Genomic DNA, 56,933 nt, shown 5'->3' on the forward strand with positions numbered 1-56,933 from the left:
GTAGGATGATTTCGGCGCCGGATCGCGGCTGAAGCCGCTCCTACGGGCACCTTGTAGGAGCGGCTTCAGCCGCGATCGCGCCACGCCAAGGAGAAACGAAATGATCGAATGGGACCTGCCGGACGTCCACGAACTGGAAGTGGTGGTGGCGCCGGAATCCATCGACGTGCTGGGCCACGTCAACAACACCGAGTACCTGCGCTACATGGAAAGGATCGCCTGGCAGCACACCCAGGTGCTGGGGCTGGGCTGGGACGAATACCAGCGCCTCAACCGCTGCATGGTGGCCCGCCACACGGAGGTGGATTACCTGGCCCCGGCCTACGAGGGCGAGACCCTGCGGGTGGGCACCTGGATCGTGGAGAATGACCAGCGCATCACCATCACCCGCCGCTACCAGATCGTGCGCGAACGCGACGGCCTGACCCTGCTGCGCGGGCGCACCAAGTGGGTGTGCGTGGCCCTGGATTCCGGCAAGCCGCGCCGCATGCCGCCGGAATTCCTCAGCGGCTATCAGGTCACCGCCCACGAATAAGGACTTCATGGAATGGACAATATTCAGGCGCTGATCCTGGCGCTGATTCAGGGACTGACGGAATTCCTGCCGATCTCCAGCTCCGCCCATCTGATTCTGCCGTCCCAGGTGCTGGGCTGGCCGGACCAGGGCCTGGCGTTCGACGTGGCGGTGCATCTGGGCACCCTGCTGGCGGTGGTGGTCTACTACCGCCGGGATCTGTGGGGCATGACCCGGGGCGCCGGCCAGGGCCTGGTGGAACGGCGCATGAACCCGGACCTGCGCCTGGGCCTGCTGGTGGTGCTGGCCACCATTCCGGCGGTGGCGGCGGGCTTCCTGCTCAAGGATCTGATCGAGAACGAGCTGCGCTCGGCGGCGGTGATCGCCACCACCACGGTGGTGTTCGGCGTCGCCCTGTGGCTGGCGGACGTGCTCGGCGCCCGCCGCCGGGGCGTGGACCAGGTGGGCGTGGGCAGCGCCCTGCTGATCGGCCTGGCCCAGGCGGTGGCGCTGATTCCCGGCACCTCGCGCAGCGGCATCACCATCACCGCGGCCCTGGCGCTGGGCTTCCGCCGCGAGGACGCGGCGCGCTTTTCGTTCCTGATGTCGGTGCCGGTGATCCTGGGCGCCGGCCTGCTCAAGACCAAGGACCTGATCGACAGCCAGCAGGCGGTGGATTGGGCCCACATGGCCCTGGGCGTGGCGGCGAGCGCGATCACCGCCTACCTGACCATCGTGTTCTTCCTGCGCCTGCTGGACCGGCTCGGCATGCTGCCGTTCATGGTCTACCGCCTGCTGCTGGGCGCCATTCTGTTTATCTGGTTCGTATGAGCGTGGCGGTGGGTTGCCTGCCCGGCGCCCCGGCGGTGGCCGGCGGCGAACCGGTGGCCACGGCGGACGAGGCCCGGGAGCGGGGCTTCGCCCTGGTGCTGGGCCCCGCCGGCGAGGACGGCGCCTTGTCCCTGTGGGACCCGGCGGCCCGGGCCACGCCCCTGAAAGTGGATTTTCTCGGCGGCCGCCAGGGCTACCGGCTGGCCGCCGAGCGCGCCCGCCACGAGCGCCTGATCAAGGCCCTGGGCAAGCCCCGGGACGGTATTGACCGGGTGCTGGATCTGACCGCCGGCCTGGGCCGCGACGCCGCCCTGATGGCCGCCGCCGGCTTTGCGGTGACCCTGATGGAGCGCCAGCCGGTGCTGCACGCGCTGCTGGCGGACGGCCTGGCCCGGGCCGCCGGCACCGACCTGGCGGCGCGCCTGACCCTGCTGCCCGCCGGCGAGGCCAGCCAGGCGGCCTTACCCGCCGGGCCCTGGCACGCGGTGTATCTGGATCCCATGTTCCCGACGCGGGCCAAGAGCGCCGCCGTGAAGCAGGACCTGCAGTGGCTGCAGACGCTGTGCGCTTATCCGGACGCGGAGGAAGAGGCGGCGCTGCTGGCCCTGGCTCGGGCCCAGGACGCCCGCCGGGTGGTGGTGAAGCGCCCCCGCAAGGCACCGCCCCTGGCCGGCGTGGCGCCGCACCACGGCCACGAGGGCAAGACCGTACGCTTCGATGTTTATATGCCGTTGTCGCCGTAGAGGCCGATCGCGACTGAAGTCGCTCCTACCGCCTCCATCCAACCCCGGCGCTGCTCATTTGCGGTAGGAGCGACTGGGCGGCATTCCGCTTCAGTCGCGATCCGCCCGGCGGCACTGACCGCGGACCGGCAGGCCTTGCGAACCCGCAGCGCCCGCCCTGCGTTTCTGCAACGGTGTTTTGAAGTTAGCTATTAACTATTCACTGTTAACTGTTCACTAAGGCGCGGCGGCCTATTTGCCCGCCTCAGTGCCTTTCGCCGGGTTGGCGTCCGCGGATTGTTCCTCTTCGGCGGTGCGGGCCAGGGCTTCCTCCAGCTGTGGCACCCGGGTGACGCGCTGGATCGCCTGGCTGATGTCCGGGCTGAGAATGCGCCGCGCCTCGTCGTCCAGGGCGCGCAGGTTGTCGCCGAAGTGCAGCTGGTCGTCGTCGTCCAGCCACACCAGCTCGGTGTCCAGCAGCTGGCGAATGAAGTTGCGCAGCACCACCTTGTCGAAGAACTCCGGTGAATTGAACTCGTAGAGCAGCGACAGCCGCTGGGCGGTGTGGTGGGCCAGGTCGCCGAGCTGGTCGGCGGTGAGCCGGCCGTCGCCGTACTGCACCAGCAGGCGGATGGTCAGGTAGTAGCGCTCCAGGGAGGGCATTACCGTCTGCCCCAGATGGGCGAGCATGTCCGAGGCGTGGGTGTGGATGGCGGCGCCGTGCAGGCAGTCGCCTTCCCGGTTCACCAGGCCGTGTTCCTCCAGCACCGTGGCGATGCGCTCCACCGCCGCGGTCAGGTCCTGGTCCTCGCGCCAGTGCAGGAAGTACTCGTTGCGGAAGAACGGGTAGAGCAGGGCGATCATGCTCTGCAGCACGTCCAGGCTGATGCTGCGGGCGTTGAGGAACAGCGAGCAGATCAGCCCGGGCAGGATGAACAGGTGCAGGCTGTTGTTGCGCACATAGGCCATCTGCAGGGCGGTCTTGGGGTCGGTGGTGACCACGTCGCCCAGCGGGTGGGCCACGCGGATCAGGAACTCGTGCTCCAGCCCGTATTCAATGATGGTCTCGGCGTCGGTCTCCGCCAGCCGGGCGGTGTCGCTGTAGGGCGCCTCGCCGAGCAGGGTGATGTAGAGCTGCAGCTGCTGGCGCAGCTGCTGCAGGTCCATGGTGTGCTTGGGCGTGGCCAGCAACGCCAGGCTGATCAGGTTCACCGGGTTGGCCACGGCGGCGGCGTTGATGCCGGTGACCACGTCGCGGCCCAGGTCGTTCACGGTGTGCTTGAACCAGTCCGGCGTGTCGTTGATGGCCAGCTCCTCGTTGCGCCAGCCCTCCCGGTGATCGTCCAGGTAGTCCACCAGCTTGATCGGTTCGCCGAAGTTCACGTGCACCTGGCCGAAGTGGCTGCGCAGCACCTTCAGGGATTTGACCAGACGGAAGATCGATTCCTTCTTCTTCTTGCCGCCGCCCAGCTCGCCCATGTAGGTGCCCGCCTCGATCACCTTCTCGTAGCCGATGTACACCGGCACGAAGGCGATCGGCTTGCGCGCGTCGCGCAGGAAACTGCGCACGGTCATCGCCAGCATGCCGGTGCGCGGCTGCAACATGCGCCCGGAGCGGCTGCGGCCCCCTTCCACGAAGTACTCGATGGAGAAGCCCCGGGTGGTGATGCTGTGCAGGTATTCGTAGAACACCGCCGCGTAGAGCGGGTTGTCGCGGAAGCTGCGGCGCATGAAGAAGGCGCCGCCCCGGCGCAGGATGGTGCCCACCACCGGCAGGTTCAGGTTGATGCCGGCGGCGATGTGCGGCGGCACCAGGCCGTTGCGGTAGACCACGAAACTGAGCAGCAGATAATCGATGTGGCTGCGGTGGCAGGGCACGTAGATCACTTCGTGGTCCCGGGCCACCTGGGTCAGGTGATCCAGGTTGTACAGGCGGATGCCGTCGTAAAGCCGGTTCCACAGCCAGTTCAGGAACAGCTCCAGGGAACGGATCACGGTGTGCGAATAGTCCGCGGCGATCTCCAGGGCATAGCCCCGGGCGCGGGCCATCACCTTGTCCTCGCTCTCGTTGTTCTCGGCGGCGGCCTCGGCGATCGCCTCGCGCACCGACGGTGCCTCCATGATGGCGTAGCTCAGGGTGCGGCGGTGGGACAGGTCCGGGCCGATGGCCGCTTCCTGCTGGCGGCGGAAATGCACGCGCAGAATGCGCGAGGTCTTGCGCACCACCTGGTCGTCGGAGCGGCACTGCTCCATCACCTGGCGCAGGGACACCGGCGAACTGAACTGCACGTACAGGTCGCGGCCCTGGGTCAGGATGATCAGGAATTTCTTGATCAGGCCCGGCGGCGACCAGTTGTTGGAGAAGATGATCCGCCACAGGGAGCTTTCCTTCTCCGGCTGGCGGCCCCAGAACACCGACACCGGCACCAGCTGCACGTCCAGATCCGGATTCTGCTTGAGCCCGGCCACCAGCCGCTGAAGCCGCGCCGGGGTGATCGCCCGGCGCTGTCGCGCCACCGACATCTCGCGCTTGTAAACGTGGAAATAGCTGCGCGACAGATGCTGCTTGCCCAGCGTCAGCGACGCCTTGGGCGCGCTCAGGCCCAGCCGCCGGGCCGCCTGGTCCGCCACCGCGGCGTCCGCCACGGAACGGTCGCGCAGCACGTACACCACGGGTTTGTTGGGATCCAGCTGCAGTTCCTCCGGGTCGCCGGGCAGTGCCCGGATCCGGGTGCACAGGCGCATGAACGCGCGGATCAGCAGGAAGAAGAGTCGGTCCAGTCCTAACCAGGGCGTCATAGGGGCCAAAATCGTGGCGAATGGACCGCCGATTCTACCTAAGGAGGGCGGTCTCGCGCACCACCGTATGTCGTACTGGCGCGCGGCTGGCACGGCGCCGGAGCCCGGTCTAGAATTCCGGCCTCAACGATTCAATACAGAACAAGGGGGAAGCCAGGTGTCAGAGCATCAGGCGGGGATTTTCGACCGCAGCTACACCCAGCATTTGTTTCTCGAGTACGCCCTCGGCGGCGGCCACGACAAGAATCGCATCCGCCGGGCCCTGCGCCAGGCCCTGGCCCTGGCCGGCGAGCGCACGCCGGTGCTGGTGGCCTTCGGCCCCGGGCTCTGGTCGCGCCTGTCCTCGGACTTTGATTTCCCCGCCTTCTACCTGGAGGGCCAGGTGCCCGCCACCCAGGGCGACCTGTTCGTCTGGGTGCAGGCGGACAACCGCAGCGACCTGTTCGACACCGGCCTGGCGGTGCACCGCCAACTGCGCGATGAACTGGCCCTGCAACTGGAGGTGGAAGCCTTCGTCTACCACGACCTGCGCGACCTGAGCGGCTTCGTCGATGGCATCGGCAACCCGGAAGGGGAGGCCGCCCGCCAGGCCGCCATCATCCCCGACCCCCATCCCGCCGCCGGCGGCAGCTGGGTGCTCAGCCAGAAATGGGTGCACGCCGGCCTGGAGGCTTTCCACGAAATGCCGGTGGCCGACCAGGAAAACGTGTTCGGCCGCACCAAGGCCGACGCCGTGGAATTCGACGACGAACGCATGCCGGACAACGCCCACGTGGGCCGCACCGACGTGGACCGCGACGGCGTGCCGCAGAAAATCTGGCGCCGCTCCGTGCCCTACGGCTCCACCACCGAGCACGGCCTGTATTTCCTCGCCTTCAGCTGCGAACTGGACCGCTTCGATTACCTGCTGCGGCGCATGTACGGCCTCACCGAGGACGGCGTCCGCGACCGCATGCTGGACTTCACCCACCCGGTGACCAGCTCCTGGTGGTACGCCCCCACCCGGGAGTGGCTGGCGGCGCTTTGAATTATCGGACGCGGCCGCCGACCTCCCCGCCACCGGCGTCGACCACTGCGCCTTCGGCGCCGCCGGGTCTGCCCGCCACGGCGCTCGCCCGCCGCCCGCCCAGGCCCTGGCTGGGCATCGCCCTGATGGCCGCTGGCGTCATGACCCTGCCGCTCATGGATGGCCTGGCCAAGTCCCTCAGCGAGCAGTACCACGTGGTCCAGGTCACCTGGGCCCGCTACCTGTTCCACTTCCTGCTGCTCGGCGCGCTGCTGCTCTGGCGCCTGCGCCCCCGGGACCTGATCCCCCGCCACCTGGGCATGCAAACCCTGCGCAGCGCCTGCCTGCTGCTCACCACCCTGGGCTACTTTGGCGCCCTGGCGTACCTGCCCATGGCCAACGCCCTGGCCCTGGTCTTCATCGGCCCCCTCGCCAGCACCGCCCTGGCGCCGCTGATCCTCGGCGAAAGCGCCGGCCCGCGCCGCTGGGTCGCCGTGGCGATCGGCTTCGCCGGCACCCTGGTGGTGATCCGCCCCGGCGTCGGCGCCTTCCACTGGGCCAGCCTGCTGGCCCTCGGCGCCGGCCTCAGCTACGCCTTCTACCAACTCACCACCCGCCGCCTCGCCGGCAGCGGCCGCCCCTCGGTAACCCTGTTCTACACCGCCGTGTTCGGCCTCGCCGTGCTCAGCCTGATCGTCCCCGCCACCTGGCGCGCCCCGGACCCCGCCGGCTGGGCCCTGATGCTGCTCATGGGCGCCATTGGCGCCTGCGCCCACTTCCTCATCATCCGTGCCTTCGAATACGCCGCCGCCCCCATTCTCGCCCCGGTGAGCTACATGGAAATGGTCTCCGCGGTCCTCATCGGCTGGCTCATCTTCGGCGACTTCCCCGACCCCTGGACCTGGCTCGGCATCGGCCTGATCACCGGCAGCGGCCTGCTGATTCTGGTTTGGGATCGGTAGGGGCGGGCTCGTTCAGGCTGGCGGGACCCTAATCCACCTTCCATTTGCTGAACATCTTGCGGAGCAGGAAGGGCGTCAGCTTGAGGCTGGCGCCGAGCCATTTCAGGGGGCCGCGGGGGAAGGCGAAGTGCAGGGCGTTGAGCAGGCCCCGGTAGGTGGCCTGGTCGAAGGGGTACCACCAGAGGTTGCGTTTGGCGGGGAGCCGGTCCCAGTTGATGACCTTGGCGTTGGTCATTTCCAGCAGGCCTTCCGGGCCGTGGGTGCGGCCGATGCCGGATTCCTTCCAGCCGCCCCAGGGGGCTTCGGAGAGGCCGTGGGTGTAGAGGTGGTCGTTGAGGGTGGTGACGCCGGTTTCCAGGCGGGCGGCGAGGGCGCGGCCTTTGCGGGTGTCGCGGGTCCAGATCGAGGAGGTGAGCGCCAGGTTGGAGGCGTTGGCGCGGGCGATGGCCTGTTCCGCGTCGGTGACCCTTTCCACGGCGACGATGGGGCCGAAGGTTTCCTCGCACACGGTGAGCATGGTGTCGTTGACGCCGGTGAGCAGGGTGGCGGGGAAGAAGTAGCCGTGTTCCACGTCGCCCACCGGTTGCGATTGGGCTTCGATGCGCGCGCCCTTGGCGAGGGCGTCTTCCAGGTGTTGTTGCACGGTGCGCAGCTGGCCTTCGGTGGTGAGGCTGCCGATGTCCACGGTGACGCCGTCGCGCTGGCCGGGGCCGTGGCGCAGGGCGCGGGTTTTCTTGGCGAGCAGGGCGACGAAGTCGTCGTAGGCGCTGTCTTCCACGTAGATGCGTTCCACGCCGCCGCAGCTTTGCCCGGCGTTCTGGTAGCCGGCCCAGGCGGCGCCGTTGGTGGCGCGCTCCAGGTCGGCGTCGGCGAGCACGATCATGGGATCGTTGCCGCCCAGTTCCAGGGACACCGGGGTGAGGGTTTGCGCGGCCTGGGCCATGAGGGTTTTGCCGGCGGGCACGCTGCCGGTGAAGAACAGCTTGTCGATGCCGTTCTCGAAGAAGGCGGTGGCCACTTGCGAGCCGGAGCCGACGATGTGCTGGAACAGGCCCTCGGGCAGCTCGCCGGCGTCGACGATGCGTTCGATGGCGCGGCCCACGGCGGGGGTGGCGGCGGCCACCTTGAGCAGCACGGCGTTGCCGGCCATCAGGCCCATGACGATTTCGCCGAAGGGGATGGAGAGCGGGTAGTTCCAGGGGCTGATGATGCCCACCACGCCCAGGGGCAGGTGTTCCACCGTGGTGCTTTTGTTGGCGAACAGCAGGTGGCCGCCGGGGCGCCGTTGGCGGGCCAGCACCTTGCCGGCGTGTTTGCCGTACCAGTTGCAGGCGAGGGCGCAGGGCAGTACTTCCGTGGCCAGGGCGTCGACCCGGGTTTTGCCGTTGCTGTCGCTGACGATGGTGGCCAGGTCGTCGGCGCGGTCGACGATGTAGTCGCGCATCAGGCGCAGGTGGCGGGCCCGTTCCTTGAAGCTCTTGGCGGCCCAGCGGCGTTGGGCGGCGCGGGCCTTGGCGAGGCGGGCGGGCAGAGTGGCCAGGTCGGTGTGGTTGAGTTCGGCCACGGCGGCACCGGTGGCCGGGTTGTAGTCGGTGAGGGTCTGTTCGGCGGTCATGGAACACTCCCGTTGGCGGAGGGCGGCAAAGGCGCCAGCAGAGCATAACGCCGGGCGCTCTGGAATGGCGAGCCGGCGGCGGGCGGCGGCGCCGGCGTCAAAGGCGCCGGGGGCGGCTGGCGCGGGGTGCGCGGGCTTGCGATACTCGCGGCATCGAAGGAAGAGGACGACGAAGCCGATGGTTGAAGAGTACAACTACGTTCAGTGGGCGCCGCTGGCCGGGACCTGGATTCTGGTGTGCACCCTGTTGAGTTTTTTGATCGCACGGCACAAGGGGATGAAGCCTTTGGTGCCCACCGTGGCCGGGTTCGTGGCGGCGTTTATTCCGATCGTGGGGCTGATTTATCTGTTTGTGCTGGGGATGCGGGAGACGCCGGGGCGCGGTAAAGGATGAGGTGCCGGTAGAGGGTATCGCGACTGGGCGGCACTGCGCTTCAGCCGCGATCGTCGTCAGGTGAGCAGGTTCTCGAGGACGCGCCGGTAGACGTTGGTGAGAGCGTCCAGTTCGGCGATGTCGGTGTGCTCGTCCACTTTGTGGATGGTGGCGTTGACCGGCCCCAGCTCCACCACCTGGGCGCCGGTGGGGGCGATGAAGCGGCCGTCGCTGGTGCCGCCGGCGGTGGACAGTTCGGTGTCCCGGCCCAGGCCGTCGCGGATCGCCGCCACGGTGGCGTCCACCAGGGCGCCCCGGTCGGTGAGGAAGGGCTGGCCGGAGAGCTTCCACTGGATTTCGTAATCCAGGCCGTGCTTGTCCAGGATCGCCTCGGTGCGCCGGCGCAGTTCGTCCTCGGTGAGCTCCGTGGAGAAGCGGAAGTTGAACACCACTTCGCAGGTGCCGGGGATCACGTTGGTGGCGCCGGTGCCGGCGTTGAGGTTGGAGATCTGGAAACTGGTGGCCGGGAAGAAGTCGTTGCCCTGGTCCCACTCGGTGGCGGCCAGCTCCGCCAGGGCGGGGGCGGCGTCGTGCACCGGGTTGCGGGCCAGGTGCGGGTAGGCTACGTGGCCCTGCACGCCTTTCACGGTGAGCACGGCGCCCAGGGAGCCGCGCCGGCCGTTCTTGATCACGTCGCCCACGGTGTCGGTGGAGGAGGGCTCGCCCACCAGGCAGTAGTCGATGGCTTCGTCCCGCGCCTGCAGGGTTTCCACCACCTTGACGGTGCCGTTCACCGAGGGGCCTTCCTCGTCGGCGGTGATCAGGAAGCCGATGCTGCCGGCGTGGTCCGGATGGGCCGCCACGAACTCCTCCACCGCCACCAGCATGGCGGCGATGGAGCCTTTCATGTCGGCGGCGCCGCGGCCGTAGAGCAGGCCGTCGTGCTCGGTGGGCTGGAAGGGGGCGAAGCGCCAGGCGCTGGTGTCACCGGTGGGCACCACGTCGGTGTGGCCGGCGAACACGAACAGCGGGCCGGCGTCGCCGCGCCGGGCCCAGAGATTACGCACTTCCTCGAACCACAGCGTCTCGCACCGGAAACCCAGGGCTTCCAGTTTTTCCATCATCCAGTCCTGACAGCCTTCGTCCTCGGGGGTGACCGAGGGGCGGCGGATCAGTTCCTTGGCGTAATCCAGCGTTTTGCTCATCAGTTGTGCTTGTGCAGCTCTTCGTTGAGGGCGATGGCGCTCTTGTTGGTCTGGCACTGCACGGCGCCGTTCACCGAGTTGCGGCGGAACAGCAGGTCGGACTGGCCGGCCAGGTCGCGGGCCTTGACGGTGTCGGCCACCTTGCCGTCCTCGTCGAGCACTTCCACCTTGGTGCCGGCGGTGATGTAGAGGCCGGCTTCGATGGTGCAGCGGTCGCCGAGCGGAATGCCGGTGCCGGCGTTGGCGCCGAGCAGGCAGTTCTCGCCCAGGGAGATGATGATGTTGCCGCCGCCGGACAGGGTGCCCATGGTGGAGGAGCTGCCGCCCAGGTCGGAGCCCTTGCCCACGAACACGCCGGCGGAGATGCGGCCCTCGATCATGCCCGGGCCTTCGGTGCCGGCATTGAAGTTGATGAAGCCTTCGTGCATGACGGTGGTGCCTTCACCCACGTAGGCGCCCAGGCGGATGCGCGCGGTGTCGGCGATGCGCACGCCGGCGGGCACCACGTAGTCGGTCATCTTGGGGAACTTGTCGACGCTGTTCACTTCCAGCAGGCCGCCGTTGAGGCGCGCCAGCAGCTGCCGCTCGGGCAGTTCGTTCAGGTCGATGGCGCCTTCGTTGGTCCAGGCCACGTTGGGCAGCAGCGGGAAGATGCCGCTGAGCACCACGCCGTGGGGTTTGACCAGACGGTGGGAGAGCAGGTGCAGCTTGAGGTAGGCCTCCGGGGTGGAGGCGGGCTCGGCGTCGGTTTCCAGGATGGTGAGCACCACCGGGCGGTCGCTTTCCTGGAACGCCACGGCGTAGCTGGCTTCGTGCTCGAAGCCGGCCTCGCGCCATTCCCGGGCGAGGTGCTGGATCTGCCGGTGGGTGAGCTCCAGGGCCGCGTTGCCGCCTTCGTAGCCCACTTCCTCGCGGACCACCTCCACCAGTTTCGGGTCCGGTTTGAGGTAGGGGTCCGGGTAAAACACTTCCAGCCAGTTCTCGTCGCGGTTTTTGCTGCCGCAACCCAGGGCCATCGCGAAAATCGTGCTCATGTCATTCTCCCTGAATCAGTGCCTTCCACTCGTCGGCGTTGAAGCCGGCGCGCAGATGTTTTTCGGTTTGCAGGATCGGTCGCTTGATCAGCGACGGGTTGGCCAGGGCCTGTTCGGCGGCGCTGTCGGTGTCCATGTTCTCGCGCACCTCGGGGTCGAGCTTGCGCCAGGTGGTGCCGCGCCGGTTGATCACCGTGTCCCAGCCCAGTTCCGCCATCCATTGACGCAGATGGTCCTCGGGCACGCCGTCCTTGCGATAGTCGTGGAAATGATAATCCACGCCCTGTTCGTCCAGCCACTTCATGGCCTTCTTCATGGTATCGCAGTTCTTGATGCCGTAGATGGTGGTCGCCATGGTTACAACCTTTCAATCAGGGCGCGGATGCGGCGCGCGCCCTCGATGCATTGGTCCAGTTCCGCCACCAGGGCCAGGCGCACCCGGTTCTTGCCCGGGTTGCGACCGTCCACGGCGCGCGACAGATAGCGGCCGGGCAGCACGGTGACGTTTTCCTCGGCCTTGAGCCGGCGGGCGAAGGTTTCGTCGTCCACCGGCGTCTTGGGCCACAGATAGAAGCCCGCGTCCGGGGCGGATACCTTAAGTGGCTCGCCGAGAATGTCCAGCACCGCGTCGAACTTGGCGTTGTAGAAATCGCGGTTGTCCTGAACGTGGGCTTCGTCGTTCCAGGCGGCGACGCTGGCCAGCTGGTGGTGCACGGGCATGGCGCAGCCGTGGTAGGTGCGGTAGCGCAGGAAGCGCGCCAGGATGTCGGCGTCGCCGGCGACGAAGCCGGAGCGCAGCCCGGGCAGGTTGGAGCGCTTGGACAGCGAGTGGAACACCACGCAGCGGCGGTAGTCGTGGCGGCCCAGTTCGGCGCAGGCCTGCAGCAGCCCCGGTGGCGCCTGGTCCCGGTAGATTTCGGAGTAGCACTCGTCGGAGGCGATCACGAAGTCGTATTTGTCGGCGAGCTGGATCAGCGCCTTGAGCTGCGCCTTGGTGAGCACGGCGCCGGTGGGGTTGCCCGGCGTGCAGATGAACAGCAGTTGGGTGCGCCGCCAGACGTCCTCGTCCACGGCGTCGAAGTCCGGCTGCAGGCCGCTGGCCTGGGTGCAGGGCAGATAGACCGGCTCGCCGCCACCGAGCAGAGCGGCCCCTTCGTAGATCTGGTAGAAGGGGTTGGGCATCAGCACCAGCGGGTCGCGGCTGCGGTCGAGCAGGGCCTGGGCGAAGGCGAACAGGGCCTCCCGGGTGCCGTTCACCGGCAGTACCTGGTGGTCGGCGTCCACGCTCTCCAGCTTGAAGCGCCGGGTCAGCCAGCCGGCGATGGCCTGGCGCAGCTCCGGCAGGCCGGCGGTGGCCGGGTATTTGGCGAGCAGGGCGGTATTGTCGCGCAGGGCCTGCTGCACGAACGCCGGCGAGGGGTGCTGCGGCTCGCCGATGGACAGGGCGATGGGCGGTTTGTCCGCCGGCGTGACGCCGGCGAACAGGGCGCCGAGTTTTTCAAACGGATACGGGTGCAGCCGTTCCAGATCGGGGTTCATGGTGTTCCTTGTCAGGGCCTAAATGGTGACGGACAGGGTGTCGTTCTTGCTGCGGTCGTCCAGCTCGCGGACCAGGGTGTCGCGCAGGCGCTCGCACAGTTCCGGGTCGGACACCGGCTGGCCGTCCAGGTCGGTGATGAAGAACACGTCCTCGGCTTTCTCGCCCAGGGTGGCGATGCGGGCGTTCTGCACCAGCAGCTCGAATTGCACGAAGATGCGGCCGATGTGCGCCAGCAGGCCGGGGCGGTCCAGGGTCTGCACGTCCACCACGGTGCGGTCGTTGACGATGTCGTTGCTGATGGTGACCTGGGTGGGCACGTCGAAGTGCTTGTTGCGCCGGGGCATGCGCCGGCTCACCGTGTTGCCGAAGTGCTCCGGCTCCTTGAGGGTCTCGGTGAGGGTCTTGCGGATGTGTTCGATGCGCGGCCAGTCGTCGCCGATCGGCGTGCCGTTCTCGTCGAGCACGATGTAGGTGTCCAGGCTGAAGCCGTCGGCGCTGGTGATAATGCGCGCGTCCATGATGGTCAGGCCGAGGCTGTCGATGGCGTTCACGGTGGCGGCGAACAGATTGCGGGTGTCCGGCGTGTAAATGAAGATCTGCGAGCCGCCTTCCAGGTTGCCCGGGCTGGTTTCCGATTCGCGGATCAGCACCAGCGGGTCCTGGTCGTTGGTGCGCTCCAGCAGCGCCTCGGTGTGCCAGGCGATGTCCCAGGGGGTTTCGCGCAGGAAGTACTCGTCGCCGATGTTGGCCCACAGGGCTTCGATGGCTTTCACGTCGTGGTCGCGCTCGGCGAGCAGCTTGAGGGCCTCGTCCCGGGTCTCGTCGATCCAGTCCTGCTTGTCCTGGGGGTTGTTGAGCCCGCGGCGCAGGGCGCGCTTGGTTTCCATGTACAGCTGGCGCAGCAGGGAGGCGCGCCAGGAGTTCCACAGCGCCGGGTTGGTGGCGTTGATGTCCGCCACAGTGAGCACGTAGAGGTAGTCCAGGTGCACCAGGTCGCCCACGGTGCGGGCGAATTCATGCACCACGTCCGGGTCGGAGATGTCCTTGCGCTGGGCGGTGACGCTCATGGTCAGGTGGTTGCGCACCAGCCAGGCGCACAGCTTGGCGTCCCAGTTGGTCAGGCCGTGGCGCTGGCAGAAGGCGATGGCGTCGTCGGCGCCCAGCTCGGAGTGGTCGCCGCCGCGGCCCTTGGCGATGTCGTGGTAGAGGCCGGCCACGTACAGCAGCTCCGGCTTGGGCAGGCGGTAGTACACCTCGCAGGCCACCGGAAACTCATCGCGCATGTTTTCGTAGCGCAGCCGGCGCATGTTCTTGAGCACCAGCAGGGTGTGCGCGTCCACGGTGTAAATATGGAACAGGTCGTACTGCATCATGCCGATGATGCGGCCGAACTCGGGCAGGTACTTGCCGAGGATGCCGTAGCGCTTCATGCGGCGCAGCTGGGTGAACAGCGCGTGCGGGCTGCGCAGCAGCTGCATGAACAGGCCGGTGTTGGCCGGGTCGTTGCGGAAGTCGTCGTCGATCAGCCGCCGGCAGTGGATCAGCTCGCGCACGGTGGCGGCGCGGATGCCCTTCAGATCCGGGTTCTGGGCCATCAGCACGAAGGCTTCCAGCAGCGCCGAGGGGTGCTCGCGGAAGGTGTCCGGGGCGCCCATTTCCAGGTAGTTATTGCGCACCTGGAAGCGGCGGTTGAGCGGACGCACCTGTTCCGGCTCGCCGGCGCGCAGGATCGCCTCGTCGAACAGCTGCAGCAGCATGTCGTTGAGTACCGACAGGGCCAGCGCCGCCCGGTAGAACTCCTTCATGAACAGTTCCACCGCCAGGTTGGCGTTGGAATCCCGGTGGCCGAGGCGCTCCGCCAGTTGCCGCTGATGATCGAACAGCAGCCGGTTCTCGTTGCGGCCGGTGAGCGAATGGAGCTGCCAGCGTACCCGCCACAGATAGTCCAGGCAGCGGGTCACGGCGTCGAACTCGACGCGGGTGATGAAGCCGGCTTCCACCAGCGCCTCCAGGCTGTCGCCGCCGAAGTGGCGCTTGGCCACCCAGGCGATCATCTGCACGTCGCGCAGGCCGCCGGGGGCGTTCTTGATGTCCGGTTCGAGATTGTATTCGGTGTCGTTGAACTTGCGGTGGCGGGCGGTCTGTTCTTCCCACTTGGCGGCGAAGAAACGGTCCGTGGGCCACATGCGGTCCGGGCCGGTGCGCACCGCCAGGTCCTCGCGGACCCGGTCGTCGCCGGCCAGGGTGCGCGCTTCCATGATGTTGGTGGCCACGGTGATGTCCTGGCCGGCCAGGTTCTCGCATTCGTCCAGGGTGCGCACGCTGTGGCCGATTTCCAGGCCGATGTCCCACAGAAAGGCGACGAAGCCTTCCAGGGCGGAGCAGGCGTCCTGGGCCGGGGTGTCGCGGAACAGCACCATCAGGTCCACGTCGGAGTGCGGGTGCAGCTCGCCGCGGCCGTAGCCGCCCACCGCCACCAGGGCCACGTCCGCGAAGTCATCCAGGCCGAACAGGGACCAGGCCGCCACCAGCACCCGGTCCACCAGATCGGCGCGGCCATGCACCAGGGCCTCGATGGGCACCCGGTCGAAGGCCTGGTCCAGGCGCGCCTGGCCCTCCTCCAGGAAGTCGCGGGCGCGCTGGCCGGGCTGGTCGCTGTCGCGCAGGGCGGCGAGCAGCTGTTCGGGGCTGAGCGGGGGCGTCAAATCCTGGGGCGTCAAATCCATGGTGGCGGCGTCGCGTCCTTATCAGTAAAGGTCGGTTTCTTCCTGGCGGGCGGTGAGCACCTCGTAGCCATCGGCGGTGACCGCCAGGGTGTGCTCCCACTGGGCGGACAGCTTGCGGTCCTTGGTGACCACGGTCCAGCCGTCGGGCAGCACCTTGTTGGCGGCCTTGCCGGCGTTGATCATCGGCTCGATGGTGAACACCATGCCTTCCTGGAGTTCCAGGCCGGTGCCGGGCTTGCCGTAATGGAGCACCTGGGGCTCCTCGTGGAACACCTGGCCGATGCCGTGGCCGCAGTACTCGCGCACCACGGAGAAGCGCTCCGCCTCGGCGTGTTTCTGGATGGCGTGGCCGATGTCGCCCAGGCGCACGCCGGGCTTGACCATGCGGATGCCGGTGAGCATGCATTCCCGGGTGGTCTCCACCAGGCGCCGCGCCAGCACCGAGGGCTCGCCCACGTAGAACATCTTGCTGGTATCGCCGTGCCAGCCGTCCTTGATGACGGTGACGTCGATATTGATGATGTCGCCCTTCTTGAGGGCCTTCTTGTCGCTGGGAATACCGTGGCAGATCACATGGTTCACGGAGGTGCACACGGACTTGGGGAAGCCCCGGTAGCCCAGGCAGGCGGGAATCGCGTCCTGCTCGTTGACGATGTGGTCGTGGCAGAGCCGGTCCAGTTCCTCGGTGGTGACCCCGGGCCGCACGTGCTCGCCGATCATTTCCAACACCTCCGCCGCCAGGCGGCCGGCTTCACGCATCTTGGCGATGTCTTCCGGGGTTTTAATCGTGACATTCATGTTGATCAGGGAAACTCCAGCGTTTTCAGTGGCTTGGGTGGCCAGAAAGCGGGTGTCGGCCGGGGACTGTATACCGCTTTCTCGTTGCCCGTGACAGGCGGCTGTGGTATAAAGCGCGCGCTTTCGTCGCTCCCCGGTGGGCAGGCCCCGTGAAGCGGTGCGCCATTGTACCCGCTGGGGATCGGCGAAGGGAAATCACACACACGCTCCGTCACATGGCTCCGGGTGCCTTTTCTTCCCAGGAAGAAGGGTTGGGTCATGCGGGAGCGTGGAGGCCTAACCCAGGAGAGAAATCATGAGCGTCAACATGCGCGATATGCTGAAGGCCGGCGTGCACTTCGGCCACCAAACCCGTTACTGGAACCCGAAGATGAAACCCTACATCTTCGGCGCCCGGAACAAGATCCACATCATCAATCTGGAAACCACCCTGCCGCTGTTCACCGACGCCCTGTCGTTCCTGAACAAGCTGGCGGCCAGCAACAACAAGATCCTGTTCGTCGGCACCAAGCGCGCCGCGCAGAAGGCGATCCGCGAGGAAGCCAAGCGCTGCGGCATGCCCTACGTGGATCACCGCTGGCTGGGCGGCATGCTCACCAACTGGAAGACCATTCGCCAGTCCATCAAGCGTCTGCGTGATCTGGAAGCCCAGGAGCAGGACGGCACCCTGAACAAGCTGACCAAGAAAGAGCACCTGATGCGCCAGCGCGAGATGGACAAGCTGGAACGCTCCATCGGCGGTATCAAGGAAATGGGCGGCCTGCCCGACGCTCTGTTCGTGGTGGACGTGGACCACGAGGACATCGCTGTCCAGGAAGCCCGCAAGCTGGGTATCCCGGTGGTGGCCGTGGTGGACACCAACTCCAACCCGGACGACATCGACTACGTGATCCCGGGCAACGACGACGCCATTCGTGCCATCCAGCTGTACGTGAAGGCGGCCGCCGATACGATTCTGGAAGGCCGTGAATACGCCCAGACCCAGGGCGGTGGCGACAGCGAGTTCGTCGAGGTGGAAGGCGCCGAAGGCGAAGCCGCCAGCGAGCAAGCCGAAGGCTGATCACGCCGGGGCGGGCCGGGCCCGCCCCGAACGCATTCCCGAATTCAAAGTTTCAAGAGGTTAAGCATGGCTGCTGTAACTGCTGCAATGGTGAAAGAGCTGCGCGAGCGCACCGGGCTCGGCATGATGGAGTGCAAAAAAGCGCTGGTGGAAGCGGATGGCGACATCGAGAAAGCCATTGACGACCTGCGTAAGTCCGGCCAGGCGAAAGCCGCCAAGAAAGCCGGCCGCACCGCCGCCGAAGGTGCCGTGGTGGTGGCGTCCTCCGACGACAACAGCCGCGCGCTGATGGTGGAAATCAACTCCGAAACCGACTTCGTGGCCCGTGACGAGAACTTCCTGGGCTTCGCCAACAAGGTGGCCGGTGCCGCCCTGGACGCGGACGAAGTGGACGCCGCCAAGATCGCCGAGCTCAAGCTCGAGGACGGCGCCTCCGTGGAAGAGGCCCGCCAGGCGCTGGTGCAGAAAATCGGTGAGAACATCCAGGTGCGCCGCGCGGTGCGTCTGAACGTGGCCGATGGCCGCGTCGGTTCCTACGTGCACGGTGGCAAGATCGGCGTGCTGGTGGCCCTGTCCGGCGGCGACGCCGAGCTGGCCAAGGACGTGTCCATGCACGTGGCGGCCGTGGCGCCGATGGTGGTCAAGTCCGACCAGGTGCCCGAGGACGTGCTCGAGAAAGAGCGTGAAATCATCCGTGCCCAGCCGGACATGGAAGGCAAGCCGGCGGAAATCGTCGAGAAAATGCTCGGCGGCCGCATCAACAAGTTCCTCAAGGAAGTCAGCCTGAACGATCAGCCGTTCGTGAAGGACCCCAACACCACCGTGGGCAAGCTGGTGCAGGACGCCGGCGCCGAAGTGGTGGCCTTCGAGCGCCTGGTGGTCGGCGAGGGCATCGAGAAGGAAGAAGTGGACTTCGCCGCGGAAGTGATGGCACAGGCGAAGCAGTAGCCCGCTGGGCTTGGCTTTGTCGCGCTGCTGCGCAAGAACGCCTTGTTGGCCTGCCCAGCAAGGCGTTTTTTTCGGCCGGTCGGGACCGCTGTAAGGGCGGCCGGGCGGCATACCGGGCGGGGGAACGGGCCAAATCGGCGCGATGCCTTGGCTTGACCGTCCCCAAATGGTTTCATTAACCGCCGGCGGCATGCCGGCGGTCGGAAAAACGGCGGGTATTCATGAGTGGCGGAGATCAAGAGATGGCCAAGAACAAGGAGCGCTCGCCGCGCTACAACCGTATTCTGCTGAAGCTGAGCGGTGAGGCGCTGGCGGGCGAGGAGGGGTTCGGCATCGACCCCCGGGTGCTGGACACCCTGTCACTGGAAATTGGTCAGCTGGTGGGTATCGGCGTGCAGGTGGGCCTGGTGATCGGCGGCGGCAACCTGTTCCGCGGCGCCGCCCTGCAGACCGCCGGCCTGGACCGGGTGGCCGGTGACCACATGGGCATGCTGGCCACCGTGATGAACGGCCTGGCCATGCGCGATGCCCTGGAACGCTCCAATATCCGCACCCGTCTCATGTCGGCCATTCCCATGAGCGGTATCGTGGAGCATTATGACCACCGCAACGCCAACCGGCATCTCAAGAACGGCGAAGTGGTGATTTTCTGCGCCGGCACCGGCAATCCGTTCTTCACCACGGATTCCGCGGCCTGCCTGCGCGGGATCGAGATCAGCGCCGACGTGGTTCTTAAGGCCACCAAGGTGGACGGCGTCTACAATGACGATCCGGTGACCAATCCGCAGGCCGAGAAATACGATCGGTTGACCTACGACGAGGTCATCGACCGCAAGCTCGGCGTCATGGACCTGACCGCGATCTGTCTGTGCCGTGACCACGACATGCCGTTGCGCGTGTTCAACATGAACAAACAGGGCGCTCTGCTGAGCCTGATGCTGGGCAGCAGCGAGGGCACCCTGGTGGAAGCAGCCAGCGAGGAAGAAAGGTGATCGAGGACATTCAGAAAGACGCCCAGTCACGCATGAAGAAGAGCCTGGAGTCGCTCGACTCGGCGCTCAAGAAAACCCGTACCGGGCGGGCCCACCCGAGCCTGCTGGACGGAATTCACGTGAGCTACTACGGGTCCGATACGCCGCTCAATCAGGTGGCCAATATCTCCGTGGAAGAGGGCCGCACCCTGATCGTGTCGCCGTTCGACAAATCCCTGGTTCCGGATGTGGAAAAGGCGATCATGACCTCCGATCTGGGGCTCAATCCCTCCACCGCCGGCACCGTGATTCGCCTGCCGCTGCCGCCGCTCACCGAGGAAACCCGCAAGGGCCTGGTGAAGCACGTGCGCGCCGAGGGCGAGAACGCCAAGGTGGCGATCCGCAACATCCGCCGCGACGCCAACGGTGACTTCAAGGACCTGCTCAAGGAGAAGGAAATCTCCGAGGACGAGGCCCGGCACGGCGAGGAACAGATCCAGCAGCTCACCGACAAGATGGTGGCTGAAGTGGACCGCATGCTGAAAGTGAAGGAAGAGGAGTTGATGACGGTATAAGCGGGCAGGGCGCAGCGCCCGCTCCGGCCGTTGTCCGAATACACTGAACGGTGATATCGGGATGCCGCTTGCGGCAGCCCGATCTTTTTTTATGGACGATAAGACACCCGACTCTTCCGCGCCGGACATCGACAGTCACCGGGGCGCCATGCCCCGGCATCTGGCGATCATCATGGACGGCAACAACCGCTGGGCGCGCCGCCGCGGCCTGCCCGGCGCGGACGGGCATCGCGCCGGCGAACGCACCGTGCAGAAGGTGATTCGCCGGGCCGCCCGCCACGGCGTGGAAGTGGTGACCCTGTTCGCTTTCAGTTCCGAAAACTGGCGCCGCCCCGAGGATGAGGTGAACCACCTCATGGGGCTGTTCGTGAACGCCCTGGGCGAGCGCGTCGACGAGCTGCACGGCAACGGCGTGCGGCTGCGTTTCATCGGCGACCGCGATGCCTTCGCGGAGCCGCTGCGCGCCGGCATGGCCGAGGCCGAGGCGCGCACCGCCGGCAATGACCGCATGACCCTGGTGGTGGCGGTCAACTACGGCGGCCAGTGGGATCTGGCCCAGGCCGCCGCCGTGCTGGCCCGGGACGTGCGCGACGGCAAGCTGGACCCGGCGGACATCGACGCCGCCGCCCTGGACGCCCGGGTGTCCACCGCCGACCTGCCGCCGCTGGATCTGCTGATCCGCACCGGCGGCGAGCGCCGCCTGAGCAACTTTTTGCTTTGGCAGGCGGCCTACGCGGAACTGTACTTCACGCCGGCGCTGTGGCCGGATTTCGACGGCGACGCCCTGGATGCCGCCCTGGAGGACTACGCCGGCCGTCAGCGCCGTTTCGGTCGTTCCGGGGAGCAGGTGGACGCGCCCGACGGAGAACAAGAATGCTGAAACTCAGGGTGATCACCGCCCTGGTCCTGCTGCCCGTGGTTCTGGGGGCGGTCTTCGGACTGGGGCGGACGCCCTTCGCACTGGTGGCGGGGGCCTTTTTCCTGGTCGGTGGCTGGGAGTGGTCGGCGATGATCGGCCGCTGGTCCCTGGCCCTGCGCCTGCTCTGGTGCGTGCTCCTGGCCGCCCTGATGGTGGCCGCCGAGAGCCTGCGCCCGGCCTGGGTGCTCACCGTGCTGCCGCTGTGGTGGCTGCTGGCCCTGGTGGCGGTGCTGGGCTACCCGGGCAATGCCCGCTACTGGTTCCGCCCGGCGCTGATGGCGCCGGTGGGCTGGCTGCTGCTGGTGCCGTCCTGGATGGCGGTGGTGGAGCTGCAGGACCACGGCGCCCTGGGCTTGGCCGGCCCCTGGGCATTATTGTTCATCCTGGTGTGGGTGTGGGCGGCGGACACCGGCGCCTATTTCGCCGGGCGGGCCCTGGGGCGCCACAAGCTGGCGCCGCTGGTGAGCCCGGGCAAGACCGTGGAAGGCCTGATCGGCGGCGCGTTGCTGGCCCTGGCGGTGGTGGCGGCGGTGTTCTACACCGGCTGGCTGGATGCGTCCCTGCCGGCGCTGATGGTGGTGGCCCTGATGACGGTCCTGGCCTCGGTGCTGGGTGATTTGTTCGAGAGCATGGTCAAGCGCGAGCGCGGCATCAAGGACAGCGGCACCGTGCTGCCGGGCCACGGCGGCATGCTGGACCGCATCGACAGCGTCACCGCGGCGCTGCCGGTGGCGCTGGCCGGCCTCACCTGGTTCGCGCTGCCTGGAGGTCATCCTTGAGCGGGGAGACGCCACCCACCGAAGCGGTTACCATTCTCGGCGCCACCGGCAGCATCGGCCGCCAGACCCTGGATGTGCTGTCCCGCCATCCGGAACGCTACCGGGTAGTCGGCCTCACCGCCGGCCACCGCTGGCGGGAACTGGCCGAGCACTGCCTGGCCTGGCGCCCGCGCTACGCGGCCCTGGCCGACCAGGCCGGCGCCGAGGCGCTCCGGAACCATCTCCGGGAGGCCGGGTCTGACACCGAGGTCCTGGCCGGCCACGAGGGCGTGGCCCGGGTGGCGGCCCTGGACGAGGCGGACACCGTGGTGGCCGCCATCGTCGGCGCCGCCGGCGTGCGCCCGACCCTGGCGGCGGTGGAGGCGGGCAAGAAGATCCTGCTCGCCAACAAGGAGACCCTGGTGGTCACCGGCGCCCTGTTCATGGACGCCGTGAAGCGCCACGGGGCCACCCTATTGCCGGTGGACTCGGAGCACAACGCCATCTTCCAGTGCCTGCCCCGCGAGGGCGTGGGGCCGGGGGTGCGGCGTCTGTTGCTGACCGCCTCCGGCGGGCCCTTCCTGGGCTGGGACCGGGCGCGTCTGGAACCGGTGACCCCGGAACAGGCGGTGCGCCATCCCAACTGGGACATGGGGCCGAAGATTTCCGTGGACTCCGCCACCCTGATGAACAAGGGGCTGGAGTTCATCGAGGCGTGCTGGCTGTTCGACGTGCCGCCGGCGCGCATCGACGTGGTGATTCACCCGCAGAGCGTGGTGCATTCCATGGTCGAGTACCTGGACGGCTCGGTACTGGCGCAGATGGGCACGCCGGACATGCGCACGCCGATCGCCTGCGCCCTGTCCTGGCCGGAGCGCATCGAATCCGGTGCCCCGGGGCTGGATTTCGCGGCCCTGGCCGGGCTGGATTTCCAGGCCCCGGACGACGCCGCCTTTCCGTGCTTGGGACTGGCCCGCCAGGCGATGGAAACCGGCGGCGCCGCCACCGCGGTGCTGAACGCCGCCAACGAGGAGGCGGTGGCCGCGTTTCTGGACCGCCGGCTGGGCTTCAACGGCATCGGCGCGGTGGTGGCGGAAACCCTGTCGCGACTGCCGGCGCCGGCCTGCGCCGACGTGGACGCGGTGATGAATGTGGATAGCGAGGCGCGGGCGCTGGCCCGGCGCCTGATCAAGGAGAGGGCATGCTGACGCTGCTGGCCTTTGTCGTCACCATCGTGGTCATCGTGGCATTCCATGAGTGGGGCCACTTTCTGGCCATGCGCGCCTTCGGCGTGCGCGTGCTCACCTTCTCCGTGGGCTTCGGCCCCCGTCTGGCCCGTTTCACCGACAAGAAGGGCACCGACTGGGTGGTCAGCGCCATTCCCCTGGGCGGCTTCGTCAAGCCGCTGGACCGCCGCGACGACGAGCTGCCCGAGGATGCCCGCGAGGACGAGGAGTTCTCCGGCAAGCCGGCCTGGCAGCGGGTGGTGGTGTACGCCGCCGGCCCGGTGTTCAACTTCATTCTCGCCTTCCTGATCTACTGGCTGCTGATGATGGCCGTGGGCCAGCGCGACAGTCTCGCGGTGGTGGGCGCTCCGGCGCCGGAATCGCCGGCGGCGGAGGCCGGCTTCCAGGCCGGTGACCGCTGGCTGGCGGTGGACGGTCGCGAGGTGGAGGGCTGGCAGGACGTGATCAGCGCCTTGGTGCTGCACCTGGGCGAGGAGGCGCCGGTGCCGGTGCGGGTCCGCGAGGCCGGCGGCGGCACCCAGGTGCGTGAGCTGGACATGGGCGCCTGGTCCGCGGACCCGGAACAATCGCCGTTCGCCGCCCTGGGGCTGCGCCAGGCGGTGCTGGTGGGCCGCGTCGCCGAGGACAGCGGCGCCACCCGTTCCGATATCCGCGTCGGCGACCAGGTGCTGACCACCGCCGGCGAGCCGGTCGCCGGCTGGGCGCCGTGGCGGGATCTTCTCCAGGCCAGCGCCGGCGAGGCGCTGCCGGCCACGGTGCTGCGTGACGGCCGCGAGGTGGACCTGACGCTGTATCCCCAGCCGGTGGAGTACCAGGGCCGCACCGTGGGCCAGCTGGGCGTGGCACCCGGCGGCCTGGTGGAGCACACCTACAATCCCGTGGCCGCGGTGGGCGCCGCCGGTGATCGTTTCGCCCAGCAGGTGAACGTGATCTGGGCCAGCGTGGTCAAGTTATTCACCGGTCATTTGCCGCTGGACAGCCTCGGCGGCCCGGTGACCATTGCCCAGGTGGCCGGAGAAAGCGCCGCCGTGGGTTTCGCCAGCTTTCTGATGCTGCTGGCCTATCTGAGCATCACCCTCGGGGTGATCAATTTGCTGCCCGTGCCCATGCTGGACGGTGGCTGGATTCTCTTCGGCATCATTGAAATGATTCGCGGGCGCAGCCTGCCGGAGCGGTTCTTGATGACCGCTCAGGGCGTGGGGCTGACGCTGGTGGTCAGTTTCATGTTGTTGGCCATCTATAACGACCTGGTGCGACAGTTTTCATGAATTTCGCCGCAAACAACGCTTTAAGACGCCTGCTTGGCGCCACGCTCGTCATCGTTTCTTTCTGCATTTTCTTCCCGGCCCAGGCGCAGACGTCCGCCGGGTTGTTGCCGTACAAGGTCCATGACATCCGCGTCGAGGGCCTGCAGCGCTTGCCGGTGGAGCGGGTCTACGCGGCCCTGCCGATCCAGCCCGGCGACACCATCGACCGGGAAGACGTGAGCGAGGCGGTCAAGCGGCTGTTCGCCACCGGCAACTACGAGAACGTGCAGCTCGGCCGCGACGGCGACGACCTGGTGGTGGTGGTGGCCGAGCGCCCCAGCATCGCCCGCATCGAGCTGGACGGGAACAAGTCGATCCAGGAAGAGGACCTGCGCAAGGGCCTCACCCAGGCGGGCCTGGCGGAGGGCGAGGTGTTCCAGCGTTCCACCCTGGAGTCGATCTCCGGCGAGCTGGAGCGTCAGTACATCGCCCAGGGCCGCTACGGCGCCGACATCGAAACCGAGGTGGTGCCGCTGCCGCGTAACCGCGTGGAGTTGAAGATCAACATCTACGAGGGCAAGGCGGCGCGCATCAGCGACATCAACATCGTCGGCAACTCCCTGTTCAGCGATGAGGAACTGCTCGAGGACTTCGAGCTGAGCCCGTCCCACTTCTGGTCGTTCATCAAGGGCGACGACAAGTATTCCCGCCAGCGCCTGGCCGGTGACCTGGAACGCCTGCGTTCCTACTACCTGGACCGGGGCTACATCAACTTCTCCATCGAATCCACCCAGGTGTCCGTGACCCCGGACCGCGAGCGCGTGCTGATCACCGTGAACGTGGCCGAGGGCGAGCAGTTCCGCGTCAACGACGTGCAGCTCTCCGGCAATCTGGTGGTCAGCGAGGAAGAGCTCAGGCCGCTGGTGGTGATCCAGAAAGGCCAGGTGTTCAGCCAGCAGTTGGTCACCTACACCAGCGACCTGATCAAGCGCCGCCTGGGCAACGAGGGCTACACCTTCGCCGAGGTGCGCGGCGTGGAGCAGGAGACCGGCGACGGCAACACCGTGGACGTGACCTTCTACGTGGACCCGGGCCGGCGCGTCTATGTGCGCCGCATCGGCTTCAGCGGCAACGCCAAGACCTCCGATGAAGTGCTGCGCCGCGAGCTGCGCCAGTTCGAGGACGCCCCGGCCAACACCTCGCTGATCGATCTGTCCCGGGACCGTCTGCAGAGGCTCGGTTACTTCAGCACCGTGCAGGCGGACACCGAGCGGGTTCCCGGTTCCGAGGACCTGGTGGACGTGAACTACGACGTGGAAGAGCAGCCGTCCGGTTCCATCGGCGCCAACGTGGGCTACTCCGACGCCTCCGGCGTGATCTTCGGCGCCAACATCAGCCAGAACAACTTCCGCGGCACCGGCAACCGGGTGTCGTTCTCCCTGAGCCGCAGTGACATCCGCGACTCCTACAGCTTCTCGCACTACAACCCCTACTACACCCTGGACGGGGTGAGCCGGGGCTTCAGCCTGTTCTACTCGAAGATCGACTTCGACGAGACGCGCATTTCCTCCTACGCGGCGGACCGCGCCGGCGGCTCGGTGACCTTCGGCTACCCGATCTCCGAATACACCCGCCTGAACTTCGGCGGCGGCGTCGAGCAGACCAAGGTGCAGCGCGGCGACTACATCGCCGTGGCCATCGACGACTTCATCGAGCAGGAAGGCGAGAAGTTCAACGAGTTCAAGTTCAACGCCTCGCTGCGCACCAGCACCCTCAACCGCGGCATCCTGCCGGACCGGGGCTGGGCCAGCACCTTCGAGCTGGAAACCGCGGTGCCCGGCTCCGATTACCTGTTCTACAAAGTGAGCTGGGAAGGGGAGAAGTACTTCCCCATCGCCGGCAACTGGACGGTGCGCACCCGCGCCAACGTCGGCTACGGGGATGGCTACGGCGACGACGAGGTGCTGCCGTTCTTCGAGGCCTACTACGCCGGCGGTATCGGCTCGGTACGGGGCTTCGAATCGCGTTCTCTGGGGCCGCGCTCCGAGGCGCTTTACTATGATCAGCGCAACATCAACGATCCCGATCCGGACCCGATTGGTGGTAACCTGCTCACCGAAGCGAGCCTGGAGCTGATCTTCCCGACGCCGTTCGCGGCCGACTCGCGCAGCGTGCGGACCTTCCTGTTCGCCGACGCGGGCAATGTGTTCGAAACCCAGCGCACCGATATCGGCGACGATTTCGACGCCACCGAACTGCGCACCTCCGTGGGCATCGGCTTGAGCTGGCTGACCGCCATCGGCCCGCTCAGCTTCAACCTGGCCACGCCGATCAACGATGAATCCGGCGACGACACGGAAGTGTTCCAGTTCTCCCTGGGCCAAACTTTCTAGGAGTTAATCATGAAAAAAATTCTGCTTGCCGCTTTCCTTATCCTGCCCGCCCTGGCCGCCGCCGAGCAGCGCATCGGCGTGGTCGATCCCATTGGCGCCCTGCAGCAGGCCGAGGAATTCCAGGACCGTTTCGAGAAGCTGGAATCGTCCCTGCAGGACGAACAGTCCCGGCTCGACCGCCTCGGCGGCGAGGTGGAAAAGCTGCGTGGCCGCCTGGAGAAAGAAGGCATGACCATGAGCGAGGACCAGCGCCAGGATCTGCAGACCCAGGGTCAGCAGAAAATGATCGAGCTGCAGAACCTGCGTAAGTCCGCCCAGCGCAAGATGAGCAAGGGTCAGCAGGAGATCCTCGAGGTGATGGAGCCCAAGCTCAAGCAGGCGGTGGAAACCGTGTCCGAGCGGGAAAACCTGAACCTGGTGGTCAACGCCCAGGCGGTGGTGTACGTGCAATCCGACATGGACATCACCGAGGCGGTCACCAAACAGCTCAACGCGATGAAGTAAGCCGATGTCGGTGACTCTGGCTTACCTCGCCGACTATCTGGACGCCGAGCTGCACGGCCCGGCGGACCGGGAAGTGGCCGGGCTGGGAACCCTGGCCTCCGCCGGCGGTGACCGGCTCAGCTTCCTGGCCAACCCGCGCTACCGCGGGCAACTGGAAACCACCGGCGCCGGCGCCGTGCTGCTGCGCGCCGATCAGGTCGAGCATTGTCCCACGGCGGCGCTGGTGGTGGACGACCCCTACATGGCCTACGCCCGCGTCAGCCATGTGTTCGACACCGCGCCGGCGCCGGACGCCGGCGTCCATCCGGCGGCCCTGGTGGCGCCGTCCGCCAAGGTGCCGGCCTCGGCCAGCATCGGTCCCAACGTGGTGATCGAGGCGGACGTGGTGCTCGGGGAGGGCGTGGTGGTCGGCGCCAACACGGTGATCGGCGCCCGCACCGAGCTGGGTGATGGCTGTCATATCTGGCCAAATGTTACAATTTACCATGGTGTGACCATCGGCCCGCGCACTATCATACACGCCCATTGCGTGGTGGGCGCCGACGGCTTCGGCTTCGCGCCCGGCCCCGGCGGCTGGACCAAGATCGCCCAGGTGGGCGGCGTGCGCATCGGCGCGGACGTGGAAATCGGCGCCGGTACCACCATCGACCGGGGTGCCATCGATGACACCGTGATCGGCAACGGCGTGATCCTGGACAACCAGATCCAGGTGGCCCACAACGTGGTGATCGGCGATTTTACCGCCATCGCCGGCAAGGTGGGCATCGCCGGCAGTTCGCGCATCGGCTCCCAGTGCATGATCGGCGGCGCGGTGGGCATCTCCGGCCATCTGGAGATCTGCGACCGGGTCCAGGTACTGGGCATGTCGCTGGTGTCCCGCTCGATCACCGAGCCCGGCACCTATGGTTCCGCGCTGCCGGTGGACAAGCAGGACCGCTACCGTCGTAACGTGGCCCGTTTTCGGCACCTGGACGAACTCCATCGCCGGGTGCGTAAACTCGAGCGCGGCGCCGGGGACTAGCCCCCGGCGCACGCCTCACATCTGTTTGGATAATGCTCATGATGGACATCCATGAGGTGAGGGAATACCTGCCTCACCGCTATCCCTTTTTGCTGGTGGACCGCGTGGTTTCCGTGGAGCCCGGCAAGCGCATCGAGGCCTACAAGAACGTCTCCATCAACGAGCCGTTTTTCAACGGGCATTTTCCCCAGGAGCCGATCATGCCCGGCGTGCTGATCATCGAGGCGCTGGCCCAGGCCGCCGGCATCCTCGGTTTCGTCACCGAGAACAAGCGCCCGGCGGACGGCTTCATCTACCTGCTGGTGGGCACCGACAAGGCGCGCTTCAAGCGTCAGGTGGTGCCCGGCGACCGCCTTTCGCTGAACGCCGACTGGCTCACCCTGCGCCGCAACATCGCCAAGTTCTCCTGCCGCGCCGAGGTGGACGGCAAGCTGGTGGCGGCCTGTGACCTGCTGGTGGCCGAACAGCGCGTCTGAAACGTTTCCGGAGCCGTCGCGAGCAGCGGCGGCTCCGGGGTATACTCGTCGCCTTTCCTTACCATTTCGCAACGCCAGGGTGGACCCTCCTCGACCATGATTCATCCCACAGCCATCATCGACCCCAAGGCGGAACTGGCCGGCGACGTGGAAGTCGGCCCGTACTCCGTGATCGGCGCCCACGTCACCATCGGCGCCGGCACCGTGATCGGGCCGCACGTGGTGATCCAGGGCCCCACCCACATCGGTGAGAACAACCGCATCTTTCAGTTCGCGTCCGTGGGCGAGCAGTGCCAGGACAAGAAGTACCGGGGCGAACCCACCCGGCTGGAAATCGGCGACAACAACGTGATCCGCGAGCATTGCACCCTGCACCGTGGCACCGTCCAGGACGAGGGCATCACCAGCCTGGGCAACAACAACCTGCTCATGGCCACCGTGCACGTGGCCCATGACTGCCGCATCGGCAACGACAACATCTTCGCCAACACCACCGGCATCGCCGGCCACGTGAAGATCGGCGACGGCGTGATCCTGGGCGGCATGACCGGCATTCACCAGTTCTGCCGCATCGGCTCCTACGCCATGACCGCCGGCTGCAGCCTGGTGCTCAAGGACATTCCCGCCTTCGTGATGGTGGGCGGCAACCCGGCGGCGGCGCGCAGCATGAACTTCGAGGGCATGCGCCGGCGCGGCTGGGACGCGGACGTGATCGCCACCCTGCGGCGTGCCTACAAGACCGTGTTCCGGCGTGGCCTGACCCTGGAGCAGGCCCTCGCCGAACTGGAACCGCAGCAGGACGGTTGCCCGCCGCTGGCGCTGTTCCTGGATTCCCTGCGCGCCTCGGAACGCGGCATCACCCGTTGACGGTATCCGCCATGGATGCCACCGACGCCCCCCTGATCGCGCTGATCGCCGGAGAAACCTCCGGCGATTTGCTCGGCGCCGGCCTGATCGAGGCGCTGCGCCGGCGCTGGCCGGACGCGCGCTTTATCGGCGTGGGCGGCGAGCGCATGGCCGCCGCCGGTCAGCACAGCCTGTTTCCCATGGAAAAGCTCTCCGTGATGGGCCTCACCGAGGTGATCGGCCATCTGCCGGAGCTGTTCCGCCTGCGCCGGCAACTGGTGGACGATCTGCTGGCGCGCCGCCCGGCGGTGGTGATCACCATCGATTCCCCGGACTTCACCCTGGGCGTGGCCAAGCGCGCCCACGCCGCCGGCCTCAAGACGGTGCACTACGTGAGCCCCTCGGTGTGGGCCTGGCGCCAGGGCCGGGTGAAGGGCATTCGCCGGGACGTGGATCGCATGCTCACCCTGTTTCCGTTCGAGGCGCGCTTCTACGAGGAGCACCAGGTGCCGGTGACCTTCGTCGGTCACCCGCTGGCGGACATGATCGAGCTCACCGTGGACACCGCCGGCGCCCGGGCCGGCCTGGGCCTGGACGGCGAGGGCCGGGTCCTGGCGGTGCTGCCCGGCAGCCGGGGCGGTGAAGTGGGGCAACTGATGCCCGATTTCACCGACGCCATGACGCGCCTGCACCACCGTTACCCGGATCTGCGCTTCGTGATCCCCGCCGCCAACGCCGCCCGCCGGGCCCAGATCGACGCCGCCCTGGCCGATACCCCGCTGCCGGTAACGGTGGTGGATGGCCAGGGCCGCGCCGTGATGGCCGCCGCCGACGTGGTGATGATGGCCTCCGGCACCGCCACCCTGGAAGGGCTGCTGCTCAAGAAGCCCATGGTGGTGGGCTATCGGCTGGGGGCGATCAGCCACGCCATCCTGTCGCGGCTGGTGAAAAGCGACTATGTGGCGTTGCCCAATTTGCTGTGCCGCAAGCCCCTGGTGCCGGAGCTGGTGCAGAAGGCCCTTAGCGGCGAGGCCCTGGCGGACGCCGTGGCCGGCTGGCTGGACGACCCGGACGGCGTCGCCCGCCTCAAGGACGACTTCACCCGCGTCCACGAACAACTGCGCGGTGGCGCCAGCGAGAAGGCCGCCGAGGCGGTGGCCGAGGTGATCGGGGAGGGCGGCCGATGACCGGGCCCTTCGCCGAGTACGACCTGCCGGAGCCGTTTTACCCCAGCGCCTTCGCCTGGCGCGCCGGCATGCGGCTGGCCGGCGTCGACGAAGTGGGGCGCGGCCCCCTGGTGGGCGCCGTGGTCACCGCCGCCGTGGTGCTGGACCCGGCCCGGCCCATCGACGGCCTGGCGGATTCCAAGAAGCTCACCCCGGCGCGCCGGGAACGACTCGCCACGGCCATCCGCGAGCGCGCCCTGGGCTGGGCCCTGGGCCGCGCCGAGCCCGACGAGATCGACCGTTTGAACATCTACCACGCCACCCATCTGGCCATGGTGCGGGCGGTGGAAGCCCTGGCTATTGACGTGGACGCGGTGCTGGTGGACGGTAATCGGAGCCCGGTGTTCGCCTGTCCCGCCGAACCGGTGGTCAAGGGCGACGGCCGGGTGCCGGCGATCGCCGCCGCCTCGATCCTCGCCAAGGTGGCCCGCGACGCGGAAATGGTGGCCCTGCACCGGCGCTACCCGCTGTACGGCTTCGACCGCCACAAGGGCTACCCGACGGCGGCCCATCTGTCCGCGCTGCGCGAGCACGGGCCCCTCGCCGAGCACCGCCGGTCCTTCGCCCCGGTGGCGGTATTCTTCGAATCACAAGGCCTTGAATCACAGGAGTCCGGCCGTGACTGAACCCCGTTTCGTCCATTTGCGCGTGCACACCGACTATTCCCTGGTGGACGGCGTGGCCCGCGTCAAGGAACTGATCAAGGCCAGCGTCGACCAGCGCATGCCGGCGGTGGCGGTCACCGACGAGAACAACCTGTTCGCGCTGATCAAGTTCTACTCCGGCGCCATGGGCGCCGGCCTCAAGCCGATCATGGGCGCTGACCTGTGGCTGCAGGCCGACGACCCGGAGGACGAGCCCCACTACCTGTGCTGCCTGGTACAGAACGAAACCGGCTATCTCAATCTGACCCTGCTGATCAGCCGCGCCTGGCAGCACAACCAGCACCGCGACCGGGCCATGATCCGGCGCGAATGGCTGATGGAGCTCAACGAAGGTCTGATCCTGCTGTCCGGCGCCCGGGTCGGCGACGTGGGCCGGTTGTTGCTGTCCGGCAAGACCGACGCCGCCCGCCAGCGCGCCCGCGAATACCAGGACGTGTTCGGCGACCGCTTTTACCTGGAAGTGCAGCGCACCGAACGCCCCGGGGACGAGGACTGCCTGCACGCCAGCGTCGCCCTGGCCGCCGACCTGGGGCTGCCGGTGGTGGCCACCAACGACGTGCGCTTCGTGCGCCGCGAGGACTTCGAGGCCCACGAGGCCCGCGTCTGCATCCACGACGGCAACGCCCTGGACGACCCGCGCCGGCCGCGCAAGTACTCCGAGGAGCAGTACCTGAAGAGCGCCGAGGAAATGGCGGAGCTGTTCTCCGACCTGCCCGAGGCCCTGGAAAACAGCGTCGAGATCGCCCGCCGCTGCACCCTGGACATCCGCTTGGGCGAGAACTTCCTGCCGGAATTCCCGATCCCCGAGGGACTGACCATCGACCGATACCTGGAGCAGGTCTCGGAGGAGGGGCTGGAAACCCGCCTGGGCCGCATCCTCGACCCGGCGGCGGCGGACTACGAGGAACGCCGGGGCGTCTACTACGAGCGCCTGAAAATGGAGTTGGGGATCATCAACCAGATGGGTTTCCCCGGCTACTTCCTGATCGTGGCGGACTTCATCCAGTGGGCCAAGGACAACCAGGTGCCGGTGGGCCCGGGCCGGGGCTCCGGCGCCGGCTCCCTGGTGGCCTACGCCCTGGGCATCACCGACCTGGACCCGATTGAATACGACCTGCTGTTCGAACGCTTCCTCAACCCGGAACGGGTATCCATGCCCGACTTCGACGTGGACTTCTGCATGGAGAAGCGCGACCGGGTGATCAACTACGTGGCCGACAAATACGGCCGCGACGCGGTGAGCCAGATCATCACCTTCGGCACCATGGCCGCCAAGGCGGTGGTGCGCGACGTGGCGCGGGTGCAGGGCAAGCCCTACGGCATGGCCGACCGCCTCTCCAAAATGATCCCGGGCACCCCGGGCATGACCCTGGCCAAGGCCCTGGAGCAGGAAGACAACCTGCGCGAATTTCTCGAGGACGACGGCAACCCGGACAAGGAAGCGGTCAACGAGATCATGGAGATGGGCTTCAAGCTCGAGGGCCTGACCCGCAACGTGGGCAAGCACGCCGGCGGCGTGGTGATCGCCCCGGGCAAGCTCACCGATTTCGCGCCGCTGCACTGTGATGAGAACGGCGACAACCTGGTCACCCAGTACGACAAGGACGACGTGGAAGCCGCCGGCCTGGTGAAGTTCGACTTCCTGGGCCTGAAAACGCTGACCATCATCGACTGGGCGGTGAAGGCCGCCAACGTGCGCCGCGAACGGGGCGGCGAGGGGCCGCTGGAAATCGAGCGCATCCCCCTGGACGACAAGCCCAGCTTCGACCTGCTCAAGAAGGGCGACACCACCGCCGTGTTCCAGCTGGAAAGCCAGGGCATGAAGGAGCTGATCAAGAAGCTCAAGCCCGACGTCTTCGAGGACATCATCGCATTGGTGGCGCTGTACCGGCCGGGCCCGCTGGAATCGGGCATGGTGGACAACTTCATCAACCGGAAGCACGGCCGCGAGCCGGTGTCCTACCCGGATCCGCAATACCAGCACGAATGGCTGGAGCCGATCCTCAAGCCCACCTACGGCGTGATCCTGTACCAGGAGCAGGTGATGCAGATCGCCCAGGTGCTGGCCGGCTACACCCTGGGCGGCGCGGACATGCTGCGCCGCGCCATGGGCAAGAAGAAGCCCGAGGAGATGGCCAAGCAGCGCGAGATATTCCAGTCCGGCGCCAAGGACAAGGGCATCGACCCGGATCTGGCGATGAAGATCTTCGACCTGGTGGAAAAATTCGCCGGCTACGGCTTCAACAAATCGCACTCCGCCGCCTACGCCCTGGTCGCCTACCAGACCGCCTGGCTCAAGGCCCATTACCCGGCGGAATTCATGGCCGCGGTGATCTCCGCGGATATGCAGAACACCGACAAGGTGGTGACCTTCATCGACGAGGCCAAGAGCATGGGCCTGCGCGTGTTGCCGCCGGACGTGAACTCCTGCGGCTACCGCTTCACGGTGAACCCGGACGGCGACATCGTCTACGGCCTGGGCGCCATCAAGGGCCTCGGCGAGGGCCCCATCGACGCCATCGTCAGCGCCCGGGGAGAAGAGCAGGCGTTCGAGGACCTGTTCGATTTCTGCCGCCGCATCGATCTGAAGAAGATCAACAAGCGCTCCCTGGAAGCCCTGGTGCGCGCCGGCGCCCTGGACAAGCTGGGCCCCGACGGCCACTTCAGCGACCGCGCCGTGCTCCTGGCCACGCTGCCGGACGCCATCGCCGCCGCCGAGCAGGACGCCCGCAACCAGGAAGCCGGCATGATGGATCTGTTCGGTGGTGGGGGCGACGACCATGCGCCGAGCACCGCCGTGGCCTGGAAACCGGCCCGGGACTGGAACGACGATATCCGCCTCAACGGCGAGCGCGACACCCTGGGGCTGTTTCTTACCGGCCACCCCATCGACCAGTTCGAAACCGAGGTGCGCCAGTTCGTCACCAGCCGCCTCAATGCCCTGCAGCCCACCGGCAAGGGCGAGGCCGCCACCGTCGCCGGCCTGGTGGTGGCGTTGCGCATCACGCGCAGCAAGCGCAGCGGCGAGCGCATGGCGTTCGTCACCCTGGACGACAAGACCGGCCGGGTGGAGGTGTCGGTGTTCGGCAAGACCTTCGCCCAGTACGGCGAGCGGGTGCAGAAGGACGCCCTGCTGGTGGTGCGCGGCGGCGTGCGCATGGATGATTACACCGGTGGCTTCAACCTGGTGGCCGACGAGGTCATGGACATGCGCCAGGCCCGGGAGACCTTCGGCCGGCGGCTGCGCGTCAAGGTGCCCGTGGAGGACAACCTGCCGGACATCCTGGACCGGACCCTGGCGCCGTACCGGGCCAACGGCCAGGGCGGCGGCCTGGCGGTGCTGCTGGATCTGCGCCACCGGGAAGCGGACGCGGCCCTGTTCCTGGGCGACGACTGGCGGGTGATTCCCCACGAGTCCCTGGTGGATGACCTGCGCGGGCGTTATGGCGACAAGGCCGTGACCTTGGAATATTGATCCGGTAACAACTTGCAACCTAAGAGGGAAACCGGTCCCTCGACGCTGTCCGGCCCTTGCGGCTACACTTACCGGCACCGTAGAAAGGGGTAGCACATGAATCCGAATTTCCTCGAATTTGAACAACCCATCGCCGATCTGGAAGCGAAAATCGAGGAACTCCGGTTGGTGGGCAGTGGCAGCGAGGTCAACATCTCCGAGGAGATCGCCAAGCTGCAGGAAAAAAGCATCGCCCTCACCGAGAACATCTTCGGCAACCTGACCGCCTGGCAGATCTCGCAGTTGGCGCGCCACCCCAAGCGTCCCTACACGCTGGACTATGTGCAGCGCCTGTTCGGCGAGTTCGATGAGCTGCACGGTGATCGTTCCTTCGCCGACGATCCCGCCATCGTCGGCGGCGTCACCCGCCTGGACGACCGGCCGGTGATGGTGATCGGCCACCAGAAGGGCCGCGAGGTGAAGGACAAGGTGCGCCGCAACTTCGGCATGCCCAAGCCGGAGGGTTACCGCAAGGCCCTGCGCCTGATGGAAATGGCGGAACGCTTCAAGATGCCGATCCTCACCTTCATCGATACCCCCGGTGCTTTCCCGGGCATCGACGCGGAAGAGCGCGGCCAGTCCGAGGCCATTGCCCGCAACCTGCGGGTCATGTCCCAGCTCAAGGTGCCGATCGTGGCCACCGTGATCGGCGAGGGCGGCTCCGGCGGTGCCCTGGCCATCGGCGTCTGCGACCATCTGCAGATGCTGGAATATTCCACCTACTCGGTGATCTCCCCGGAAGGCTGCGCCTCGATCCTGTGGCGCAGCGCCGACAAGGCCCCGGAGGCCGCCGAGGCCATGGGCGTGGGCGCCGGCCGGCTGCACGAGCTGGGCATCGTCGACCAGGTGATCAAGGAGCCCCTGGGCGGCGCCCACCGGGATTACGACCAGGCCGCCGACAGCATCCGCCGGGCCCTGGCCGAGCGGCTCGCCGCCCTCGGCGAGCTGCCGGTGGAGGAACTGGTGGAGCGCCGCTACCAGCGGCTGATGAGCTACGGCAACGTGGCCACCGAACCCGCCGACGACTGACCGGGGCGCGGCCATGGCGTCCCGCTCCGCTCCTTCCCTGGACGAACTGAGCGCCGACCTGGCCCGGCGGGCCCCGCCCGGGCCCCTGTGGCTGGCGTTCAGCGGCGGGCTGGATTCCACCGTCCTGCTTCATCTTCTGGCGCGCGCCGGCCTTGGCGGGCGCCTTACCGTCATGCACGTGGACCACGGGCTGCACCCGGACAGCGCCGCCTGGGCGGCCCACTGCCGGGCGGTGACCCGGGGCCTGGGCCTGGCGTTCGTGAACGAAACCGTGACCGTGGACCGGGCCGCCGGCCTGGAAGCCGGCGCCCGGCACGCCCGCTACCGGGCCCTGGCCGCCCGCGCCGGGGCCGCCACCCTGATCACCGCCCACCACCGGGATGACCAGGCCGAGACCCTGCTGCTGCGGTTGCTGCGTGGCGCCGGCGTGGCCGGCCTGGCGGCGATCCGTGAATGGGGCCACTGGCGGGACACGCCCCTGTGGCGGCCGCTGCTGGCGGTGCCCCGGGCGCGGCTCCGGGCGCTGGCGGAGCAGGGCGGCTGGCCCTGGCTGGAGGATCCCAGCAACGCGGACCGGAGCCTGGATCGCAACTACCTGCGCGGCACCGTGCTGCCGGCGCTCGTGGCCCGCTGGCCGGGCGCCCTGGCGACCCTGGCCCGGGCCGCCGATCATCAGGCGGAGGCCGCCGGCCTGCTCGATGAGCGCGCCGCCGAGGACGCCGCCGCCCTGGGCGCGGCGCCGGACCGGCTGCCCCTGACGGCGCTGGAACTCAGTGGCCCCCGGCGCCGCAACCTGCTGCGCTGGTGGCTGTTGGAGGCCGGCGCCGGCGCGCCCAGCCAGGCGTTGCTGGCGCAGATCGAGGCGCTGTTGGCGGCGCCGGCGGACCGCGCCGCCCGGGTGGAGTGGGGCGGCTGGCAACTGCGCCGCTTCGCCGGCCAGCTGTATCTGCTGGGCCGCGATGGCCTGGCGCCATTGGCGGAGGAGCTCGCCTGGCCGCCGGGGAGGGCGCCGGTGGCGGTAGGCGCCTGGTGCCTGACGCCGGGCCCGGACGCCGGGTCCCCGGCGGCCCCCTTAAGCGGCCCCGGCGCGCCGCTGGTCCGGCGGCCCCGGGATGCCGGCGCCCTGCGCCTGGTGCCCGCCAGCGGCGGTGAACGGCTGCTCCGCAACGGCTGCCACCAGCGGGTCTCGGAACTGTGGCGCGCCGCCGGCGTGCCACCCTGGCGGCGCGCGCAGTGGCCGCTGGTCTACGAGGGCGACACCCTGCGCTGCGTGCCCGGCGTGGGGGTGGACGACGTCTGGCGGGAGCAGGTGTTGGAGGCCTGGTGCCTGCGGTTGGTCTCTGATCGCGACTGAAGCGGAGCACCGCACCACGCCATCCTCCCTCGCTTCGGCGCACCTTTTACACCTCAAGACCATCATTCCGGTTCCCTGGCCGGGGCCCTTCTGTTACTATTTCTTCCCATCCTGACGTCGCGCAAACCCCTGATATCGCGGGGTTTCCAGCCGTCGATAGCCCGTTTCAACGTGTCCAGAACAGAGAACCTTTGCCCACTCCGGCGGGCAAGGGTATTTTTTTGGATCGCGAGTGTGTTCGGGCCGCGCGGTGAGCGCGTTCAATCCATGACATATCTGGTGGGTGCATGGCACGTTTTATTTTCGTCACCGGTGGGGTGGTGTCGTCCCTGGGCAAGGGCATTACCTCGGCGTCCCTCGCTTCCTTGCTGGAAGCCCGTGGCCTCAGGGTCACGCTGATCAAAATGGATCCCTACATCAACGTGGATCCGGGCACCATGAGCCCGTACCAGCACGGCGAGGTGTTCGTCACCGAGGATGGCGCCGAGACCGATCTGGACCTGGGCCATTACGAGCGCTTCATTCGTACCCGGCTGAGCCGCCGCAACAGCTTCACCACCGGCCGCGTCTACCAGGACGTGCTCGACAAGGAGCGCCGGGGTGAGTACCTGGGCGCCACCGTGCAGGTGATTCCGCACATCACCGACGAGATCAAGCTCAAGATCCAGGAGGGCGCCGGCGACGCCGACGTGGCGATCGTCGAGATCGGCGGCACCGCCGGCGACATCGAATCCCTGCCGTTCCTGGAAGCGGTGCGGCAAATGCGCGTGGAGCTGGGCTCCAGCCGCTCGCTGCTGGTGCACCTGACCCTGGTGCCGTTCATCGCCTCCGCCGGCGAGATCAAGACCAAGCCCACCCAGCACTCGGTGAAGGAGCTGCGCTCCATCGGCCTGCAGCCGGACATGCTGGTGTGCCGCGCCGATCACCCGATTCCCCAGGGCGCCCGCGAGAAGATCGCCCTGTTCACCAACGTGGAGGCCCGGGCGGTGGTCACCGCGCCGGACTGCCAGACCATCTACCAGGTGCCGCGCGTGCTCCACGAGCAGGGCATGGATCAGTTCGTGGTGGAGAAATTCCAGCTCGACCTGCCGGCGCCGGACCTGAGTGAATGGGACCGGGTGGTGGAAGCCCAGCTCAATCCGGAGCACGAGGTCACCATCGGCATGGTGGGCAAGTACATCGACCTGGCGGACGCCTACAAGTCCCTCAACGAGGCGCTGATGCACGCCGGCATCGCCACCCGGGCGCGCATCAACATCCGCTACATCGACGCCGAGGACATCGAGCGTGACGGCACCGGCGAGCTGGCCAAGGTGGACGCCATCCTGGTGCCCGGCGGCTTCGGCGACCGGGGCACCGAGGGCAAGATCGCGGCGATCCGCTACGCCCGCGAGAACAAGGTGCCGTACCTGGGCATCTGCCTGGGCATGCAACTGGCGGTGATCGAGTACGCCCGGGACGTGGCCGGCATCACCGACGCCCACTCCACGGAGCTCAAGCCCGGCACCGCCAGCCCGGTGGTGGCGCTGATCACCGAATGGACCCGGGAGGACGGCGCCAAGGAGCTGCGCTCGGAAGAGTCCGACCTGGGTGGTACCATGCGCCTGGGCGGCCAGGAGTGCGTGCTCGCCGAGAACACCCTGGCGGCGCACTGCTATGGGCAGACCCATATCATCGAGCGCCACCGTCACCGCTACGAGGTGAACAACAATTTCCTGCCGCAGCTGGAAGAAGCGGGCCTGCGCATCGCCGGCCGCTCCCAGGACGGCGAGTTGGTGGAAGTGATCGAGGTAGCCGACCATCCGTGGTTCGTGGCCTGCCAGTTCCACCCGGAATTCACCTCCACGCCCCGTGACGGCCACGGCCTGTTCAAGGGCTACGTGGAAGCGGCCCTGGCGGCTCACCAGGCCGCCGGCAACGAGTAAGGACAGCGACGATGACGGACCCCATCACCCTGCGGCTCGGCGATCTGAGCTTCGGCAACGACCAGCCCATGGCCCTGTTCGGCGGCATGAACGTGCTGGAATCCCGGGACCTGGCCATGCGCGTGGCGGAGGCCTACGCCGAAGCCACCACCGCCCTGGACATCCCCTGGGTGTTCAAGGCCAGCTTCGACAAGGCCAACCGTTCGTCGCTGCACTCGTTTCGCGGGCCGGGCCTGGACGAGGGCCTGAAGATCTTCCAGGAGATCAAGGACACCTACGACTGCCCGATCATCACCGACGTGCACGAGCCCTACCAGGCGGCGCCGGTGGCCGAGGTGGCGGACATCATCCAGCTGCCCGCCTTCCTGGCGCGGCAGACCGACCTGGTGGTGGCGATGGCCAGAACCGGCGCCATCATCAACATCAAGAAGCCCCAGTTCGTCGCCCCCCAGGAAATGAAGCACATCCTGCACAAGTGCGAGGAAGCCGGGAACGACAAGCTGATTCTCTGTGAGCGCGGTTCCTGCTTCGGCTACAACAACCTGGTGGTGGACATGCTCGGCTTCGGCATCATGAAGCAGTTCGGCTACCCGCTGTTCTTCGACGTGACCCACGCCCTGCAGATGCCCGGCGGGCGCGCCGATTCCGCCGGCGGCCGCCGCCAGCAGGTGGGCGAGCTGGCCCGCGCCGGCATCAGCCAGGGCATCGCCGGCCTGTTCCTGGAAGCCCATCCGGACCCGGACAACGCCAAGTGCGATGGCCCCTGCGCCCTGCGCCTGGACCGCCTGCAGCCATTCCTGGAGCAGATGCGGACCCTGGATAATACCGTGAAGGCGCTGCCCGCCTTCGACAACCACTGATTATCGACCCCGTTTCTGGAGACCGTCTCCCATGTCCAAGATTGTTGACGTCAAGGCCCGCGAGATTCTCGATTCCCGCGGCAACCCCACCATCGAAGCCGATGTGACCCTGGAATCCGGCCATACCGCCAGCGCCTGCGCGCCCAGCGGTGCCTCCACCGGCTCCCGGGAAGCGCTGGAGCTGCGTGACGGCGACAAGGCCCGCTACCTGGGCAAGGGCGTCACCCGCGCCGTGGGCAACGTCAATTCCGAAATCCGCGAGCTGCTGGTGGGCCGCGACGCCGCCGACCAGCGGGCGCTGGACCAGGCGATGATCGACGCCGACGGCACCGACAACAAGGGCAACCTGGGCGCCAACGCCATCCTGGCGGTGTCCCTGGCGGCGGCCAAGGCGGAAGCCCAGGCCCAGGAAAAGCCGCTCTACGAATACATCTCCGACCTGCAGGACGACGACAACGAGTACTCCCTGCCGGTGCCGATGATGAACATCATCAACGGCGGCGAGCACGCCGATAACAACGTGGACATCCAGGAATTCATGATCCAGCCGGTGGGCGCTCCCACCGTGGCCGAGGCGATCCGCTACGGCGCCGAGGTGTTCCACGCCCTGAAGGGCGTGCTCAAGGCCCGCGGCCTGAACACCGCCGTCGGTGACGAGGGCGGCTTCGCCCCGGACCTGCCTAGCAACGAGGCGGCCCTGGAAGCGATCATGGAAGCCATCGACAAGGCGGGCTACAAGGCCGGCGAGGACATCACCCTGGCCCTGGACTGCGCCTCCAGCGAGTTCTACAAGGACGGCCAGTACGTGCTGGCCGGCGAGAACCGCAGCATGGACGCCGCCGGCTTCGCCGACTATCTGGCCGAGCTGTGCGACCGTTACCCGATCATTTCCATCGAGGACGGCATGGACGAGTCCGACTGGGACGGCTGGAAAACCCTCACCGAGAAGCTCGGTGACAAGGTCCAGCTGGTGGGCGACGACCTGTTCGTCACCAACACCAAGATCCTCAAGCGCGGCATCGACGAGCACATCGCCAACTCCATCCTCATCAAGTTCAACCAGATCGGCTCCCTGTCCGAGACCCTGGACGCCATCAAGATGGCCAAGGACGCCGGCTACACCGCGGTGATTTCCCACCGCAGCGGCGAGACCGCCGACACCACCATCGCCGACCTGGCGGTGGCCACCGCCGCCGGCCAGATCAAGACCGGTTCCCTGTGCCGCTCCGACCGGGTGGCCAAGTACAACCGCCTGATCCGCATCGAGGAGGAACTGGGGCGTGCCGCTTACAACGGCCGTAAAGAATTCCGGTTCCTGGGCTAGCCCCACGGTGACGGGCCGGCCGCGGACCGGGGAGGGCGGATGAAGCTGTCCCCGGTCCGTCAGGTGATACTGGCCGTGCTGGCCCTGCTGCTGCTGGGCCTGCAGGGGCGCCTCTGGTTCGGCGAAGGCAGCCTGCGCCACGTCGCCACCCTGGAAAAGCAGGTGGCGTCGTTGAGCGAGCAGAATGCCGAGCTGGCCGAGCGCAACCGTCTGATGGCCGCCGACGTGCGCGACCTGAAGGAAGGCACCGAGGCGGTGGAGGAAATCGCCCGCAAGGATCTGGGCATGATCCGCGACGGCGAAACCTTTTTTCTGATCGTGGAACCCGCCAGTGACTCCCAGTAAACCACGGCCCCTTTACGCGGTGGTGCCCGCCGCCGGCGTCGGCGCGCGCATGGGCGCCGCCCTGCCCAAGCAATACCTGACCCTGGAAGGCCGCACCGTGGCCGAGCACACCCTGACCCGGCTGCTGGCGTTCGCGCCGCTACGCCGGGTGGTGGTGGCGGTGGCCGCCGGTGACCCCTGGTGGCCGGAGCTGGACGTGGCCCGCCACCGCCGCGTGCAAACCGTCACCGGCGGCGCCAGCCGCGCCGCCTCGGTGCGCGCCGGGGTGGCGGCGGTGCTGGCCCGGGACCCGGACGCCTGGGTCATGGTCCACGACATGGCGCGGCCCCTGGTGCGCCTGTCCGACATCCAGGCCCTGGTGGACGGCTGCGGCGAGGACGGCGCCATCCTGGCGCGCCGGGTCACCGACACCATCAAGCGCGCCGACGGCGACGACCGCATCGCCGCCACCCTGGACCGCCGCCACATCTGGCGGGCGCTGACGCCGCAGCTGTTCGCGGCCCGCGCCCTGCACGACGCCCTGGGCGGCGACCTGGACGCGATCACCGACGAGGCGTCCGCCCTGGAAGCCACCGGCCGGCACCCGGCGCTGGTGGAAGGCCGCGCCGACAACATCAAAATCACCCTGCCCGAGGACCTGGCCCTGGCGCGGTTCTATCTGGGCACCCAGGAAGAGGAGGGGCTGGCATGGTAAACCCGGCTGCCATTCGTATTGGCAACGGTTTCGACGTGCACGCCTTCGCCGAGGACGGCGACCATGTGATGCTGGGTGGCGTGCGCATCGCCCATGAGCGTGGCCTTAAGGCCCATTCCGATGGCGACGTGGCCCTGCACGCCCTCACCGACGCCTTGTTGGGCGCCCTGGCCCTGGGCGACATCGGCCACTATTTCCCGGACAACGACCCGCAATGGAAGGGCGCCGATTCCGGCCGGCTGCTGACCCGGGTGATGGCGGACATCACCGGCGCCGGCTGGCGGGTGGGCAACGTGGATCTGACGGTGATCTGCCAAGCGCCCAAGCTGGCGCCGCACATCGCCGCCATGCGCGAGCGCATCGCCGGTCTGCTGGACTGCGCCCTGGACCGGGTGTCGGTGAAGGCCACCACCACCGAGCGACTGGGCTTCACCGGCCGGGGCGAGGGCATCGCCGTGCAGGCCTCGGCGCTGCTGGAGCGGCGCCCGTGAGCGAGGCGCCGAGCGATGCTCTGAACGACCCCGGCGAGCGGCCGCCGGCCACCCCCCATGCCCACGGCGGGCCGGTGGGGGAGGCGGTGCTGCGCGCCGAGCCGGCGGATTTCCAGGTCGACGAGATCATGACGGTGGAGCCGGAAGGGGAGGGCGAGCACCTTTGGCTGGAGATCGAGAAGACCGACTGGAACACCGAGGACGTGGCCCTGTGGCTGGCCAAGGCCGCCGGGCTGCACCGCCTCTCGGTGGGTTACAGCGGCCTCAAGGACCGCCGCGCGGTGACCCGCCAGTGGTTCAGCCTGCACCTGCCCGGCAAGCCGGACCCGGACTTCCACTGGCCGGCGGGGCTGCGCCCGCTGCGCGCCGCGCGCCACCGGCGCAAGCTCAATCGCGGCACTCACCGGGGCAATGCCTTCCGCCTGAGATTGCGGGAACTGGCGGCGGATCCGGACGCGCTGACGTCGCGGCTGGAACGGATCGCCGCCGAAGGGGTACCCAACTACTTCGGCGAGCAGCGCTTCGGCCGCGACGGCGCCAACTGGACCCGGGGCCGCGCCTGGCTGCTGGGCGGCGAGGCGCCGCGCAAGCGGCCGCTGCGTAATTTTTGGTTGTCCGGGGTGCGCTCGGGTCTGTTCAACGCGGTGCTCGCCGAACGGGTGCGCCGGGACGTCTGGCACCGGGTGCTGGACGGCGACCTGCTGCAGCCGGACGGCAGCCGTGGCCTGTTCGTCGCCGACGACGACCGCGACGCCGGCGAGCGGGTGCGCGCCGGCACCGTGCATCCCACCGCCCCTTTGCCGGGACGCACGGGCATGGCATCATCGGGCGCTTGCCGGCAACTGGAAGAGGCCGTTCTGGCCGGGCACGCCCCCCTGGTGGAGGCCCTGGCGGAACTGGGCCTGGACGCCGAGCGTCGCGCCACCCGGTTGCCGGTGACCGCCCTCGAGTGGCAGTGCGCCGGCGATACCCTGGAACTGGCCTTCCGGCTGCCCACCGGGGCCTTCGCCACCGCCGTGCTGGCGGAAGTATTGACCACCCGGGCACCCTGAATACCGAACCAACGAAGAGAACGCCGGCGGGGGCCGGAATCGCACGGGAACTGGATGGGGGATCCACCAACGGACATGGATACGGAATTGCGTGGCATCGGCATGACATCGGCGCGAACCCGGGAGCGGCTCATCAACCGCCTGCGGGAAGCCGGCATCGAGGATGAACGGGTGCTGGAGGTGATCCGCACCACCCCCCGGCATATGTTCATCGACGAGGCCCTGGCCCACCAGGCCTACGACGACACCGCCTTGCCCATCGGCCATGGCCAGACCATCTCCCAGCCCTGGGTGGTGGCGCGCATGACCGAGCTGCTGATCAGCGACGGCGTTCCCGACAAGGTGCTGGAGATCGGCACCGGTTGCGGCTATCAGACTGCGGTGCTGGCCGGCCTGTGTCAGCAGGTGTACTCGGTGGAACGCATCCGTCCGCTGCAGGAACAGGCGCGCCAGCGGCTGATCAGCTTGGGCTTGGCGCGGGTCCAGCTCAAGCACGCCGACGGCGGCTTCGGCTGGAAGGCCGCCGGCCCCTTCAACGGCATCCTGGTGGCCTGCGCGCGCCCGGATATCCCCCAGGAGCTGCTCGACCAGCTCGCCGACGGCGGCCGTCTGGTGATGCCGGTGGGCGACCGCACCCAGCACCTCACCGTGGTGGACCGCCAGGGGGACGAGATCCGCACCCGCACACTGGACGCGGTGCGCTTCGTGCCCTTCCAGCGGGGCGTGCAATGACGCGGCCCGCCTGGCGTCCGGGCGTCTACCTGCGTGGCCTGGCCATGGGCGCGGCGGACGTGGTGCCCGGCGTGTCCGGCGGCACCCTGGCGCTGATCACCGGCATCTACGAGGAATTGATCGACACCCTGGGCGGCATCGGCCCCCGTTTGCTGGGTGTCTGGCGCCGCGAGGGGTTCGTGGCATTCTGGCGGGCCGGCAATTTTACCTTCCTTTTCACTTTGCTGGCGGGGATTCTCACCAGCATCGCGCTGCTGGCGCGGCTGCTCACCTGGCTGTTGGAACACCATCCGGTGCCGGTGTGGGCATTCTTCTGCGGGCTGATCCTGGCCAGCATCGCGCTGGTGCTGGCGCCGCTGCGCCAGCGCGGGCCGCCCCAGTGGCTGGCGTTCGCCGCCGGCACCGGGTCGGCGGTGGCCATCGCCCTGGCGCCGGGGCTCACCGCCCTGGGCGTGTCGCCGCTGGTGTTCTTCCTGGGCGGTGCCGTGGCCATCTGCGCCATGATCCTGCCCGGCATCTCCGGCAGTTTTATCCTTTTATTACTGGGGCTTTATCCGTCCGTGCTGGCGGCGGTGGAGCGGGGCGACTGGCCCCTGCTGATCAGTTTCATGGCCGGCTGCGCCGGCGGTCTGCTGGCCTTCGTGCGCTTGCTCAAATGGCTGCTGCACCGTTACCACGACACCGTCATGGCGCTGCTGGGCGGCTTCATGGCCGGCTCCCTGGTCAAGCTGTGGCCCTGGCGGCTGCCCCTGGACCAGGGCGTCAGCGAGCGCTGGCTGTGGCCGGCGGACTACGCCCGCGCCGTGGACGGCGGCAGCCAGCTGGGCCTGGCGCTGCTGATGATGGCGGTGGGGCTGGCCCTGGTCTGGCTACTTTCCTTCGCCGCGCCCGTGCATAATGAAGCGACGGCAACGGACGAGTAACCTTTTGCGTGTTTGGCTTCCCATACTGGTGTCGATGATCCTGTGCGGCTGCGCGGTACGGAACCCGCCGCCGGTGGTGGACATCTACCAGCGCCAGGAACAGGGCACCAAGGTCACCTCCGGCAGCCACCGGGTGCAACGCGGCGAGACCCTGTATTCCATCGCCTGGCGCTACGGTTGGGATTACCGCGCCCTGGCGCGCACCAACGGCATCGGCGCGCCCTATACCATTTATCCCGGCCAGGTGATCTCCTTCGGCGGCGCCTCGGCGCGGGAGACCACGCCGGAGCGGCGCACCGCGTCCTCGTCCTCCTCGGGGGCGTCGTCTTCCTCGTCCCGGTCTTCGTCCTCGTCCTCCTCCGCCGCCAGCAGCCCGACCCCGCCGCCGCCCAAGAGCAGCAGCCCGGCCAGTACCGGCCCGGTGCCCTGGCAATGGCCGGCGGACGGTAAGCTGCTGGAGCGTTATTCCACCGCCGCCGGCGGCCGCCGTGGCATCGCCATCGGTGGTCGCGAAGGCAGCCCGGTGCGGGCCGCCGCCGGCGGCCGGGTGGTGTACCGGGGCAGCGGCCTCACCGGCTACGGCAACCTGCTGATCATCAAGCACAACGACCGCTGGCTGAGCGCCTACGCCCACAACAAGAAGCTGCTGGTGAAGGAGGGCGACGCGGTGGACGCCGGCGAGGAAATCGCCACCATGGGCGCCAGCGGCACCCTGAACACCCAGCTGCATTTCGAGATCCGCAAGGACGGCCAGCCGGTGGACCCGCTCACTCTGTTGCCAAGGAAATCCTGATCCATGCCCGACACCCTCGACGATCATCAGGCCCGCCGGCTGCTGACCCTGGCCGCCAGCGCCTCGGTGGCCACCGCCCTGATCCTGATCGCGGTGAAAAGCGTGGCCTGGACCATGACCGGTTCGGTGAGCCTGCTGGCATCGCTGATCGACTCGATCATGGATTCACTGGCGTCCCTGGTGAACTTCGCCGCCATCCGCTATTCCCTGGTGCCGGCGGACGACGAACACCGCTTCGGCCACGGCAAGGCGGAGGCCCTGGCCGGCCTTGGCCAGTCCGTGCTGATCGCCGGCTCGGCGCTCTATCTGCTCCAGGAAGCGGTGTTCAAGCTGCTCAATCCGGAGCCCATCGAAGCCACCGGCCTGGGGGTCGGCGTGATGGTGTTTTCCATCGCGCTCACCGCGCTGCTGCTGGTGGTGCAGAAATACGTGGTGCGGCGCACCGGCTCCACCGCCATCGACGCGGACTCGCTGCACTATCTCTCGGATCTGGCGGTTAACGCCGGCATCATCCTGGCGCTGGTGATCAGCGGCCTGGGCTTCGACGCCGCCGACGGCCTGGTGGGGCTGGTGATCGCCCTCTACATTCTCTGGTCGGCCTGGAAGATCGGCTGGGAATCGGTGCAGCTGCTGCTGGACCGGGAGCTGCCCGGCGAGGTGCGCGACGTAATCGGCACCGTGGTCGGCGAGCATGACCAGGCCCTGGGCTTCCACGACCTGCGATCCCGCCAGTCCGGGCGCACCCAGTTCATCCAGCTGCATGTGGATATGGACGAAACCCTGCCGCTCAAGGACGCCCACGAACTGGGCGAGCGCATCCGCGCCGACATCCTCCAGCACTATCCCGCCGCCGAGGTGATCATCCACCACGATCCGGTGCCCAACTCTCCCCACGTCCCCGTCGACCCGGACTCCTCCAACCGAGAAGACCGCGCCGGTTGACGGTCTCCCCGTAGCCCCGGGGTGTGTCTCCCCTCCCGGGACCCTGTTTGACAGGATGTCAAACCGGGAGTCTACAGGGATGTATTCACGACGTTCCCGGGAGGGGAGACACACCCCGGGGCGGCCCAGCTAACATCAACCCGTCTGGCCGGCGCGCAGCTTCGGCCGCACCGTGATCAGCAACGCTGGCAGCAACGTCAGGTTGCTCAGCAACGCCACCAGCATGGCCAGACTGGTCAGCAGCCCGAAGTACACCGTCGGGTTGAAGTTGGAAAACGCCAGAATCGAGAAGCCGGCGATGATCACCAGGGAGGTGTAGTACATCGCCTTGCCGATGGAGCCGTGGCAGCGGCGCATGGCCGCCGCGTAATCCCGGTCCGCCGGCCACTCCTCGTGGAAGCGGTGCACATAGTGAATGGTGTCGTCCACCGCGATGCCGATGGTGATCGCCGTGATGGTGATGGTCATCAGATCCAGCGGCAGCCCGATCCAGCCCATCAGCCCCAGCACCGTGGCCGCGCTCACCAGGCTCGGCACCATGCTGATCAGCGCCACCGGCAGGGACCGGAACAGCAACAGCAGCATGATCAGGATCGCCGTGAACACATAGCCCAGGGTCTTGATCTGCGAATCGAACAGGCTCTGCAGCATGTTGTTGTAGAGCACCATGGCGCCGGTCAAATGCACCTGCTCGGGTTGCAGATCGAACTGGCTGACCAGATCGTCGTTGATCTTCTTGAGCAGGTCGTCCCGGTTCAGCCCCGGGTAGGAATCCACCACCCGGATGCTGATGCGGATCTGCCGGCCGTCGTCGGACAGATAGGGGCTCACCAGCTGGCCGCGCAGATCATCGGGAATGAAGCTGGCCAGCAGCATCAGCTGCACATAGCTGAGCGGGCCGTCGTTGATCTTCTTGGCCACCTTGTAGGTGGTGGCGATGGACAGCACCTTGCCGGTTTCCGGCAGCGACTGCAGGTAATCCTCGATCCTGATGATTTGTTCCAGCCGTTGCGGCGTGTACCAGTAGGCGCCTTGCAGATCCGGCCCCTGGTCCGCCGTCGGGCCCGGCGCGTCGCTGGCGAACGGGTCCTGGCCGCCGCCGAAGTCGTCGCCGCCGCCATTACCGCCCGCGGCGAACGGGTCTTGCTGGACCGCGCCGAAGCCATCGTCGCCGGCGGACTGGCCGCCGGATGCCTCACGGGAGGCGGCGCCGCCGGCGAACGGGTCGTCCTGGACGGCGTCGAAGCCGTCCGCGTCCTCGGCGGGCGCGGTGGCGCCGGTGGATTTGCTTTCCCGGGGCGGGGCGTCGATGACGATGTCCAGGGGCGTGGTGCCGCCCAGCTTCCGGTCGATCTGCAGCATGCCCTGGTAGATCTCCGTGTCTTCCTGGAAGTAATCGATGAAGCGGTTTTCCACCGTCAGGCGGGTCATGCCCCACAGCGCCGCCGCCAGGCCCGCCAGGGTCACCACCAGCAGGGTCACCCGATGGCGCTCGGTGAAGCCGGCGAAGGTCAGCGTCACCCGGCGCGTCAGATCACGGCCCTGGCGCGGTTGGCCCGGCGCCAGCCGGCCCAGCAGGCTGGGGAACACCAGGAAGCAGGTCACCAGGGCCACGCCCAGGCCCAGGGTCATCATCCAGCCGAAGTCGATCACCGGGCGGATGTCGCTGATCACCAGGGACGAGAAGCCCACCATGGTGGTCAGGATCATGTAGACGCTGGGGCGCATCATGTGGGCGGCGGTTTCCCGCAGCAGCCAGCCCTGGGTAGCGTCCGGGTTTTCCTCGTGCAGTTCCCGGTAGCGCACCGTCAGATGGATGGTGATGGACATGGTGATGATCAAAAGCAACGACAAATAGTTGCTGCTGATCACCGTCACCTTCCAGTCCATGAAGCCCAGCCAGCCAGTGACGGTGAGCACGGTGACGCCGCAGCACAGCAGCGGCACCACCACCCAGCGCGGACGCCGGAAAATCAGGAACAGGGTGAGGATCAGGAACGCCACCACGCCCAGGCCGAAGATTTCCAGGTCCGAGCGGATGAAGCGGATCATGTCCGAGGCGATCATCGGCACGCCGCCCAGCACCAGGCGCGCCTGGTCCCGGTAACCGTCCATGATGCCGCGGATGTCCTCGATCTCCTCGGCGGTGCGCGCCTGCACCGCGCTGTTGTAGTCGCTGAATTCGGCGTCCACCCGTTCCAGTTCCGCCGCCTCGGATTCGCTCAGGGCGTCCTGGCGTTCCTGATCGCGCAAGGCGTTGCGCCGGTTGAGCAGCTCGAAGTAACGCTCATCGCGCTCGAAGGTCACCAGCATGGCGGTGGTGAGGCCGTCGTCGCTGACCAGCAGATCCTCGTAGAGCGGATTGGTGTCGGTGAACTCCTGTTTGGCCAGGCCCAGGTCCACGCCGTCGTCGAGCACCGTGCGGTAGCCGTCGGACAGATCGGTGAATTCAACCTTGGGGCTGAACAGCAGCGGCACGTCCAGCAGGCTGTACACCGAAGCGACCCGGTCCAGGCCCTTGAGCTCGCCCTGCAGGCTTTGCAGGTTCTTCAGGGTGTCGCGGCTGAACAGTTCGCCTTCCCGGGGCGTGTAGGTGACCACCAGGAAATCGCTGCCGCCATACTGCTTGGCGATCTTGCGGTAGTACTCCAGCGCCTGATCGTTCTCCAGGGTCAGGGACTCGGCGGAGGCGTCCAGCTTGAAATCGCGGGCCTGCCAGGCGGCCACGCCGCACACCAGGGCCACCACCAGCAGCCACAAAATCGGGTTGCGCAGCACCACCGCGCAATAGACGCGGAACAGTCGAGACATCATGGTCGGGCCTTAGAACATGGCCGCGAATTCCGCGGCGAAACGCTGATCGAAGCGGTGAATGAGGCGCCCGGCGGGCAGGGTGAGCAGGGTCAGCAGCCCTTCGGACCACTCTTCCTGATGCACCCGGCAGCCGCCGTCGCCGTCGTCGATGAAGGTGAAACGGTGGATCAGACGCGCCATGGGCAGGTCCAGCCCCCAGGCGATGCATTCGTTTTCCCGGTACTCGTGCACGCGCACCACCACCGGCGCCGGCGGCAGGCGCGGCAGGTCGGCCACGAACAGCAGGTTGGCGCCGCGCCGCCACTGGCCGCCGAACAGCCGTGCGTGGCGCACCACCGAACACCAGTCGGCCCAGCCGTCGACCTGGCTGAACAGGGAAAAGGCCTGGCGGGGTGAGGCGCGGGTGTCGGTCACTTCGTCGATGAAGTAGCGTTTCAGCATAACGTCCTCGTTCTCCGGAGGCCCCAAGAGTACCCATCATTCCCGGCACTCACCACCTAAACGGTGGCGCCGCCCTTGACCGGCGGGACCGCCCCGGGGAACCTTCGGTCAATGCGAGCGCGGCCTGGTCATCGTTCCATGAAGGTCCGTCCGCGACGGCATGGAAGAATAATAATCAACGAGGAAACGTGATGGTGGGAACGCACCTGCCCGCGTCGGTCCTGCCGGGCCTGCTGGAGATCGCCCTGCGTGGCCGGCTCGACGCGGCGACCCTGTTCGAGCGCGCCGGCGTGGACCCCGGCGCCGACCGCTACCTGACCCTGGATCAGCTCGACCGGCTGTTGGGCACCGTCTTCCGCGACGCCGGCGACCCCCTGTTCGGATTGCGCGCCGGCCGCCGCCATGACTACCGCCGCCTGCAGCTGCTCGGCCGGCTGATGGCCGCCGCCACCACCCTGGAGCAGGCGCTGGCGCTGCTGTTTCGCTACAAGGACCTGGTGGTGCCGTACCTGGCGTTCCGGCTTGAGCGTGGCGAGCACCACTGCACCCTGGCGATCACCGGCGGCGAGGGCCTGAGCTTCGCCCGGGACCCGGCCCACGACGATCTGGTGCTGGCCAGCCTGGTGGCGGTGGGGCGCTCGCTGCTGGGCGGGCGCATGCCGGTGCACCGGGTGCTGTTCCGCCGCCCGGCGCCGGACCAGCGCGACGAGTACGACGCCTTCTTTCAATGCCCGCTGCGCTTCGCGGCACCGAACAACGCCATCGAGTTCTCCCCGGCGCTGCTCGGCCAGACCCTGCCCGGCGCCAACGCCCACCGGCGCGCCCGTCTGGAGGGCGCCGCCGGCCGGCTGCTGCTGGATCTGTCCCGGGCCGGCGGCGTCGCCGGCCAGGTGCTCGACCGCTTGCGCGGTGGCCTGGGGCAGGGCGGGCTCACCGTGGAGCGGGTGGCCGCGGACCTCAACATGACCGCCCGCACCCTGCAGCGGCGGCTGCGCGACGAAGGCGTGCAATTCGCCCGCCTGCGCGACCAGGTGCGCATGGAATACGCCTGCCGCCGCCTGCGCGAGCCCGGTTGCGACATGCAGGATCTGGCCCTCTATCTGGGCTTTTCCGACACCGCCAACTTCTACCACGCCTTCAAGCGCTGGAAGGGCTGCGCCCCGGGGGAATACCGTCGCCGGGCGCTGGGCGGCGTGTGAGCGATGCCGCTGGCACGGTGCCCACCGGCGCGCGTACCCTGTGGCCATGCTCGACCCACGACGTGCTGAACAGGAACTGGACGCGCTCTGGTCCCACCCCGCCGGCCACTGCCGGGTGCACGCCGCCGGCGGCGGCGCCACCGGCGTCACCGGGCGGGTGGAAGCCGGTGACCGGCGCTACTTTCTCAAATGGCTCCCCGACGGCGACGCCCTGGACGCGGAGGCGGACGGGCTGCGCCACCTGGCGCCGGCGATCCGCGTGCCGGCGGTGGTCCACCGCGGTCCCCTGGCCGGCGGCCAGGCACTGATCCTGGAATGGCTGGACACCCGCCCCCTGGGCGGTCGCCAATGGGAAACCCTGGGCGCCCACCTGCGCCGGCTCCACGACACCACCGCCGAGCGCTTCGGCCACCACCGCGACAACTGGATCGGCGCCAACCGCCAGGACAACACCCCCACCGACCACTGGGCGGACTTCTTCGTCGAACGCCGCCTGGCCCCGCAACTGCGCCAGGCCCGCGACCGGGGCCTGCCGCCCCGCGCCGTCCAGGCGGTGGAAGCGGTCATGGCCCGCGTCCCGAACTGGCTCGCCGGCCTGGACATCCGCCCGGCCCTGGTCCACGGCGACCTCTGGCAAGGCAACCTGGCCGCCCTGGCCGACGGCACCCCGGTGATTTACGACCCGGCGGTCCATTACGGCCACGGCGAAACCGACCTGGCCATGCTCGGCCTGTTCGGCGCCGTCCCCGACGCTCTCTACCACGCCTACGGCCAGGATCCCCACGACCGCGACTTTCAGCACCGCACCCGCCTTTACAACCTGTATCATCTGCTTAAGGAGCCTCTGAATACCGCCTTACGTACTCAGCGTGGCCTGAAGTGTACAGCCGTCGTGTCTTGTCTCGACGGACAGGGTGGTGCCCTTTCCAAGAGGCAAGGCGCGGCGGCTGTACACTTCAGGCCGCGCCCTGCGGGGCTTACAGGCTGGCCCACACTCATCGTTCCCCTTTTTCGACAGGCAACCAGCCTGCCTTCAAAAGGGCGCCTTGATTGTGAGCCGGCCTGTAAGCCTGAGTACGCAAGGCGGTATTCAGAGGCTCCTTGACCACCACAACCTCTTCGGCGGCCCCTACACCCAAACCACCGAAGACACCGCCCTCTCCCTCCTCCGTGAATAACGGGGCAGGGTGTGAGCGTCCCCGCTAGGCGGTAACCTCCAACAGAGAGTCCTGACTCAATGCGCATCGTCGCCGACGAAAACATGCCCGCCCTGACCCCCTTCGAATCCCAGGGCCAGGTCACCCGCGTCAACGGCCGCACCCTGACCCGCGACCAACTGAAGGACACCGAGGTCCTGCTGGTCCGCTCCGTCACCCGTGTCGACCGCGCCCTGCTGGAAGGCACCCCGGTGCGCTTCGTCGGCTCCGCCACCATCGGCACCGACCACATAGACCGCCAGGCCCTGGACGACCTGGGCATCGCCTTCGCCCACGCCCCCGGCTGCAACGCCCGCGCCGTGGTCGAATACGTGCTCCAGGCCCTGCTGCTGGCCTGCCACAAGCAAGGCCGCTCCCTGCGCGAAAGCCGGGTCGGCATCGTCGGCCTGGGCAATGTGGGCGGCCGCCTGGCGGACTGGCTCAATGCCCTGGGCGTCACCGTGATCGGCTGCGACCCGCCCCTGGCCCGGGCCGGCGCCCGCGCCCCGGTGCCCCTGGACCCCCTCGACGCCGCCCTGGAAGCGGACCTGATCAGCCTGCACGTACCGCTGACCCGGGACGGCGACGACGCCACCCACCATCTGCTCGACGCCGAACGCCTGGCCCGGCTGGGCCCGGAGCAGACCCTGATCAGCACCTGCCGGGGGCCGGTGATCGACAACCGGGCTCTGGCCGCGCGCCTGGAACAGGAAGACGCGCCGCTGGCGCTGCTGGATGTGTGGGAAAATGAACCGCGCCCGGACCCGGCGCTGCTCGACCGGGTGTTTCTCGGCTCACCCCATGTGGCGGGCTACAGCGTGGAAGGCAAATGGCGGGGCACCGCCATGCTGCACCAGGCCTGGTGCCGCTGGCGCGGGGAGAGCGCGCCGGAGATGGTGCCACCAACGGAGGACGCGGAGCTGGACGCGCCGGTCCACGACGAAGCGGACCTGCTGGCCTTGCTGCGCCGGGCCTACCGGCTCCACGAGGACGACGCACGCCTGCGTGAAGCGGTGCGCGCGCCGGACCCGGGCGTCGCCTTCGACACCCTGCGCAAGAACTACCCGCCCCGGCATGAGCTGCTTTACTGGCGCCACCGGGGCGACGTGGCGGCGCCGTTCAAACCCCTGGTCAGCCGGCTTTTCGCGCCGGAGTAGGGTAGTGCCAGGCTTGCTCCAGCTCGCGGCAGGCGCGCAGGATCATCGCCTCGGTGATGGGAATTTCCCGGCCCTGCTCGTCGACCAGGGCGGCGCCGTTGAATTCCCGGCGGCTGGAGGCCTGTGAATATTGAAGACGGTTCATGATGGTTCTCCGCTGTTTTCCCCGACGCGGTCATTGTTGAAAAAAGGTGTGATCGTTTTATGACAGAGTCGCGCAATGCTCTGATTCTTGGTGTTCTGGTGAACCCGTTCGCCGGCATCGGCGGCGCCGTGGGCCTCAAGGGCAGCGACGGCGAAGCCACCCGCGAGGAAGCCCTGCGGCGCGGCGCCACGCCCATGGCGGTGGCGCGCATGACCCGCGCCCTGCAGGCGGTGGCCGGTGACGCCGGCCACCTGCGCGTGCTCACCTGGGGTGGCGACATGGGCGAGCACAGTTGCCGGGAAGCGGGCCTGGCGGCGGAAGTGATCGGCGCCTCGCCATCCCCCAGCGGCCCCGAACACAGCCGCGAGGCGGCCCGCGCGCTGCTGGACGCCGGCGCTCAACTGCTGCTGTTCGCCGGCGGCGACGGCACCGCCCGGGACCTGGTGGACGCGGTGGGCGACGCCATCCCGGTGCTGGGCGTGCCCGCCGGCTGCAAGATGCATTCGGCGGTCTATGCCATCAACCCGGACGCCGCCGGCCGGCTGCTGGCCGACCTGGTCCACGGTGGCCTGGTGGCGCTGCACGACGCCGAGGTCCGCGACATTGACGAGGATGCCTTTCGCCACGGTGAGGTCCGCGCCCGCCACTACGGCGAATTGAAAGTGCCCGCCGAAGGCCGCTACCTGCAACAGGTGAAATGCGGCGGCCGAGAGGTGGAGGATCTGGTGGTCACCGAAATCGCCGCCTCGGTGATCGACAACCTGGAACCGGATACCTGGTACCTGGTGGGCTCCGGCTCCACCGTGGCCACGGTGATGGAACAGCTCGGCCTGCCGAACACCCTGCTGGGCGTGGACATCATCCGCGACCAGGAAGTGGTGGCCGCCGACGTGGGCGCCGAACAAATCCTCGACATCATCGGCGATCAACCGGCCCGAGCCCTGCTTACCGTGATCGGCGGCCAGGGCCACCTGTTCGGGCGTGGCAACCAGCAGTTCAGCCCGGCGGTGATCCGCCGGCTCGGCAAGGCCAACATCCAGATCCTGGCCAGCCGCACCAAACTCGGCACCCTGCAAGGTCGCCCCCTGGTGGTGGACACCGGCGACCCGGAGCTGGACCGGGCGCTGTGCGGCCTGTGGCCGATCACCAGTGGCTACGAGGACACCCTGCTGTACCGCGTGGCCACCGACGCCGGCTGAACAAACCCGGCGAAAATGCTATTTTTTGCCTCTTTCCTCGCACGCTTCACATGCTTCAAGGGGGCACTTCATGGCGGATCAGGACCGCACCACGAAATACGCCGAAGGCAGCCTGACCCTGGCGGGCACGGTCATGCTGGGCACCGGGGTGATGATCGGCGCCGGCATTTTCGCGCTCACCGGACAGATGGCCCAGATGACCGGTGCCTTGTTTCCCCTGGCGTTCCTGGCGGCGGCGGTGATCGTGTCGTTCAGCGCCTACTCCTACGTCAAGATTTCCAACGCCTATCCGTCCGCCGGCGGCATTGGCATGTACTTGCACAAGGCCTACGGCGACCGGCTGCCCACGGCGTTCAACGCCTTGCTGATGTACTTTTCCATGGTCATCGCGCAGAGCTTCCTGGCACGTACCTTCGGCGCCTACACCATGCAGCTGTTTGGCGGCGATGAATCCGGGCGCATGGTGCCCACCCTGGGCGTGGCGCTGATTCTCACCGCCTTCATCATCAACTTGCTCGGTAACCGCCTGATCCAGGGCGTGGCGGGTTTCATTGGCGTTTTGAAAATCGGCGGGATTCTGATGTTCGGCCTGGTCGGCATATGGCTGGCGGACAGCGTGGCGGTGGACTTCAATCGCGTGGGGGAAAGCGCCGGCATCGGCGGTTTTCTTGGCGCCACCGCTCTGGGGATTCTCGCCTTCAAGGGCTTTACCACCATCACCAACAGCGGTTCCGAGGTGATCGACCCGCACCGTAACGTGGGCCGTGCCATCGTCATTTCCATCGCCGCCTGCATCGTGATCTACACGCTGGTGGGGTTTGCCGTGGCGAGCAATCTATCGTTGAGCGAGATTGTCGCTACCCGTGACTACTCCCTCGCCGCCGCCGCCCGACCCGCGCTGGGTGAGTACGGCGTCTGGTTCACCGTCGCCATCGCAATGCTGGCCACGGCGGGCGGCATCCTTGCCAGCATTTTCGCGGTCTCGCGGATGCTGGCCATGCTCACGGAAATGAAGCTGGTGCCGCACAGCCATTTCGGCATGCCCGGCACCATCCAGAAACACACCCTGGTCTACACCGTGGTTCTGGGCCTGATCCTTACCGCCTTCTTTGATCTGTCGCGCATCGCGGCGCTGGGCATCATCTTCTACCTGATCATGGACATCGCCATTCACTGGGGCGTGCTGCGCTACCTGCTGGACGATATCGGCGCCCGGCGCTGGGTACCTGTGACCGCGATCATCCTTGATCTGCTGGCGCTGGGCGGCTTCGTGATCACCAAGCTGGCGTCCGACCCGTTCGTGATCGGGGTGGCGCTGGTCACCATGATCCTGCTCGCCGCCGGAGAGCAGTGGTTCCTGAAATCCGACGCACGCAAACGGACTCTGGCGCACCGGGGCCATCATCACGAATCGCACTCCTGAGCGGGGCGGTCCCGGCCCCGTGGCGGGAGGGGGGTGGTTTTGTGAATAAGGTCAAGTTTTTTGCATAAAGTGCCGCTCGCCGTCGTTTTCGGCGGTGAAGGTGTCGGCTCTCTTTCCTATACTCAGCCTCATAATAACGCCTGACCCCGACGGCGCGCCTGGATAGCGCGACGTCGTGGCAAGCCGGTGGGGGCCGGCGGGGTCGGGGCCACGTCATGGATGGCTTGGGGGAAAGACCGATCAGACTCTCTCTTCTCGTGCTCGCGGGTACCGTGTTCGCCGCCACCGCCTGGGCGGCGCCGGATCCCCAGCAGCGCATGTACGACCGTCTTCAGGAACAGGACCGGCAGCGCCAGGAGCAGCGCCTGGACGAGATGCGCGTGCCCGGCGATACGCCCGG

At 67.8% G+C, this 56,933-nt stretch carries 52 protein-coding genes (1 of these 52 running past the window's edge); 41 read left to right on the forward strand and 11 right to left on the reverse strand.

From position 1 onward, the window contains the following. Window positions 1-100: 100 nt before the first annotated feature. The 3 genes from HMJ39_RS01460 to HMJ39_RS01470 are packed head-to-tail and all read left to right on the forward strand — an operon-like array spanning window position 101 to window position 2,088. Complete coding sequence (locus tag HMJ39_RS01460; RefSeq protein WP_194296005.1) at window positions 101-535, forward strand: acyl-CoA thioesterase; 435 nt, start codon at window positions 101-103, stop codon at window positions 533-535. Between the two features lie 12 nt (window positions 536-547). Then, complete coding sequence (locus HMJ39_RS01465; protein WP_194296006.1) at window positions 548-1,345, forward strand: undecaprenyl-diphosphate phosphatase; 798 nt, start codon at window positions 548-550, stop codon at window positions 1,343-1,345. Then, window positions 1,342-2,088: a class I SAM-dependent methyltransferase gene (locus HMJ39_RS01470; RefSeq protein ID WP_194296007.1), complete on the forward strand. Its 747-nt coding sequence runs from the start codon at window positions 1,342-1,344 to the stop codon at window positions 2,086-2,088. Before HMJ39_RS01465 ends, HMJ39_RS01470 begins: the two co-directional genes overlap by 4 nt. A gap of 231 nt (window positions 2,089-2,319) precedes the next feature. On the opposite strand, the gene plsB is transcribed toward HMJ39_RS01470, so the two are convergent. Beyond that, window positions 2,320-4,866 carry a glycerol-3-phosphate 1-O-acyltransferase PlsB gene (plsB, locus tag HMJ39_RS01475; RefSeq protein ID WP_194296008.1) on the reverse strand — a complete coding sequence of 849 codons (2,547 nt, stop codon included), beginning with the start codon at window positions 4,864-4,866 and terminating at the stop codon, window positions 2,320-2,322. A gap of 157 nt (window positions 4,867-5,023) precedes the next feature. Here plsB and HMJ39_RS01480 point away from each other — a divergent pair, with 157 nt between their 5' ends. Both HMJ39_RS01480 and HMJ39_RS01485 read left to right on the forward strand, forming a co-directional pair. After that, the gene (locus HMJ39_RS01480) at window positions 5,024-5,893 is read left to right on the forward strand and encodes a Dyp-type peroxidase (protein WP_194296009.1); all 870 of its coding nucleotides are present in this window, start codon (window positions 5,024-5,026) and stop codon (window positions 5,891-5,893) included. Then, window positions 5,875-6,834, forward strand: coding sequence for a DMT family transporter (locus HMJ39_RS01485; RefSeq protein WP_456061957.1), 960 nt, complete (start codon window positions 5,875-5,877; stop codon window positions 6,832-6,834). The genes HMJ39_RS01480 and HMJ39_RS01485 overlap by 19 nt, the downstream gene beginning before the upstream one ends. Before the next feature lie 28 nt (window positions 6,835-6,862). Here HMJ39_RS01485 and HMJ39_RS01490 read toward each other — a convergent pair whose 3' ends face one another. Further along, entirely contained in the window at window positions 6,863-8,449 is a 1,587-nt protein-coding gene (locus HMJ39_RS01490; protein WP_194296011.1) for an aldehyde dehydrogenase family protein, read from the reverse strand. Window positions 8,450-8,627: 178 nt separating this feature from the next. Between HMJ39_RS01490 and HMJ39_RS01495 the strand changes: the two genes are divergently transcribed. Continuing rightward, window positions 8,628-8,843, forward strand: a complete 216-nt coding sequence (locus HMJ39_RS01495; protein ID WP_161383703.1) for a hypothetical protein — start codon at window positions 8,628-8,630, stop codon at window positions 8,841-8,843. Window positions 8,844-8,899: 56 nt separating this feature from the next. Here the strand turns inward: HMJ39_RS01495 and dapE are convergent, their stop codons facing one another. From dapE to map, 6 genes are read right to left on the reverse strand one after another with little or no spacing between them, the layout of a single operon-like run. After that, window positions 8,900-10,027, reverse strand: a complete 1,128-nt coding sequence (gene dapE / locus HMJ39_RS01500; protein ID WP_194296012.1) for a succinyl-diaminopimelate desuccinylase — start codon at window positions 10,025-10,027, stop codon at window positions 8,900-8,902. Continuing rightward, window positions 10,027-11,061 (reverse strand): 2,3,4,5-tetrahydropyridine-2,6-dicarboxylate N-succinyltransferase, encoded by a 1,035-nt coding sequence (gene dapD / locus HMJ39_RS01505; RefSeq protein ID WP_161383705.1) that lies wholly within the window; start codon window positions 11,059-11,061, stop codon window positions 10,027-10,029. Before dapD ends, dapE begins: the two co-directional genes overlap by 1 nt. A gap of 1 nt (window position 11,062) precedes the next feature. Beyond that, window positions 11,063-11,416 carry an ArsC family reductase gene (locus HMJ39_RS01510; RefSeq protein WP_194296013.1) on the reverse strand — a complete coding sequence of 118 codons (354 nt, stop codon included), beginning with the start codon at window positions 11,414-11,416 and terminating at the stop codon, window positions 11,063-11,065. Between the two features lie 2 nt (window positions 11,417-11,418). After that, complete coding sequence (gene dapC, locus HMJ39_RS01515) at window positions 11,419-12,600, reverse strand: succinyldiaminopimelate transaminase (protein WP_194296014.1); 1,182 nt, start codon at window positions 12,598-12,600, stop codon at window positions 11,419-11,421. An 18-nt stretch (window positions 12,601-12,618) separates the two neighbouring features. After that, window positions 12,619-15,327, reverse strand: a complete 2,709-nt coding sequence (locus HMJ39_RS01520; RefSeq protein WP_194296015.1) for a [protein-PII] uridylyltransferase — start codon at window positions 15,325-15,327, stop codon at window positions 12,619-12,621. A gap of 21 nt (window positions 15,328-15,348) precedes the next feature. Beyond that, the gene (gene map / locus HMJ39_RS01525; RefSeq protein ID WP_194296016.1) at window positions 15,349-16,125 is read right to left on the reverse strand and encodes a type I methionyl aminopeptidase; all 777 of its coding nucleotides are present in this window, start codon (window positions 16,123-16,125) and stop codon (window positions 15,349-15,351) included. A gap of 292 nt (window positions 16,126-16,417) precedes the next feature. On the opposite strand from map, the gene rpsB reads away from it, so the two are divergent. The 29 genes from rpsB to HMJ39_RS01670 all read left to right on the forward strand — a co-directional run bounded on the left by rpsB (window position 16,418) and on the right by HMJ39_RS01670 (window position 46,959). Then, the gene (gene rpsB / locus HMJ39_RS01530) at window positions 16,418-17,185 is read left to right on the forward strand and encodes a 30S ribosomal protein S2 (protein WP_194296209.1); all 768 of its coding nucleotides are present in this window, start codon (window positions 16,418-16,420) and stop codon (window positions 17,183-17,185) included. Window positions 17,186-17,251: 66 nt separating this feature from the next. Further along, entirely contained in the window at window positions 17,252-18,133 is an 882-nt protein-coding gene (tsf, locus tag HMJ39_RS01535; protein ID WP_161383710.1) for a translation elongation factor Ts, read from the forward strand. 242 nt (window positions 18,134-18,375) lie between these two features. Further along, window positions 18,376-19,125, forward strand: coding sequence for a UMP kinase (gene pyrH, locus HMJ39_RS01540; protein WP_194296017.1), 750 nt, complete (start codon window positions 18,376-18,378; stop codon window positions 19,123-19,125). Continuing rightward, window positions 19,122-19,679 (forward strand): ribosome recycling factor, encoded by a 558-nt coding sequence (gene frr / locus HMJ39_RS01545; protein WP_194296018.1) that lies wholly within the window; start codon window positions 19,122-19,124, stop codon window positions 19,677-19,679. The genes pyrH and frr overlap by 4 nt, the downstream gene beginning before the upstream one ends. Window positions 19,680-19,770: 91 nt before the next feature. Next, window positions 19,771-20,559, forward strand: a complete 789-nt coding sequence (gene uppS / locus HMJ39_RS01550; protein WP_194296019.1) for a polyprenyl diphosphate synthase — start codon at window positions 19,771-19,773, stop codon at window positions 20,557-20,559. Beyond that, entirely contained in the window at window positions 20,553-21,377 is an 825-nt protein-coding gene (locus HMJ39_RS01555) for a phosphatidate cytidylyltransferase (protein WP_194296020.1), read from the forward strand. The genes uppS and HMJ39_RS01555 overlap by 7 nt, the downstream gene beginning before the upstream one ends. Next, on the forward strand, window positions 21,374-22,564 hold the full coding sequence (gene ispC / locus HMJ39_RS01560) for a 1-deoxy-D-xylulose-5-phosphate reductoisomerase (protein WP_194296021.1): 1,191 nt from the start codon (window positions 21,374-21,376) through the stop codon (window positions 22,562-22,564). Before HMJ39_RS01555 ends, ispC begins: the two co-directional genes overlap by 4 nt. Next, on the forward strand, window positions 22,558-23,871 hold the full coding sequence (rseP, locus tag HMJ39_RS01565; protein ID WP_194296022.1) for an RIP metalloprotease RseP: 1,314 nt from the start codon (window positions 22,558-22,560) through the stop codon (window positions 23,869-23,871). Before ispC ends, rseP begins: the two co-directional genes overlap by 7 nt. After that, window positions 23,868-26,243, forward strand: coding sequence for an outer membrane protein assembly factor BamA (gene bamA / locus HMJ39_RS01570; RefSeq protein WP_194296023.1), 2,376 nt, complete (start codon window positions 23,868-23,870; stop codon window positions 26,241-26,243). The genes rseP and bamA overlap by 4 nt, the downstream gene beginning before the upstream one ends. 9 nt (window positions 26,244-26,252) lie before the next feature. After that, window positions 26,253-26,747, forward strand: a complete 495-nt coding sequence (locus HMJ39_RS01575; RefSeq protein WP_194296024.1) for an OmpH family outer membrane protein — start codon at window positions 26,253-26,255, stop codon at window positions 26,745-26,747. A gap of 4 nt (window positions 26,748-26,751) precedes the next feature. Further along, window positions 26,752-27,768, forward strand: coding sequence for a UDP-3-O-(3-hydroxymyristoyl)glucosamine N-acyltransferase (gene lpxD / locus HMJ39_RS01580; protein WP_194296025.1), 1,017 nt, complete (start codon window positions 26,752-26,754; stop codon window positions 27,766-27,768). 41 nt (window positions 27,769-27,809) lie between these two features. Further along, window positions 27,810-28,244: a 3-hydroxyacyl-ACP dehydratase FabZ gene (fabZ, locus tag HMJ39_RS01585; protein WP_456061958.1), complete on the forward strand. Its 435-nt coding sequence runs from the start codon at window positions 27,810-27,812 to the stop codon at window positions 28,242-28,244. A 96-nt stretch (window positions 28,245-28,340) separates the two neighbouring features. Continuing rightward, window positions 28,341-29,111 carry an acyl-ACP--UDP-N-acetylglucosamine O-acyltransferase gene (lpxA, locus tag HMJ39_RS01590; RefSeq protein ID WP_194296027.1) on the forward strand — a complete coding sequence of 257 codons (771 nt, stop codon included), beginning with the start codon at window positions 28,341-28,343 and terminating at the stop codon, window positions 29,109-29,111. 11 nt (window positions 29,112-29,122) lie between these two features. Then, window positions 29,123-30,277, forward strand: coding sequence for a lipid-A-disaccharide synthase (gene lpxB, locus HMJ39_RS01595; protein WP_194296028.1), 1,155 nt, complete (start codon window positions 29,123-29,125; stop codon window positions 30,275-30,277). Beyond that, a complete protein-coding gene (gene rnhB / locus HMJ39_RS01600; RefSeq protein WP_161383722.1) occupies window positions 30,274-30,942 on the forward strand; it encodes a ribonuclease HII in 669 nt (222 codons plus the stop codon). The genes lpxB and rnhB overlap by 4 nt, the downstream gene beginning before the upstream one ends. Further along, window positions 30,935-34,456 (forward strand): DNA polymerase III subunit alpha, encoded by a 3,522-nt coding sequence (dnaE, locus tag HMJ39_RS01605; RefSeq protein ID WP_194296029.1) that lies wholly within the window; start codon window positions 30,935-30,937, stop codon window positions 34,454-34,456. Before rnhB ends, dnaE begins: the two co-directional genes overlap by 8 nt. Before the next feature lie 96 nt (window positions 34,457-34,552). Continuing rightward, window positions 34,553-35,524 (forward strand): acetyl-CoA carboxylase carboxyl transferase subunit alpha, encoded by a 972-nt coding sequence (accA, locus tag HMJ39_RS01610; RefSeq protein WP_161383724.1) that lies wholly within the window; start codon window positions 34,553-34,555, stop codon window positions 35,522-35,524. A 13-nt stretch (window positions 35,525-35,537) separates the two neighbouring features. Continuing rightward, on the forward strand, window positions 35,538-36,878 hold the full coding sequence (tilS, locus tag HMJ39_RS01615; protein ID WP_194296030.1) for a tRNA lysidine(34) synthetase TilS: 1,341 nt from the start codon (window positions 35,538-35,540) through the stop codon (window positions 36,876-36,878). A gap of 287 nt (window positions 36,879-37,165) precedes the next feature. Continuing rightward, window positions 37,166-38,803 carry a CTP synthase gene (locus HMJ39_RS01620; RefSeq protein ID WP_194296031.1) on the forward strand — a complete coding sequence of 546 codons (1,638 nt, stop codon included), beginning with the start codon at window positions 37,166-37,168 and terminating at the stop codon, window positions 38,801-38,803. Between the two features lie 11 nt (window positions 38,804-38,814). After that, complete coding sequence (gene kdsA, locus HMJ39_RS01625) at window positions 38,815-39,663, forward strand: 3-deoxy-8-phosphooctulonate synthase (RefSeq protein WP_161383727.1); 849 nt, start codon at window positions 38,815-38,817, stop codon at window positions 39,661-39,663. A gap of 31 nt (window positions 39,664-39,694) precedes the next feature. Then, on the forward strand, window positions 39,695-40,987 hold the full coding sequence (gene eno / locus HMJ39_RS01630) for a phosphopyruvate hydratase (RefSeq protein WP_161383728.1): 1,293 nt from the start codon (window positions 39,695-39,697) through the stop codon (window positions 40,985-40,987). Window positions 40,988-41,026: 39 nt separating this feature from the next. Continuing rightward, on the forward strand, window positions 41,027-41,332 hold the full coding sequence (locus tag HMJ39_RS01635) for an FtsB family cell division protein (RefSeq protein WP_161383729.1): 306 nt from the start codon (window positions 41,027-41,029) through the stop codon (window positions 41,330-41,332). Next, window positions 41,319-42,026 carry a 2-C-methyl-D-erythritol 4-phosphate cytidylyltransferase gene (ispD, locus tag HMJ39_RS01640; protein WP_194296032.1) on the forward strand — a complete coding sequence of 236 codons (708 nt, stop codon included), beginning with the start codon at window positions 41,319-41,321 and terminating at the stop codon, window positions 42,024-42,026. Before HMJ39_RS01635 ends, ispD begins: the two co-directional genes overlap by 14 nt. Beyond that, window positions 42,020-42,517 carry a 2-C-methyl-D-erythritol 2,4-cyclodiphosphate synthase gene (gene ispF, locus HMJ39_RS01645; RefSeq protein ID WP_161383731.1) on the forward strand — a complete coding sequence of 166 codons (498 nt, stop codon included), beginning with the start codon at window positions 42,020-42,022 and terminating at the stop codon, window positions 42,515-42,517. Before ispD ends, ispF begins: the two co-directional genes overlap by 7 nt. Next, window positions 42,514-43,569 (forward strand): tRNA pseudouridine(13) synthase TruD, encoded by a 1,056-nt coding sequence (gene truD / locus HMJ39_RS01650; protein WP_256245840.1) that lies wholly within the window; start codon window positions 42,514-42,516, stop codon window positions 43,567-43,569. The genes ispF and truD overlap by 4 nt, the downstream gene beginning before the upstream one ends. A gap of 75 nt (window positions 43,570-43,644) precedes the next feature. Continuing rightward, entirely contained in the window at window positions 43,645-44,301 is a 657-nt protein-coding gene (locus HMJ39_RS01655; protein ID WP_161383732.1) for a protein-L-isoaspartate(D-aspartate) O-methyltransferase, read from the forward strand. Next, a complete protein-coding gene (locus HMJ39_RS01660; RefSeq protein WP_194296033.1) occupies window positions 44,298-45,224 on the forward strand; it encodes a DUF368 domain-containing protein in 927 nt (308 codons plus the stop codon). Before HMJ39_RS01655 ends, HMJ39_RS01660 begins: the two co-directional genes overlap by 4 nt. Window positions 45,225-45,228: 4 nt before the next feature. After that, entirely contained in the window at window positions 45,229-46,017 is a 789-nt protein-coding gene (locus HMJ39_RS01665) for a peptidoglycan DD-metalloendopeptidase family protein (protein WP_228462100.1), read from the forward strand. Window positions 46,018-46,020: 3 nt separating this feature from the next. Next, a complete protein-coding gene (locus tag HMJ39_RS01670; protein ID WP_194296034.1) occupies window positions 46,021-46,959 on the forward strand; it encodes a cation diffusion facilitator family transporter in 939 nt (312 codons plus the stop codon). 135 nt (window positions 46,960-47,094) lie between these two features. On the opposite strand, the gene HMJ39_RS01675 is transcribed toward HMJ39_RS01670, so the two are convergent. Both HMJ39_RS01675 and HMJ39_RS01680 read right to left on the reverse strand, forming a co-directional pair. Next, a complete protein-coding gene (locus HMJ39_RS01675; protein WP_194296035.1) occupies window positions 47,095-49,773 on the reverse strand; it encodes an efflux RND transporter permease subunit in 2,679 nt (892 codons plus the stop codon). A 9-nt stretch (window positions 49,774-49,782) separates the two neighbouring features. Next, entirely contained in the window at window positions 49,783-50,214 is a 432-nt protein-coding gene (locus HMJ39_RS01680; protein ID WP_161383737.1) for an SRPBCC family protein, read from the reverse strand. A 191-nt stretch (window positions 50,215-50,405) separates the two neighbouring features. Here HMJ39_RS01680 and HMJ39_RS01685 point away from each other — a divergent pair, with 191 nt between their 5' ends. The 3 genes from HMJ39_RS01685 to HMJ39_RS01695 all read left to right on the forward strand — a co-directional run bounded on the left by HMJ39_RS01685 (window position 50,406) and on the right by HMJ39_RS01695 (window position 53,766). Then, a complete protein-coding gene (locus HMJ39_RS01685) occupies window positions 50,406-51,413 on the forward strand; it encodes an AraC family transcriptional regulator (RefSeq protein ID WP_194296036.1) in 1,008 nt (335 codons plus the stop codon). 46 nt (window positions 51,414-51,459) lie between these two features. Continuing rightward, window positions 51,460-52,518, forward strand: coding sequence for a fructosamine kinase family protein (locus HMJ39_RS01690; protein WP_194296037.1), 1,059 nt, complete (start codon window positions 51,460-51,462; stop codon window positions 52,516-52,518). Window positions 52,519-52,650: 132 nt separating this feature from the next. Beyond that, window positions 52,651-53,766 carry a 4-phosphoerythronate dehydrogenase gene (locus HMJ39_RS01695; RefSeq protein ID WP_194296038.1) on the forward strand — a complete coding sequence of 372 codons (1,116 nt, stop codon included), beginning with the start codon at window positions 52,651-52,653 and terminating at the stop codon, window positions 53,764-53,766. Here HMJ39_RS01695 and HMJ39_RS01700 read toward each other — a convergent pair. Continuing rightward, entirely contained in the window at window positions 53,741-53,911 is a 171-nt protein-coding gene (locus HMJ39_RS01700) for a PA1571 family protein (protein ID WP_194296039.1), read from the reverse strand. The two genes, HMJ39_RS01695 and HMJ39_RS01700, sit on opposite strands and share 26 nt — an antisense overlap. A 59-nt stretch (window positions 53,912-53,970) precedes the next feature. On the opposite strand from HMJ39_RS01700, the gene HMJ39_RS01705 reads away from it, so the two are divergent. The 3 genes from HMJ39_RS01705 to HMJ39_RS01715 form a co-directional block, all read left to right on the forward strand. Continuing rightward, a complete protein-coding gene (locus tag HMJ39_RS01705) occupies window positions 53,971-55,110 on the forward strand; it encodes an ATP-NAD kinase family protein (RefSeq protein WP_194296040.1) in 1,140 nt (379 codons plus the stop codon). Between the two features lie 70 nt (window positions 55,111-55,180). Then, window positions 55,181-56,533, forward strand: a complete 1,353-nt coding sequence (locus tag HMJ39_RS01710) for an APC family permease (protein WP_194296041.1) — start codon at window positions 55,181-55,183, stop codon at window positions 56,531-56,533. 257 nt (window positions 56,534-56,790) lie between these two features. After that, window positions 56,791-56,933, forward strand: partial view of a ShlB/FhaC/HecB family hemolysin secretion/activation protein gene (locus tag HMJ39_RS01715; protein ID WP_194296042.1) — the beginning only. Its footprint extends 1,501 nt past the window's final position; the window shows 143 of its 1,644 coding nt (coding positions 1-143); it begins with the start codon at window positions 56,791-56,793; its stop codon lies beyond the right edge, outside the window.

It is taken from the genome of Alloalcanivorax profundimaris (genome assembly GCF_015265435.1).
GTDB classification, from domain to species: domain Bacteria; phylum Pseudomonadota; class Gammaproteobacteria; order Pseudomonadales; family Alcanivoracaceae; genus Alloalcanivorax; species Alloalcanivorax profundimaris.

Bases quoted from the DNA above. Each gene is read 5' to 3' on its own strand.
- HMJ39_RS01465 (WP_194296006.1), top strand. From the start codon at position 548: ATGGACAATATTCAGGCGCTGATCCTGGCGCTGATTCAGGGACTGACG.
- pyrH (WP_194296017.1), top strand. From the start codon at position 18,376: ATGGCCAAGAACAAGGAGCGCTCGCCGCGCTACAACCGTATTCTGCTG.
- HMJ39_RS01495 (WP_161383703.1), top strand. From the start codon at position 8,628: ATGGTTGAAGAGTACAACTACGTTCAGTGGGCGCCGCTGGCCGGGACC.
- HMJ39_RS01460 (WP_194296005.1), top strand. From the start codon at position 101: ATGATCGAATGGGACCTGCCGGACGTCCACGAACTGGAAGTGGTGGTG.
- bamA (WP_194296023.1), top strand. From the start codon at position 23,868: ATGAATTTCGCCGCAAACAACGCTTTAAGACGCCTGCTTGGCGCCACG.
- lpxA (WP_194296027.1), top strand. From the start codon at position 28,341: ATGATTCATCCCACAGCCATCATCGACCCCAAGGCGGAACTGGCCGGC.
- HMJ39_RS01675 (WP_194296035.1), bottom strand. From the start codon at position 49,773: ATGATGTCTCGACTGTTCCGCGTCTATTGCGCGGTGGTGCTGCGCAAC.
- plsB (WP_194296008.1), bottom strand. From the start codon at position 4,866: ATGACGCCCTGGTTAGGACTGGACCGACTCTTCTTCCTGCTGATCCGC.
- lpxB (WP_194296028.1), top strand. From the start codon at position 29,123: ATGGATGCCACCGACGCCCCCCTGATCGCGCTGATCGCCGGAGAAACC.
- HMJ39_RS01705 (WP_194296040.1), top strand. From the start codon at position 53,971: ATGACAGAGTCGCGCAATGCTCTGATTCTTGGTGTTCTGGTGAACCCG.
- HMJ39_RS01685 (WP_194296036.1), top strand. From the start codon at position 50,406: ATGGTGGGAACGCACCTGCCCGCGTCGGTCCTGCCGGGCCTGCTGGAG.
- HMJ39_RS01510 (WP_194296013.1), bottom strand. From the start codon at position 11,416: ATGGCGACCACCATCTACGGCATCAAGAACTGCGATACCATGAAGAAG.
- HMJ39_RS01690 (WP_194296037.1), top strand. From the start codon at position 51,460: ATGCTCGACCCACGACGTGCTGAACAGGAACTGGACGCGCTCTGGTCC.
- HMJ39_RS01680 (WP_161383737.1), bottom strand. From the start codon at position 50,214: ATGCTGAAACGCTACTTCATCGACGAAGTGACCGACACCCGCGCCTCA.
- tsf (WP_161383710.1), top strand. From the start codon at position 17,252: ATGGCTGCTGTAACTGCTGCAATGGTGAAAGAGCTGCGCGAGCGCACC.
- HMJ39_RS01660 (WP_194296033.1), top strand. From the start codon at position 44,298: ATGACGCGGCCCGCCTGGCGTCCGGGCGTCTACCTGCGTGGCCTGGCC.
- dapC (WP_194296014.1), bottom strand. From the start codon at position 12,600: ATGAACCCCGATCTGGAACGGCTGCACCCGTATCCGTTTGAAAAACTC.
- dapD (WP_161383705.1), bottom strand. From the start codon at position 11,061: ATGAGCACGATTTTCGCGATGGCCCTGGGTTGCGGCAGCAAAAACCGC.
- tilS (WP_194296030.1), top strand. From the start codon at position 35,538: ATGGCGTCCCGCTCCGCTCCTTCCCTGGACGAACTGAGCGCCGACCTG.
- HMJ39_RS01575 (WP_194296024.1), top strand. From the start codon at position 26,253: ATGAAAAAAATTCTGCTTGCCGCTTTCCTTATCCTGCCCGCCCTGGCC.
- fabZ (WP_456061958.1), top strand. From the start codon at position 27,810: ATGGACATCCATGAGGTGAGGGAATACCTGCCTCACCGCTATCCCTTT.
- lpxD (WP_194296025.1), top strand. From the start codon at position 26,752: ATGTCGGTGACTCTGGCTTACCTCGCCGACTATCTGGACGCCGAGCTG.
- rnhB (WP_161383722.1), top strand. From the start codon at position 30,274: ATGACCGGGCCCTTCGCCGAGTACGACCTGCCGGAGCCGTTTTACCCC.
- HMJ39_RS01555 (WP_194296020.1), top strand. From the start codon at position 20,553: ATGCTGAAACTCAGGGTGATCACCGCCCTGGTCCTGCTGCCCGTGGTT.
- HMJ39_RS01695 (WP_194296038.1), top strand. From the start codon at position 52,651: ATGCGCATCGTCGCCGACGAAAACATGCCCGCCCTGACCCCCTTCGAA.
- HMJ39_RS01635 (WP_161383729.1), top strand. From the start codon at position 41,027: ATGAAGCTGTCCCCGGTCCGTCAGGTGATACTGGCCGTGCTGGCCCTG.
- HMJ39_RS01470 (WP_194296007.1), top strand. From the start codon at position 1,342: ATGAGCGTGGCGGTGGGTTGCCTGCCCGGCGCCCCGGCGGTGGCCGGC.
- uppS (WP_194296019.1), top strand. From the start codon at position 19,771: ATGGACGATAAGACACCCGACTCTTCCGCGCCGGACATCGACAGTCAC.
- eno (WP_161383728.1), top strand. From the start codon at position 39,695: ATGTCCAAGATTGTTGACGTCAAGGCCCGCGAGATTCTCGATTCCCGC.
- HMJ39_RS01655 (WP_161383732.1), top strand. From the start codon at position 43,645: ATGGATACGGAATTGCGTGGCATCGGCATGACATCGGCGCGAACCCGG.
- accA (WP_161383724.1), top strand. From the start codon at position 34,553: ATGAATCCGAATTTCCTCGAATTTGAACAACCCATCGCCGATCTGGAA.
- HMJ39_RS01520 (WP_194296015.1), bottom strand. From the start codon at position 15,327: ATGGATTTGACGCCCCAGGATTTGACGCCCCCGCTCAGCCCCGAACAG.
- dapE (WP_194296012.1), bottom strand. From the start codon at position 10,027: ATGAGCAAAACGCTGGATTACGCCAAGGAACTGATCCGCCGCCCCTCG.
- HMJ39_RS01490 (WP_194296011.1), bottom strand. From the start codon at position 8,449: ATGACCGCCGAACAGACCCTCACCGACTACAACCCGGCCACCGGTGCC.
- HMJ39_RS01700 (WP_194296039.1), bottom strand. From the start codon at position 53,911: ATGAACCGTCTTCAATATTCACAGGCCTCCAGCCGCCGGGAATTCAAC.
- ispF (WP_161383731.1), top strand. From the start codon at position 42,020: ATGGTAAACCCGGCTGCCATTCGTATTGGCAACGGTTTCGACGTGCAC.
- rseP (WP_194296022.1), top strand. From the start codon at position 22,558: ATGCTGACGCTGCTGGCCTTTGTCGTCACCATCGTGGTCATCGTGGCA.
- HMJ39_RS01670 (WP_194296034.1), top strand. From the start codon at position 46,021: ATGCCCGACACCCTCGACGATCATCAGGCCCGCCGGCTGCTGACCCTG.
- map (WP_194296016.1), bottom strand. From the start codon at position 16,125: ATGAATGTCACGATTAAAACCCCGGAAGACATCGCCAAGATGCGTGAA.
- HMJ39_RS01620 (WP_194296031.1), top strand. From the start codon at position 37,166: ATGGCACGTTTTATTTTCGTCACCGGTGGGGTGGTGTCGTCCCTGGGC.
- kdsA (WP_161383727.1), top strand. From the start codon at position 38,815: ATGACGGACCCCATCACCCTGCGGCTCGGCGATCTGAGCTTCGGCAAC.
- HMJ39_RS01710 (WP_194296041.1), top strand. From the start codon at position 55,181: ATGGCGGATCAGGACCGCACCACGAAATACGCCGAAGGCAGCCTGACC.